Origin of the sequence: Pseudoalteromonas sp. McH1-7, assembly GCF_013366255.1 — a bacterium.
Taxonomy (GTDB): Bacteria; Pseudomonadota; Gammaproteobacteria; order Enterobacterales; family Alteromonadaceae; genus Pseudoalteromonas; species Pseudoalteromonas peptidolytica.
Genome location: NZ_JABWPQ010000005.1, coordinates 1 through 57,671, shown reverse-complemented (window position 1 = coordinate 57,671; position 57,671 = coordinate 1). Strand labels below are relative to the sequence as shown.

At 41.9% G+C, this 57,671-nt stretch carries 52 protein-coding genes and 1 pseudogene (1 of these 53 running past the window's edge); 15 read left to right on the top strand and 38 right to left on the bottom strand.

Annotated elements, in window-relative coordinates:
* The 17 genes from secF to HUZ36_RS04940 form a co-directional block, all read right to left on the bottom strand.
* Positions 1-643 carry the 5' portion of a protein translocase subunit SecF gene (gene secF / locus HUZ36_RS05020; RefSeq protein WP_176032210.1) on the bottom strand. Its footprint begins 269 nt before the window's first position, so only the first 643 of its 912 coding nucleotides appear in the window; the start codon lies at positions 641-643; its stop codon lies beyond the left edge, outside the window.
* A gap of 1 nt (position 644) precedes the next feature.
* Positions 645-2,474 (bottom strand): protein translocase subunit SecD, encoded by a 1,830-nt coding sequence (gene secD, locus HUZ36_RS05015; RefSeq protein ID WP_176032209.1) that lies wholly within the window; start codon positions 2,472-2,474, stop codon positions 645-647.
* A 634-nt stretch (positions 2,475-3,108) separates the two neighbouring features.
* On the bottom strand, positions 3,109-3,576 hold the full coding sequence (locus HUZ36_RS05010; protein WP_176032208.1) for a hypothetical protein: 468 nt from the start codon (positions 3,574-3,576) through the stop codon (positions 3,109-3,111).
* A 117-nt stretch (positions 3,577-3,693) separates the two neighbouring features.
* Positions 3,694-3,969: an HU family DNA-binding protein gene (locus HUZ36_RS05005; RefSeq protein WP_125253138.1), complete on the bottom strand. Its 276-nt coding sequence runs from the start codon at positions 3,967-3,969 to the stop codon at positions 3,694-3,696.
* 153 nt (positions 3,970-4,122) lie between these two features.
* Positions 4,123-4,647, bottom strand: a complete 525-nt coding sequence (locus tag HUZ36_RS05000) for a DUF2878 domain-containing protein (RefSeq protein WP_176032207.1) — start codon at positions 4,645-4,647, stop codon at positions 4,123-4,125.
* Positions 4,619-5,881, bottom strand: a complete 1,263-nt coding sequence (locus HUZ36_RS04995) for an SAM-dependent methyltransferase (protein WP_176032206.1) — start codon at positions 5,879-5,881, stop codon at positions 4,619-4,621. Before HUZ36_RS04995 ends, HUZ36_RS05000 begins: the two co-directional genes overlap by 29 nt.
* 1 nt (position 5,882) lies before the next feature.
* Positions 5,883-6,614: a DUF1365 domain-containing protein gene (locus HUZ36_RS04990; RefSeq protein WP_128732537.1), complete on the bottom strand. Its 732-nt coding sequence runs from the start codon at positions 6,612-6,614 to the stop codon at positions 5,883-5,885.
* Entirely contained in the window at positions 6,611-7,864 is a 1,254-nt protein-coding gene (locus HUZ36_RS04985) for an NAD(P)/FAD-dependent oxidoreductase (protein WP_176032205.1), read from the bottom strand. Before HUZ36_RS04985 ends, HUZ36_RS04990 begins: the two co-directional genes overlap by 4 nt.
* Positions 7,857-8,573, bottom strand: a complete 717-nt coding sequence (locus HUZ36_RS04980; protein ID WP_128732535.1) for an SDR family NAD(P)-dependent oxidoreductase — start codon at positions 8,571-8,573, stop codon at positions 7,857-7,859. Before HUZ36_RS04980 ends, HUZ36_RS04985 begins: the two co-directional genes overlap by 8 nt.
* Positions 8,570-8,995, bottom strand: coding sequence for a nuclear transport factor 2 family protein (locus tag HUZ36_RS04975; RefSeq protein ID WP_176032204.1), 426 nt, complete (start codon positions 8,993-8,995; stop codon positions 8,570-8,572). Before HUZ36_RS04975 ends, HUZ36_RS04980 begins: the two co-directional genes overlap by 4 nt.
* 5 nt (positions 8,996-9,000) lie before the next feature.
* The gene (gene phrB / locus HUZ36_RS04970) at positions 9,001-10,374 is read right to left on the bottom strand and encodes a deoxyribodipyrimidine photo-lyase (protein ID WP_176032203.1); all 1,374 of its coding nucleotides are present in this window, start codon (positions 10,372-10,374) and stop codon (positions 9,001-9,003) included.
* Positions 10,375-10,376: 2 nt separating this feature from the next.
* On the bottom strand, positions 10,377-11,336 hold the full coding sequence (locus tag HUZ36_RS04965) for a YbgA family protein (protein ID WP_128732534.1): 960 nt from the start codon (positions 11,334-11,336) through the stop codon (positions 10,377-10,379).
* Between the two features lie 15 nt (positions 11,337-11,351).
* Positions 11,352-12,002 (bottom strand): ChrR family anti-sigma-E factor, encoded by a 651-nt coding sequence (locus HUZ36_RS04960; protein WP_176032202.1) that lies wholly within the window; start codon positions 12,000-12,002, stop codon positions 11,352-11,354.
* Complete coding sequence (locus HUZ36_RS04955) at positions 11,999-12,619, bottom strand: sigma-70 family RNA polymerase sigma factor (protein WP_128732532.1); 621 nt, start codon at positions 12,617-12,619, stop codon at positions 11,999-12,001. Before HUZ36_RS04955 ends, HUZ36_RS04960 begins: the two co-directional genes overlap by 4 nt.
* Positions 12,620-12,683: 64 nt before the next feature.
* The gene (locus tag HUZ36_RS04950) at positions 12,684-13,256 is read right to left on the bottom strand and encodes an LON peptidase substrate-binding domain-containing protein (RefSeq protein ID WP_176032201.1); all 573 of its coding nucleotides are present in this window, start codon (positions 13,254-13,256) and stop codon (positions 12,684-12,686) included.
* Between the two features lie 87 nt (positions 13,257-13,343).
* Entirely contained in the window at positions 13,344-13,661 is a 318-nt protein-coding gene (locus HUZ36_RS04945) for an MGMT family protein (protein ID WP_176032200.1), read from the bottom strand.
* Complete coding sequence (locus HUZ36_RS04940) at positions 13,639-14,541, bottom strand: LysR family transcriptional regulator (protein WP_128732529.1); 903 nt, start codon at positions 14,539-14,541, stop codon at positions 13,639-13,641. Before HUZ36_RS04940 ends, HUZ36_RS04945 begins: the two co-directional genes overlap by 23 nt.
* 100 nt (positions 14,542-14,641) lie before the next feature.
* Here HUZ36_RS04940 and HUZ36_RS04935 point away from each other — a divergent pair, with 100 nt between their 5' ends.
* The gene (locus HUZ36_RS04935; protein ID WP_176032199.1) at positions 14,642-15,721 is read left to right on the top strand and encodes an efflux RND transporter periplasmic adaptor subunit; all 1,080 of its coding nucleotides are present in this window, start codon (positions 14,642-14,644) and stop codon (positions 15,719-15,721) included.
* A 1-nt stretch (position 15,722) separates the two neighbouring features.
* Positions 15,723-18,791 carry an efflux RND transporter permease subunit gene (locus HUZ36_RS04930; RefSeq protein WP_176032198.1) on the top strand — a complete coding sequence of 1,023 codons (3,069 nt, stop codon included), beginning with the start codon at positions 15,723-15,725 and terminating at the stop codon, positions 18,789-18,791.
* Positions 18,792-18,853: 62 nt separating this feature from the next.
* Here HUZ36_RS04930 and rluF read toward each other — a convergent pair whose 3' ends face one another.
* From rluF to HUZ36_RS04875, 11 genes are all read right to left on the bottom strand, one after another.
* Positions 18,854-19,849, bottom strand: a complete 996-nt coding sequence (gene rluF / locus HUZ36_RS04925) for a 23S rRNA pseudouridine(2604) synthase RluF (protein ID WP_176032197.1) — start codon at positions 19,847-19,849, stop codon at positions 18,854-18,856.
* A gap of 67 nt (positions 19,850-19,916) precedes the next feature.
* Positions 19,917-20,990, bottom strand: a complete 1,074-nt coding sequence (locus tag HUZ36_RS04920) for an ABC transporter substrate-binding protein (protein ID WP_128732525.1) — start codon at positions 20,988-20,990, stop codon at positions 19,917-19,919.
* Positions 20,983-22,080, bottom strand: a complete 1,098-nt coding sequence (locus tag HUZ36_RS04915; RefSeq protein ID WP_252095826.1) for a DUF418 domain-containing protein — start codon at positions 22,078-22,080, stop codon at positions 20,983-20,985. Before HUZ36_RS04915 ends, HUZ36_RS04920 begins: the two co-directional genes overlap by 8 nt.
* Positions 22,080-23,297 carry an EAL and HDOD domain-containing protein gene (locus HUZ36_RS04910; protein WP_176032196.1) on the bottom strand — a complete coding sequence of 406 codons (1,218 nt, stop codon included), beginning with the start codon at positions 23,295-23,297 and terminating at the stop codon, positions 22,080-22,082. Before HUZ36_RS04910 ends, HUZ36_RS04915 begins: the two co-directional genes overlap by 1 nt.
* Positions 23,298-24,060: 763 nt before the next feature.
* Entirely contained in the window at positions 24,061-25,599 is a 1,539-nt protein-coding gene (locus HUZ36_RS04905; RefSeq protein ID WP_176032195.1) for a glycogen synthase, read from the bottom strand.
* 16 nt (positions 25,600-25,615) lie between these two features.
* A complete protein-coding gene (glgC, locus tag HUZ36_RS04900) occupies positions 25,616-26,890 on the bottom strand; it encodes a glucose-1-phosphate adenylyltransferase (RefSeq protein WP_128732475.1) in 1,275 nt (424 codons plus the stop codon).
* Positions 26,891-26,922: 32 nt separating this feature from the next.
* Complete coding sequence (locus HUZ36_RS04895; RefSeq protein WP_176032194.1) at positions 26,923-29,406, bottom strand: glycogen/starch/alpha-glucan phosphorylase; 2,484 nt, start codon at positions 29,404-29,406, stop codon at positions 26,923-26,925.
* Position 29,407: 1 nt separating this feature from the next.
* The gene (gene glgX, locus HUZ36_RS04890; protein WP_176032193.1) at positions 29,408-31,450 is read right to left on the bottom strand and encodes a glycogen debranching protein GlgX; all 2,043 of its coding nucleotides are present in this window, start codon (positions 31,448-31,450) and stop codon (positions 29,408-29,410) included.
* Entirely contained in the window at positions 31,444-33,681 is a 2,238-nt protein-coding gene (gene glgB / locus HUZ36_RS04885) for a 1,4-alpha-glucan branching protein GlgB (RefSeq protein WP_176032192.1), read from the bottom strand. Before glgB ends, glgX begins: the two co-directional genes overlap by 7 nt.
* Entirely contained in the window at positions 33,682-35,661 is a 1,980-nt protein-coding gene (gene malQ / locus HUZ36_RS04880) for a 4-alpha-glucanotransferase (RefSeq protein WP_176032191.1), read from the bottom strand.
* An 8-nt stretch (positions 35,662-35,669) separates the two neighbouring features.
* Entirely contained in the window at positions 35,670-35,969 is a 300-nt protein-coding gene (locus HUZ36_RS04875) for an isoamylase early set domain-containing protein (protein ID WP_125253163.1), read from the bottom strand.
* Between the two features lie 545 nt (positions 35,970-36,514).
* Between HUZ36_RS04875 and HUZ36_RS04870 the strand changes: the two genes are divergently transcribed.
* Positions 36,515-38,416 carry a putative bifunctional diguanylate cyclase/phosphodiesterase gene (locus tag HUZ36_RS04870; protein WP_176032190.1) on the top strand — a complete coding sequence of 634 codons (1,902 nt, stop codon included), beginning with the start codon at positions 36,515-36,517 and terminating at the stop codon, positions 38,414-38,416.
* Between the two features lie 69 nt (positions 38,417-38,485).
* Here the strand turns inward: HUZ36_RS04870 and HUZ36_RS04865 are convergent, their stop codons facing one another.
* Positions 38,486-38,914 (bottom strand): Lrp/AsnC family transcriptional regulator, encoded by a 429-nt coding sequence (locus HUZ36_RS04865; protein ID WP_125253165.1) that lies wholly within the window; start codon positions 38,912-38,914, stop codon positions 38,486-38,488.
* A 184-nt stretch (positions 38,915-39,098) separates the two neighbouring features.
* Between HUZ36_RS04865 and HUZ36_RS04860 the strand changes: the two genes are divergently transcribed.
* From HUZ36_RS04860 to HUZ36_RS04850, 3 genes are all read left to right on the top strand, one after another.
* Positions 39,099-40,304, top strand: a complete 1,206-nt coding sequence (locus HUZ36_RS04860; RefSeq protein ID WP_125253166.1) for an aspartate aminotransferase family protein — start codon at positions 39,099-39,101, stop codon at positions 40,302-40,304.
* Between the two features lie 30 nt (positions 40,305-40,334).
* Entirely contained in the window at positions 40,335-41,360 is a 1,026-nt protein-coding gene (gene astA, locus HUZ36_RS04855) for an arginine N-succinyltransferase (RefSeq protein WP_125253167.1), read from the top strand.
* A gap of 73 nt (positions 41,361-41,433) precedes the next feature.
* On the top strand, positions 41,434-42,237 hold the full coding sequence (locus HUZ36_RS04850; protein WP_125253168.1) for a DUF1338 domain-containing protein: 804 nt from the start codon (positions 41,434-41,436) through the stop codon (positions 42,235-42,237).
* Positions 42,238-42,292: 55 nt separating this feature from the next.
* Here HUZ36_RS04850 and HUZ36_RS04845 read toward each other — a convergent pair whose 3' ends face one another.
* Positions 42,293-43,126: a trypsin-like serine protease gene (locus tag HUZ36_RS04845; protein WP_176032189.1), complete on the bottom strand. Its 834-nt coding sequence runs from the start codon at positions 43,124-43,126 to the stop codon at positions 42,293-42,295.
* 741 nt (positions 43,127-43,867) lie between these two features.
* Here HUZ36_RS04845 and HUZ36_RS04840 point away from each other — a divergent pair.
* Both HUZ36_RS04840 and HUZ36_RS04835 read left to right on the top strand, forming a co-directional pair.
* The gene (locus tag HUZ36_RS04840) at positions 43,868-44,698 is read left to right on the top strand and encodes a polyphosphate kinase 2 family protein (RefSeq protein WP_176032188.1); all 831 of its coding nucleotides are present in this window, start codon (positions 43,868-43,870) and stop codon (positions 44,696-44,698) included.
* A gap of 3 nt (positions 44,699-44,701) precedes the next feature.
* The gene (locus HUZ36_RS04835; RefSeq protein WP_176032187.1) at positions 44,702-46,009 is read left to right on the top strand and encodes a DUF2252 family protein; all 1,308 of its coding nucleotides are present in this window, start codon (positions 44,702-44,704) and stop codon (positions 46,007-46,009) included.
* 8 nt (positions 46,010-46,017) lie between these two features.
* On the opposite strand, the gene HUZ36_RS04830 is transcribed toward HUZ36_RS04835, so the two are convergent.
* Positions 46,018-46,965, bottom strand: coding sequence for a ribonuclease Z (locus tag HUZ36_RS04830; protein ID WP_252096026.1), 948 nt, complete (start codon positions 46,963-46,965; stop codon positions 46,018-46,020).
* 103 nt (positions 46,966-47,068) lie between these two features.
* Between HUZ36_RS04830 and HUZ36_RS04825 the strand changes: the two genes are divergently transcribed.
* The 6 genes from HUZ36_RS04825 to HUZ36_RS04800 all read left to right on the top strand — a co-directional run bounded on the left by HUZ36_RS04825 (position 47,069) and on the right by HUZ36_RS04800 (position 52,243).
* On the top strand, positions 47,069-47,608 hold the full coding sequence (locus HUZ36_RS04825; RefSeq protein WP_254879472.1) for an isochorismatase family protein: 540 nt from the start codon (positions 47,069-47,071) through the stop codon (positions 47,606-47,608).
* 44 nt (positions 47,609-47,652) lie between these two features.
* On the top strand, positions 47,653-47,916 hold the full coding sequence (locus HUZ36_RS04820) for a DUF3081 family protein (protein WP_125253173.1): 264 nt from the start codon (positions 47,653-47,655) through the stop codon (positions 47,914-47,916).
* Positions 47,909-48,238, top strand: coding sequence for a hypothetical protein (locus tag HUZ36_RS04815; protein WP_125253174.1), 330 nt, complete (start codon positions 47,909-47,911; stop codon positions 48,236-48,238). Before HUZ36_RS04820 ends, HUZ36_RS04815 begins: the two co-directional genes overlap by 8 nt.
* Positions 48,231-49,709 carry an FAD-binding domain-containing protein gene (locus HUZ36_RS04810; protein ID WP_176032186.1) on the top strand — a complete coding sequence of 493 codons (1,479 nt, stop codon included), beginning with the start codon at positions 48,231-48,233 and terminating at the stop codon, positions 49,707-49,709. Before HUZ36_RS04815 ends, HUZ36_RS04810 begins: the two co-directional genes overlap by 8 nt.
* A gap of 124 nt (positions 49,710-49,833) precedes the next feature.
* A complete protein-coding gene (locus HUZ36_RS04805; protein ID WP_176032318.1) occupies positions 49,834-51,438 on the top strand; it encodes an AbgT family transporter in 1,605 nt (534 codons plus the stop codon).
* A 187-nt stretch (positions 51,439-51,625) separates the two neighbouring features.
* Positions 51,626-52,243: a glutathione S-transferase family protein gene (locus HUZ36_RS04800; RefSeq protein ID WP_128732464.1), complete on the top strand. Its 618-nt coding sequence runs from the start codon at positions 51,626-51,628 to the stop codon at positions 52,241-52,243.
* 38 nt (positions 52,244-52,281) lie between these two features.
* On the opposite strand, the gene HUZ36_RS04795 is transcribed toward HUZ36_RS04800, so the two are convergent.
* From HUZ36_RS04795 to HUZ36_RS04785, 3 genes are all read right to left on the bottom strand, one after another.
* Complete coding sequence (locus HUZ36_RS04795) at positions 52,282-52,731, bottom strand: DMT family transporter (RefSeq protein WP_147390000.1); 450 nt, start codon at positions 52,729-52,731, stop codon at positions 52,282-52,284.
* The gene (locus HUZ36_RS04790) at positions 52,728-53,369 is read right to left on the bottom strand and encodes a nitroreductase family protein (protein WP_176032185.1); all 642 of its coding nucleotides are present in this window, start codon (positions 53,367-53,369) and stop codon (positions 52,728-52,730) included. Before HUZ36_RS04790 ends, HUZ36_RS04795 begins: the two co-directional genes overlap by 4 nt.
* A gap of 61 nt (positions 53,370-53,430) precedes the next feature.
* Positions 53,431-54,030 (bottom strand): Crp/Fnr family transcriptional regulator, encoded by a 600-nt coding sequence (locus tag HUZ36_RS04785; protein WP_176032184.1) that lies wholly within the window; start codon positions 54,028-54,030, stop codon positions 53,431-53,433.
* Positions 54,031-54,083: 53 nt separating this feature from the next.
* On the opposite strand from HUZ36_RS04785, the gene zapE reads away from it, so the two are divergent.
* A complete protein-coding gene (gene zapE, locus HUZ36_RS04780; protein WP_176032183.1) occupies positions 54,084-55,163 on the top strand; it encodes a cell division protein ZapE in 1,080 nt (359 codons plus the stop codon).
* Positions 55,164-55,319: 156 nt separating this feature from the next.
* On the opposite strand, the gene HUZ36_RS04775 is transcribed toward zapE, so the two are convergent.
* The 4 genes and pseudogenes from HUZ36_RS04775 to HUZ36_RS21615 all read right to left on the bottom strand — a co-directional run.
* Positions 55,320-56,090 carry a class I SAM-dependent methyltransferase gene (locus tag HUZ36_RS04775; protein ID WP_176032182.1) on the bottom strand — a complete coding sequence of 257 codons (771 nt, stop codon included), beginning with the start codon at positions 56,088-56,090 and terminating at the stop codon, positions 55,320-55,322.
* A 51-nt stretch (positions 56,091-56,141) separates the two neighbouring features.
* A complete protein-coding gene (locus HUZ36_RS04770) occupies positions 56,142-56,960 on the bottom strand; it encodes an AraC family transcriptional regulator (RefSeq protein ID WP_176032181.1) in 819 nt (272 codons plus the stop codon).
* Positions 56,961-57,119: 159 nt separating this feature from the next.
* Positions 57,120-57,287, bottom strand: a complete 168-nt coding sequence (locus HUZ36_RS21935) for an AraC family ligand binding domain-containing protein (protein WP_368659788.1) — start codon at positions 57,285-57,287, stop codon at positions 57,120-57,122.
* 198 nt (positions 57,288-57,485) lie between these two features.
* Positions 57,486-57,671 (bottom strand): annotated as a pseudogene (locus HUZ36_RS21615) (transposase); the annotation flags it as partial.

Here is a 57,671-nt window from a genome sequence, read left to right as displayed (position 1 = left end):
CAGGCGCTTGCTTGTAACGTTCCTCAAAAAGCAGCTCCCTCACTCTGTCTCCAACCACGATGGAGTCATTGAGAGAGTACCCGATGATAGCCAGTAACGCAGCTAATACCGTTAGGTCAAATTCAACCTGCGTGGCAGAAAATAACCCTAACGTAATAACGACATCATGAAATAATGCAATACTTGCTGATACCGCTAGACGCCACTCAAAACGACATGCCAAATAGAGCAGCACGCTCAGTAAAGCAAATAATCCTGCCAGTCCGCCTTGCTCAATAAGTTCATCGCCAACCTGAGCGCCAAGATAACTGGCATCTAATACCGTTACATGCCATTGTGAGTTTAGCTCCGAGATCCACTCTTTTACCTTTAAATCATTAGTAGAAGAAGGAATCTGAAATATTCGCCAACTACCATCCATTTGCAGGTCAATTCGAGCACTCTCCACCCCGAGCTGATGTAACTTCAGTTGCATTTCATCAACAGTGACGGACTTTGGTACATCAATTACAGTGACATACCCACCTGTAAAATCTTGCCCAAAAGCGATTCCTTTTTGGGCTATTGTAACCAAGCTCGCGAAAACCAATACCATCCCTAAAATAAGCCCTATCAATCTGATGTGTTGCGTATTACTTTTCATATTACTTTCCTCCTTGGTGCTGCTGAGAATATAAAGACTCCGATAGTAACCCCGATACAATAACCCCAGCAAAAATACTAGTCACAATGCCAAGCGCTAGCGTGATAGCAAACCCTTTCACTGGCCCATATCCAATCCCAAGCAGAATAAGTGCTGTGATCATCGTTGTTAAATTAGCGTCAACAATGCTGGACATTGCTTGTTGGTAACCTTGCTTTAATGCTATCACCATGGTTGCTCCTTTTGACCTCAGCTCTCTTACCCGTTCAAAAATAATCACGTTTGTATCCACTGCCATACCAATTGTCAGCACCAAACCAGCAATGCCTGGAAGCGTCAACACAACTCCTGGCAATAATGACATTAAGCCAATGAGGCATACTAAATTGACGAGTAACGAAATAATTGCGATGACTCCGAGCTTTCGATACCACAGAGCCATAAATAACAAGGTGATGCTGAGTCCAAGCGCAAGAGCTTTAAAGCCGCTTTCAATATTTTTCTCACCCAAAGATGGGCCTATTGTTTGCTCTTTTACTATTGTGATTGGTGCATCCAACGATCCTGCTCTTAATAACAACGCTAACTCTTGCGCTCGTTCCATTGATTGCATATTGGTAATGCTAAAGCGGGTATTTAGTACTTGTTGTATAGTTGCAACCGATATCACCTCTGTATGCTTTTTAGTCTCTCCACTGGTACTGACGTAGTACTGTGCAAACACAGTCGCCATTGGCTTGCCGACATTTTTCCGGGAAAACTGGTTGACCTTTTTGCCACCACTTGATGATAAAAATAGCTCTACCAGCGGTTTGCCGTATTCATCTCTACCGGCCGTGGCCGATTCAATTTCATCACCACCAAAAATTGCGGTAGGGTCAATATTGATGACGTTTCCTAATTTATCTTTTATTCTCTGGCCGCCTGCTGTCTGTAACGCATGGAAAGATAATTTAGCAGTGGCACCTATTATGCGTTTTGCTTGGTCAGGGTCTTGCACACCCGGTAGTTCTATACGGATATAATTATCACCTTGTCGTTGGGTTACCGCTTCAGTGATCCCGAGTTCCTCAATTCGCGAGCGCAATGTTGATAATGCCTGAGTCATTAACTGCTTACGAAGCTCAATTTTTTTTGCCTCGGGAAAAGATAAAGTCAATGTAGTGAGACTACCATGGGCTTTTCTATTGCTGCTAAGGTGCGGATACCGGTCGCGTAAAGTAGTGCTTAATGCTTGTAACTCTGTTTTCCCTTGTACTGTTGCAACTATCTCGACCTCTTGAGCATTGACAACTTGAGGCGAAGATAGATGGCGATAGCGGTTGTTAATTCGAATGCTATTGGCCTCATCTGCAACAGATTGCAGTTGGCTCAGCATTGCCTGCTCAACATCAACTTTGAGAACAAACAATACTCCCCCATCTAGGTCTAAACCAAGCTTGATTGGCTTTAATCCAGTATACTCAAGCCATAAAGGCATTGTGGATGCACTTATTACTTTAACATTTAGTTCACTGTGCAGTGCGGCTATATGCGCCCTAGCCTCTGCGGTAAGTGCTCGATTTTCTAGCTCTACTAAGTATCCACCTTGATGTGATATTACCTTTTTTACCTTAAAGCCCTCATTTTCCAGATTATTTTTTAGCTCAGGTACAGATACAACAAGCACGTTGTTAGCGCTTGCCTGAACCTGTATTAAGTTCTTATTTGGGTATAAGTTTGGTGTAGCACAAATTATCAGTATCACTATGATAATTGCGGTAAAGAATTTCTTGAAGCGCGACGAAGTTGTCATGCCGTGCTTGCTATTCAATTGTTCTATATTCTTCATTTTATTCTCATTGGTCGAGCCAATTTATTTATACCAATTTGCTTAATCCTGATTTCCGATGATAAGTAGTTCATTTTGTGGCAAGAAAATCGTCTCTATAACACCATAGCCCCTGCTCGTGTAAAGGTATCTACATGCTCTGAGCAAGGAAAGTTTCGCTATTTAGTAGCTGTAAACTAGAAACTTTTAACACAGTTAGCATCAGATTTACTGCTCCAAATTGAGCTCATATTAGGACAAATTAGTATTAAAACTGGCGAGCATGGCAATACTATTTCGACTTTTACTAATTTTGTATTTACCAAATCAGTTATGGCAATTATCTTAATTAAGTGATCAACTTGCCTACACGGGCACTGGTATGTTGCCCTCGTTGACCAGCAAAATTACGCAAAGTAAGTAAACCATCGGTCAATACTGGATGCTCAAAATTCAAATTAATACCAAGTATCTTAATTAAGTGATCTATTTTGAGGCGAGAAAATCTTGTCGATAACCAGGCAAAAATTTTGCTATTTAGTTATTCTAAATAAGAAATTTTTAACGCTGTTAGCGTCAGATTTTATCCTTCAAATTGAGCAAGTATTAGGTCTAATTGGTATAAGGTTAACTTTAAATTCGAAATGAACGATGATTATACGTCGTAGCTTAGACGTCCTTTGAAGATGAGGTTGGCTGGTTTGCAGGTATCGATAGAGCCGTTTGCTGGCCGTGTATCAGACATGTACCACGGTAAATCATTGGGTTTTTCCATTTGATAAACCATGGTGGGAACATATTTTGGCTCTGCTAGCGCAAACGCCAGTGCATATTCCGCTTGCTGTTTTGGATGCAAAAAATAACTAGGATGATTGGAGCGCTCTCGCTCTGGTAAAAAGCCAGTATCATGATCGTTGTCATCATGTGAAAGCTTGAACGGCATAACTTGCTTATGCTGATCTGGTTGATTAACTGGTAACTGAATAGCATCATCGGTAATAGACATCGACTTTGTTACCGATATAGGAGAAGCCGTATTGCAATCAAGTTCTGTCGCATACGCAGCACCAACCCATAAAAGTATGAGTAGTGAGAGCATTGCTGACAGACTAAAACGTTTCATTGCAATTATTAGTGTAAGATAATTTAAATCATAAGTTGGGGCGATGTTAGCAGATTCAAGACTGCCGAGATATAAAAAAACCCCCGTTTTCGGAGGTTTTTCTGTCCAGCGTATGGATTACAGGTTTACTTGGTCTTTTAGACCTTTACCCGCTTTGAACGAAGGAATGTTCGCAGCTGGGATCTGGATTTCAGCACCAGTTTGTGGGTTACGGCCAGTGCGAGCAGCACGCTCTTTTACAGTGAAAGTACCGAAACCAACTAAAGCAACTGAACCACCTTCTTTCAAAGTGTCCGTTACTGCGCCAGTGAATGATTCTAGAGCGCGAGTTGCCGCTGCTTTTGAAATTTCTGCGTCTGCCGCCATCTTTTCAACTAGTTGAGCTTTATTCATTATTAGATTCCTATAACTTTATAATTTGCCTAAGCAAAACCTATGTTTATGCATTTTGCCTTTGTGTGCAACCCCAAAATTGATAATTTAGACTAAATATTTATTATTTTGCGCTGTTTTAGCTCAAAGCGCACAGTTTGAGACCAAAAGCTATCAATTTGCGTGTCCACGCGCAAGGTTTGTACCTAACAAAAACCGATTAATACAAATAATAATATAAAAGCCAGCACTCCACATTGCCCCAAATGTAGGCCAAAAAACGTACCAAGGTTGGTGTATTGTCAACACATCAAAGTTCGCAGCGCCTAGATAACTGGGCGGCGCACACACCGCAAAAAGTAAAATTTGCACAGGCATTGGTAAAGTAAGCAATTTAGCGAGTGCTTTATTTAATGTTAACAGCAGCGCTATCCAAAGTACCCACAGCCAAAGAGGGATAATCGCCTCTCCTTGATAGCTCATTAGACTACTTTCAACCGCTATACGCTCAACGAGCACACCTATCACTGAGCCAACAAATGCCAATGTCATGTTCAACCGTCTGTTTGAATGCCCCAACAACATTATCACGCAGCCCGCTGTCATAAACCAAAGTGCCTGAGACTGAAAGAACAAAGCTGAAAACCAAATACTTTGGAATATCAGCGCGTTAGTAATCCAATGCTGCAACACAATCATTTGACTGATATCCGGGTTTTCTAGCAACTAGGTGAACAGCACTGGTCGCTCGACGCTTAAACGCGCCTTCGCAATAGCACAAGTAAAACTCCCACAAACGATAGAAACGTTCATCAAATCGCTTGCTATCCAAAGATGGCCAAGACTTTTCAAAGCGAACTCGCCAATCATACAAAGTTCTTGCGTAGTGAAGCCCTATGTCATGTAGCTCATGTACTACCATGTCTGTTGCGCTTGAGATTTGTTTACTCATCTCGGTGACTGAAGGCAAACATCCGCCCGGGAAAATATATTGTTGGATAAAATCAGATTGCTTTAGATAGTGTTGATAACGTTGACACGCGATGGTGATTGCTTGGATCAACATGGCACCAGACGGCTTTAGGAGTGCATCGCATTTCGCAAAAAAGCCAGAAAGATATTCATGTCCTACGGCTTCAATCATTTCAATTGAAACCAATTTATCGTACTGCCCTTGTAAGTCTCGGTAATCTTTCTTCAATAGAGTAATTTTATCACCAAGTCCTTCCTCTACAATTAACTTCTCCACATAAGCGTGTTGCTCCTCAGAGATTGTTGTGGTCGTTACATGGCACCCGTGGTGTTTAGCGGCATAAATAGCAAAAGCCCCCCACCCAGTGCCTATCTCAACCACTTTGTCAGTGGCTTGTAAGTCTAGTCGCTCACATATTGCAGCGAGTTTATATTGCTGTGCCTGCTCAAGTGTCGCCTCTTTACTGGGGTAAACAGCACTAGAATAAAGCATTTCTTCACTGAGAAACGACTCGTAAAGGTCATTTCCTAGATCGTAATGAGCTTCAATATTACGTTTTGAACCTTGTTTTGAGTTTTTGTTCCTAAAGTGCTTAAACTTGTGTGCGATACTAGATAAAACCGCAAACTTTCTTTCAAAGGCATCCAACTGCGCTTGGTTGAGCACGAATATTTCTATTAATGCTGTTAAATTAGAGCAGCTCCAATGACCCAAAATATACGCTTCTCCAGCGCCTACGCTTCCTCCGAGCGCAAACAATTTATACATTGCGGCGTCGTGCACCACAACTTCAGCAATAAGCTCTGAGTCCGTTGAGCCAAAGAGATGTCGGTTACCGCCTTCGACAAGCACGACCTTGCCAGACTCCAAGGTATTTAAAGCGCCGAAGACGAGCTTCTTGTATAACTTATCTAGCGTGCTGAGTGATATTGATGAGGTGATTGTTGTGGTGTTTTCCATCTTAAACTCTTCCCGGATGCCCAATGAAGGGTACCTTCTTTAAAAATAACTTTAACGCTTGCCAATAGATACCCTTTGCTATACTCCACGTCATCGCAGGAAAGCGACGTAACAAGCGGTTGATGTTCTTGTTAGTCAGTGCCTGCTTTTTCAACGCCAAAGTCGCATCGAATAGCAATTCGTTACCTTTTCTGTTCTCTATATGGATAACTGTGGTTTGTCCTGGCGGCTTTACTTTCCAGTGATAACGCATATCCAAATTCATAAAAGGTGATACGTGAAAAGCTTTTTCAAAGTTCACATCTTCATGTAAATCAACTGAATAAAAATAGCGCTCGTTCCAAGGCGTGTTACTCACCTCTGCAAGCATATGACTGAAGCCTTGTCCGTTTTCATGCTCAAAGAAGTAAAAATTCACTGGACTAAAATAAATACCAAAGCAGCGCATTTGTGCCATCAGATAAACTTTAGTCGAGTCTGTTACAGGTCGGCCTAGTTGTTTAGACTTTAAATAAGCGCGTTGTAGTAAGCTGCCTTCACCATCTTTGATGTAGTCCTGCTGATTAAACTTGAGCAACTTTAAGCCAGAGGAGCCAAACATTGACGAGATCCCGTTCAGGGACTCTGCCTCATGTAAGTCAATCCACATCATATACATCGGGTAAGAAAAAGCATGATGAGCGTGCGCAAAACGCCTATGTCTCACTCTCCCTACCAAGATGGCGCTGTTCAAAATTCAACTCCAAGCTGCCTTGCAACATCTACAGCACTTTTGACACCATCTTCGTGAAAACCGTTAAACCAATAAGCGCCACAAAAATAGCTATGATGTTTGCCATCGATCTCAGGCTTTCTTTTTTGTGCATCAATGCTGGTCGTGTTGAAGACCGGGTGATGATATACAAATCGTTGGATCACTTTGCTTTCATCAATGCCACTATCATGGTTTAGTGTGACACAATATTGATGTTTTGCGTCTAGCCCTTGAAGTATGTTCATTTGGTAGGTCACGACTGCCGCCTTGTCGGTCGCCTCGTTTAGCAAATAGTTCCAACTCGCCCATGCCGCTTTACGTTTAGGCAGCAAGCTTGTGTCGGTGTGAAGCACAACTGAATTTGCCGTATATGGAATAGCGCCAAGAATTTGTGTTTCTTGTTCCGACGGCGAGGCCAACAATTCAAGCGCCTGATCGCTGTGGCACGCAAACACCACCTTATCAAACTGTTCTTGATGACCATCCTCAAATACCAAAGTCACGCCATCATCGTCGCGTTGTACGCTTGTGAGTTTGGCATTCAGAACAATATTCTCACGGAACTGTTCCACTAATGGCGCGATGTATTCTCTGGAGCCACCAGGGATCACATACCACTGTGGGCGGTTAGCAATATCCAAGAGACCATGATTGAAGAAAAAGCGCACAAAGAACTTAGCCTCGAAGTCGAGCATCTCTTTGATACTTGTAGACCAGATTGCCGCCCCCATCGGTAGGATGTAATGCAGTTTAAAAAATTCATTAAAATTATGATGGCTTAAGAGCTTACCTAATGTTTCGACGCCATTATAGTCATCACGCTGGTGTAACTCTTTACATACTGTATTGAACCGAACAATATCTTTTAGTAGCTGCCAAAACTTGGGTCTAAACAAGTTGCGTTTTTGAGCAAATAGGGTCCATAGTGAATGCCCGTTATACTCAAACTCTGTTTGGTTATTGTGAACGCTGAAGCTCATCTCTGTTGGTTTACGCGTAACGCCTATTTCTGCGAGCAGCTTTTCAAACTTTGGGTATGTTCTGTCATTAAATACAATAAAACCGGTATCTATTGCGATTTTTTCGCCATTATTTTCTACATCAATAGTTGCCGTGTGACCACCAATATAATTATTTTTTTCAAACACTTTTATATCGTGTTTACGGTTCAGTAAATACGCAGCAGTCATACCTGAAATGCCACTACCAATGATTGCAATTTTAGCCACGGGCTATCCTTTTCGCGAGAGGCAACCATAAAGAAAATGGTAAAAGCCTAAGAAGTTTCAAAAATATGGTAAATCGTCTGGGAAAGTGTATTTCCCTTTTGCGCTTAGAGATCCCCGCGCTTATGTATCCTACTGCGTCTTCAACGCTGACTATACATGGCATCGGAAAATCATTTTTGTCTGTTAGCGGTGTTTCAACAAAACCTGGATGTACAACTGTGACGTCCACACCTTTTAAAGTAACAGAAAGCGTTCTAGCTAGATAGCTGAGTGCCGACTTTGACGCGCCATATGCTTCAGCACGAGGCAATGGCAAAAAAGAGCTGCTAGAGCTGATGATACATAGCTGACCGCCTCGTTTGATTTTGGGTAGAATAATGTCTAAGCAATGCCCTATTGAAATCACATTAATGGTCATGATCCGTTCAAAAAGGTGGCCGTCAAAGTCATTCGGATTGTCAATATATTCACAACCGCCAGCATTTAGAATAACCAAATCTAGCTCATCAAGGTCGGCAAACTGACGCTCTATTTCTTCACGCTTCGTTAAATCAAACGCTTTCGTTTTTACGCCACTCTCTTGTGCTAGCGAACTAAGAATCTCAGTATTTCGCCCACATGCCGTAACGGTATCGCCCTGGTTAGCATAATATCTGGCCAACCCCTTACCTATGCCTGATGTTGCACCCGTGATCAGTACATGTTTCATCCAGTCACCCTCTTATCAAGCATACGAATTATGTTGCCAAGTACAGGAACCTGACGGTATAACATTTGTGCGCTATCGAAATAATCTCGGTGGTAAGTAACTTTATCACCTTTAAAGCTCAATCTACTGTGCCCATCAACATCAATGGTCTTTCCACCATTAAGCTTTGGATGACGATAAGACATTATCCAGTAAATAAAGCTAACATCATCAGACTGGTAATCGCTTGTCACTGTAAAATTGATGTCAGCAACATTTTCATATAAAGCTTGAAAGTACAGTGTTAGCTGTTCAAGTCCTTGGATGTGATGGAGCGGATCTGTGAAATTAATATCGTCTGTATAAATCTCTGCTAGCTTGTCTAGACAATGCTTGTCGATTTCGTTATACACTGACACAAATCGCTGGGTTTTGTGATCCATACCTTCTATACCTTAAATGCCTCAAGCGCTCTTGCTCTGGCTTCTTTGTGATCCACAATTGGTGCACAATACTGACCGCCAAAAGCCGACAAATAGTCGTGCGGAAAGTGGATGTGCTTAGCTGGAACGTTTTTCAATTCAGGCACATAGGTACGAATGAAAGTACCATCAGGATCAAACTTTTCACTTTGCGTAATAGGATTAAATATTCGAAAATACGGTTGAGCATCGCATCCTGTACTTGCAGCCCATTGCCAACCACCATTATTACTCGCTAAGTCCCCATCAATAAGTTTAGACATAAAGTAGGCTTCACCTTGACGCCAATCGATCAATAGGTGTTTTGTTAAAAAGCTAGCCACTATCATGCGTAACCGATTGTGCATCCATCCAGTTTTGTTTAGTTGACGCATAGCCGCATCTACAATGGGATAACCTGTTTGACCTTCGCACCACAATTGAAACACCTCGGGAACTGACTGCCATGCAACAGCATCGTATTTTTCGTTAAAGTTAGAGCCTTTGCATAACTTAGGAAATGCAACGATTAGGTGTCGATAAAACTCACGCCAAATTATTTCATTTATCCAACAAAACTCCGGTTGGCTAGGCCTCTCTAGTACTTCAGGGTTATCGAGTTGGATCTGGGTTAGTAATTGCTTAGGTGAAATAATGCCAAGTGCAAGATATGGACTTAAACCTGAAGTTCCCTTGATTGCAGGGAAATCTCTATCGCCCTGATAGTCTGTCAACTTATCTTTAATAAAACGATTAACAACTGCCACGATAGATTCATCATCAACCGGCCACTTCTGTGATTCCATGGTCATTGCAAAAAAAGATGGTGTAGTAAATTCACCGGCGCTGCGCTTTTCAAGTGGCCAATGTTGAAAGTTAAAGCGCTGATCTGAAAATAACTTGAGCCACGCTTTCTTGAATGGCGTAAATACTTTGAACATTTCACCAGAGCCCGTCAGCACGGTACCCGGGGGGGCAATTACATCTCCATCAAAACATGTCAGTGAAACCCGCTTAGAGCACTCATTGTCGCGTGCAATTTCATTTACTTCATATTCTTTGTTTGCAAACAGACGACTGATGTTATTTTCTTCACAAAATGCGCTGAGCCGCTCTGGCAGCTCAGTGAACATGCCCGCCTCAATAATATGTAGCTGGACACCAAACTCGCTCAATAACACGCCAAGCTCAACCAGCCTCCGCTCCAATAAGTCTATCTGGATAGACGCGGTATTGTGTTGTTGCCACTGTGGCTTACAATAAAAAAAAAGCGCATCTCGTGCGCCTTCATTTATGGCTTCTATCAAAGCCTCATTGCCGTATACCCTAAGGTCACGGCGAAACCAAAAAGCAGTTTTCATGGTTAAATTCCGAATCTTAAGCGCAACTCGTTGGGGTATGGGTCAAAGTAGACTTGACTCTGCAAGTAGGCTTTAGGATGTACTGTTAAATGATGCTTTAACAATGTAAGGGGAACGTAAAGCGGCACTATACCCTTACGATACTCTTCAATTGCAGTACACATTTCTTGCTTCTCAACGCTCGACAGCTCATTTTTGAAATACCCCTGTAGATGGGTCAACGTGTTAGCTTGATTTTTTCTGTTTGCAGGCTTTTTGAGCGCGGTCATCAAACCGCTTATATATTGCAACTTGAGCGTTTCAATATCTAATTGCTTGCCATCGCCCAACAGCCTTCCCAAATTTTTGTATGCCTGATAATTGTGACTCATCAAAAGGTACTTATGCTTGGCGTGAAACGTAGTGATTTCATGTAAGCCAACGTGTTCCTGACTGACTAATTCTTGCCAGCTTTTATAAACAAACACACGCATAACGAAATTTTCTCTGAGGTACATATCATTGAGACGGCCATTTTCCTCACAAGGTAGTAATGGATTGTGTTTCATAATTTGCTCGGCGAACACACCGATACCCTCAGAGGTATTGCCCGTACCCGCTTCGTTATATACCTTCACACGCTCCATGCCACAGCTTGGGCTTTTGGCGCAAAATACAAACCCCGATAAATTGTGAGCCTGTGACGTGGCGATTTGCTCACCATACGATTTAAGTTTTGGCGCTACATCTTCAATGCCGTCAGGGCGACTTACCTTGATGATGTCACCGACCCTGATTTGTCTAATGGTAGGTCTTGGAATTGGGAGGCCTATAGCAACCTCCGGGCAAAACCTAACATATTCAACGTGTTCTGCAAATTCATCCATACAAAAGTTCGAACGCTTATGACCGGAGTCAAACCTTACTTTATCACCGGCCAAACAAGCGCTAATACCAATTTTTATCGAAGATGAAAACTTCATACTGAGAATTTTTCCTTAATAAATCAGATTACCAATTGGATTCAGCAACTTACTAAGCCCTTTATTGAAGTGTAGCGCACTGCTGACGACAGTAAAGCACAGACAACCTGATTTCGTACGGGGCGAGTGATTATGTTGGCCGTCTTGCCAAATAAAGTCTCCGGGCACGTATTCACCGGACTCATCAGAAAAATCACCGTCCAATAGCAAAGTGATCTCAAAACCGGTGTGAGTATGCTCAGGGATCTCACCTTCCGCTTCTATCTCTAGCAGGCTTGAACGCAACTCGCCATCTTCAAGCAACAAGCGAGAACGCGATACTTTCCCCACGCCAGAGAACTTTGTTCTATCAATATTGGCTATGGCTCGTGGTAGTTGCACATCACGTCCTTGATAGCTGAACCTCGGCTGAATGTAGTCGTGTACTTCGTCAACATCGTCAGTCAACGCAATCGATTCCATCAGCTGTATCATATCAGCGTCCAAAACAAGTGGCGCTACGTCACTGAATTGTTGACTTGCTTTGGCTTCCTCTAATGCTTGGGTTTTCTTTTGACAACAAGGACAAAGCTCTACGTGCGCAGCAATCGCGACGCTAATACTTGCGGGCAGACTGCCCTCAACAAATTGTTCTAGTAATGATTCATTAGGGTGATGCTTAATCATGCCTGATCTCCCAGCTCTGCGCGAAGCTTTTGTAGTGCTAGTCTTAAACGAGATTTCACCGTGCCAACCGGAATATTCAAATGTTCAGCCAGTTGCTCCTGTGACATTTCTTGAAAATAAACCCCTTTGACAATATCACGTTGGGCAGGTGGTAGCTTGTTAATGTATTTTTGTATTTGAGCAGTTTGAAGGTGGTCTTTGAAGCCTTCATCGTCTGTTTGAGAATCTTGTATTATCGGCCAGATGTCTTCGCTTATATGCTCTTCTTTGTTGCTCTTCATCTTGCGTAAAGCATCAAAAGACGCGTTTCTCATCACCGTATAAATCCATGTCGTCGCAGCTCCCTTATCGTGGTGATACAAATGGGCCTTTCGCCATACCGATGTCATGGTGTCTTGCACTAGCTCCATTGCTTGTGCTTCGTTACCAAATTGCTTCACTCCAAATCGTTTAATTTTAGGAGCAAAATATTCGAATAAATAAGCGAAGGCCTTTCGATCCCTGCTTGTCGCGACTTTGACTAGTGCGTCTGACAACGCTTGTGAAGGAGTATCTTGCACTGCTTTGCGAGTTCCTGATTTAACGTTGCAATCAATTGATTGCTGTTGGCCTATCATAGCTCACCTTCCTGATTATACTTACTACCGTGCTTTACGATTTGAAGCTGAGAATCGATCACTTTTATTTTTCATCTAACACAGTATGTAAGAATTCGGCTACCTGTTCAAATGTCTGGGCTTGCTTTATTTTTAATTTTTGTGCCATCGATATAGGCAAAATCTCCAACCACCTGTAAGCAACCCAGAGCGGCTCTGAAAAACGCTTGTCTTTGTATAAATCGTCCAGTACTGGATTGGCGATGAATACATTGCGAAGTTTCTCCTTGAGGGTGCTATCAATTAGTTTGAAAGCCGTGTCATTACACAGCCACGGAGGCCCTTCTATCTCGCTACATTCTCCATACCTAAGACCTTGGTGGTCAACCTCAACGTTACTGATCGAAACTCGTTTGATTGCCTCAACATCTATCAATAGTTGGCCATCTTCACCTTGAGAGAAATCCACTATTTTCACGTGAACCCCTTCATTTTGTATATCTTTAGGCGCCCCCTCCACGTCAGCGCACAACACAAAACCTTGATTGGTTTTGGCCGCTTCTTTCACCATATATAAGTAACGTTGCTCGAAAATCCGCAAGCGGGTAAAGCCACCCGGAAGCAAAAATATCGGCAATGGAAATAAAGCTAGTTTCATAATTCCCGTTCAAATACTCAAAAACTAACGATAATTACGGCTATGTTATTTATCTGGATCAGTTGAATATGAAGGGTTCTAAATTTGTTACTCCCAAAAACATTGCTTTGCAATGAGATTTGTGCCTGAAAAGGTCACACCCTCAGCTTCTAAGCGTTGTTTTTGTTCTTGAAATTTATCGCTATCTGATGCAAATGAAATGCGCCTTTGACTATTCACTACCCGATACCAAGGCAGAGTCGATTCTGGTGGTAAATGTTTAAGTAACTGCCCTACTTTACGGGCATGATTGGGAAAACCGGCTAAACGTGCGACTTGCCCGTAAGAGGCTACTTTTCCTCTTGGAATGGCACCTATCACGGTAAACATTCTTTCTGCTAGTTCATGTTGTTCGATGGTCTTCATATGCTTTATTCAACGCTTTTAGTTGATCCCAAAAATATCTAGCCACTGGCCCATGATGAGAAATATGTAGGCGAAAAGCATGGATCTCTGCTTCAAACTCGTCCTTTCGATCGTTAACACGTACACGCTGTAAAATACCAGAGTCAATTTCCTCACGGCAAAAGTTAAGGCCGATAAGCGCGTATCCCATGCCTTGTAAAAGGTATCTTTTTATCGCCAACGCATCGTCTAGTTTCATCACGTTTTTACTATTGCCATACGCCAGACGTTCGCTGTCAAAATTAAATTTACTCTCTTTCATCGCAAGAGACGGGTAATTAGCAAGCTCAGCAAAGCCCAACGATTGTGGCATGTAGCCATGTAATGAGACTAGACCGAGTTTAATTTTCCCTATCGGCATGGTTTCAAGATCGCCTGTTGAATGAAATAAATCAAACCAAGGGCCTATACCCAGATTTGCGGCTCCTTGAGTAACCTGCTCTAGCGCAAAAAAGCGCTTACCACTTGAAATGTTCATTTCAGTCGAGGGAAACTTCATAAATGCACGTCCTAGTACTTCATCAATTTGGTGTTGATAGACAATTGGCTCGTAGCAGATATTAAAGCTTGGCTCATTACCAGCCGCAAATTCATTCGCGAGTAATGAAAGATCTCTATGATGATTTAATAATTTTTCAGCCTCGAAGTAAAATCGGCGGCCTTGTTCTGTCAATATATTACGGTATTTCTCACGCTCAAACAGCGCAAATCCCATAGATTGTTCTAATCTTTTTATTGATTGCGAGACCGCTGGCTGCGTTTTATGAAGCTTATTTGCAGCTTCGGTAAGACTAGGTGCTTCAACAACAGTACAAAATACTGCTAAGTCTGAAATCTTCATAAATAAATCTTATGCAGTAGAGAATGTTTTATAATTTTTATTTTATAAGTAATTCTATTATTCTGCACGCATTATAATTAACGTTGTCATGGAGAACAAAATGTTAAGAGTGTTTTCTGGGCTTGTATTGGCTACTTTATTACTGGGCTGCCAAGAACAAGTTGAACAAACTCAAGTAGAAGCCCCAACAAGACCTGTAAAAATCCACACGGTCTCAGATCCAAATAGTAGTACACTACGCAGCTTTCCTGCCGAAGTGGTTGCAAACCAAGGCTCCTACCTCGCTTTTCGTGTCAATGGTGAACTCATTGAGTTTCCTGTTCTTGCCGGCCAAGACGTGCAAAAAGGCCAACTGTTGGCAAAGTTAGATCCTGAAGATTTCAATCTCCAATACGAGCAGCGCAAAGCCCAATTTGAACTAGCGAAAGCGCAACTCTCAAGAATAGAGCCACTCTACGAAAAAGGCATTGCGACTAAAGCTGAATTTGATAAAGCTCTAGCGGATAAACAAGTAGCAGAATCGGCATTTAAAATCGCTAAAACGAATTTGGAATACAGTGAACTACGAGCACCTTTTAGCGGTACAGTTGCAAAAGTATTTGTAAAAAATTACGAGAATGTCGTTGCAAAACAAAATATTCTTCGTTTAGAAACTCGCGATATGATGGACGTTGTTATTCAAGTGCCAGAGCGTATTGTTGCGCGCGTAGACAAAGATTCAGACTACAAGCCAACGGTTGTTTTTGATGGTTATACGAGTAAATCATACCCATTGACAATTAAGGAGTGGGATACACAAGCAGATCCTGCAACGCTTACTTATAAAGTTGTTTTTAGTTTGCCTATTCCAGAAGATTTTAACCTTTTTGCTGGCATGACAGGTCATGTTTATGTCGACCCAAGCAAGATAACAAACAAAGACAATACGGCAATCATTATCCCTAACCAAGCTGTTTTTTCCGATAAAGAGCAAAACCCGGATGAAAACAGTTATGTCTGGATTTACCACAACGACCGACAAACGGTAAGCAAACGCAAAGTTACTGTAGGTCAGCTCAATCACACTGGGATAGAGGTAACTTCTGGTCTTGAACCTGGTGAAAAGATCGTCGCAGCTGGCGTACATTATCTACAAGAAGGTGCGAAAGTGAGACCTTGGACGAAAGAAAGAGGCCTGTAATATGAGTTTAGCCAAATGGTCAATTGAAAATAAAGTTATCAGTTGGATGTTTGCCTTGCTCTTACTGATAGCAGGTGCAGTATCTTATCTCGGCTTGGGTCAACTTGAAGATCCTGAGTTTACGTTGAAAAAAGCCATGGTTGTGACGATGTACCCTGGTGCTTCACCTCAGCAAGTCGAAGAAGAAGTTACATTTCCAATTGAAAATGCAATCCAATCTTTGCCCTACGTCGACTATGTGACTTCCATCTCATCACCGGGTAAGTCCCAGATCACGGTTGAGATGAAGAGTAAATATCGAAAAAAAGATCTACAACAAATTTGGGATGAGCTAAGACGTAAAGTAAATGATCTAGCGCCCAAACTCCCTCCGGGAGTCATGACACCCAGCGTTATTGATGATTTCGCCGATGTATACGGAGAGCTATATGCCGTGACAGGCGAAGGTTACTCATACGACGAGCTAAAAGATTATGTGGACTTTTTGAAACGAGAGTTAGTTTTAGTCGATGGCGTAAGTAAAGTGACCGTGGCTGGTGAGCAGCAAGCCCAAGTCATTGTTGAAATATCAACGCAGAAACTATCCCAGCTTGGTATCCCAACAAGCCACATATTTTCTTTACTTCAAGCGCAAAATACCGTTTCAAACGCGGGTAAAATCAGAGTTGGAGATGAATCAATCCGACTCCACCCAACAGGAGAGTTTACAGATGTCTCTGAGCTTGAGGGATTACTCATTTCAAAGCCTGGTGCTAAAGAATTAATATATCTTGGGGATGTAGCAACCGTTACTCGTGAATATGCAGAAGTCCCCAACCACATCACTCGTTTTGCACAGCAGCGCGCTTTATTAGTGGGTGTTTCTTTCACGTCTGGCGTTAATGTGGTTGAAGTGGGTAAAGAGATCGGCCGACATTTAACCCAGCTTGAATATCAACGACCTTATGGTATTACCATCAATACGGTATACAACCAACCTACCGAAGTGGAGACCTCAGTTGATGGCTTTATCATCAGTCTGGTTGAAGCGGTTGCTATCGTTATTATTGTGCTACTTATTTTTATGGGCGTGAAAAGTGGCATATTGATAGGTGGTATCCTACTCATAACCGTGCTCGGTACATTTATTTTTATGAAGATGTTCGCCATTGACTTACAACGGATCTCGCTTGGTGCATTAATCATAGCGCTGGGAATGTTGGTAGATAACGCCATCGTTGTAACCGAAGGGATCTTGATAAATATAAAACGTGGACAATCAAAGCTCCAAGCTGCGGTTAATATTGTAGAGCAAACTAAGTGGCCGCTTCTTGGCGCAACTGTGATTGGCATTACCGCCTTTGCACCAATAGGATTGAGCTCAGATGCAAGTGGCGAATTTGCCGGTTCTTTATTCTGGGTGCTTTTAATATCACTATTACTAAGTTGGGTTACCGCTATCACGCTTACCCCATTTTTTGCTAATGCCATGTTTAAAGGGCCAAAAGCAAAAGAAAACAATGATGACACTGAAGATGATGACCCTTATAAAGGCGTAATCTTTACTGTATACAAGTCAATGCTGACGTTTTGCCTCAAGCACAGAGCGGTAACTATTATCTCAATGGTGTTATTACTTGTTGGTGCGGTCGTCGGTTTCAAATCAGTAAAACAATCATTCTTTCCCGCATCGAATACACCTATGTTTTACGTAGATTATTGGCACTATCAAGGTGCTGATATCCGTAGCACAGCGAAAAATGTCGAGAAAATAGAATCATTCTTACTTGCCGATCCACTTGTAAATGAGGTCACCACAACGATTGGCCAAGGTGCACCTAGATTTATGTTAACCTACTCACCAGAAAAGCAGTATGACGCTTACGGCCAGCTTATTGTCAGAGTAAAAGACAGAGATGCTGTTGTCAGTATGATTGCGAAGTTGCGTGAGTATGAAAATCAACACGAACTAGACGGTCAACTAAAAATTAAACGAATGGAAATAGGCCCATCTACTGATGCTAAAATTGAAGCTCGTTTTTCTGGCCCAGACCCTGTTGTCTTAAGGCAATTGGCGGAAGAAGCTAAAAATATAATTCGACGAGATGAGAAAGCATTTAACATTCGAGATAACTGGCGTCAGAGAACTAAGCTCATCCGCCCACAGTTTAACGAGCTTAAAGCAAGACGCTTGGGGATCAGCAAATCCGATTTAGATCAGTTATTACTTTCTTCAGTATCAGGTAGTAAAGTTGGTTTATATCGAGATGGCACTCAATTACTACCAATCATCGCTCGTTCGCCGGAAGAAGAGCGGCTAAATGTTGAAAACTTGGGCGACCTACAAATATTTAGCCCAGTTTTAAGTGTTTACGTTCCGGTTTCCCAGATCGTAGACGATTTCAGTGTTACATGGGAAGATAGCCTTATCATGCGCAGGGACAGAAAACGCACAATTACTGTTATGGCGGATCATGACGTTATTGGTGATGAAACTCCTGCAAAACTGTTTGCACGAGTCAAAAGCGATATTGAAGCTATCGAGCTTCCTCAAGGCTATGAGATGCAATGGGGTGGTGAATATGAGTCATCTAGTAAAGCGAAAACTGCAATTTTTGGCTCGCTACCAATTGGCTATCTTGCTATGTTCATGATCACTGTATTGCTATTTAATTCAGTGAAGAAACCTTTAGTGATATGGTCAACCGTGCCACTTGCCATTATAGGCGTAACTGCCGGACTTGTTTTATTGCAAGCCCCTTTTAGTTTCATGGCATTACTCGGGTTGTTGAGTTTATCAGGAATGCTCATCAAAAATGGGATTGTACTGATGGATCAAATTAATATTGAAATTGAATCTGGTAAGTCTCCATATCAAGCTGTTTTTGATTCTGGTGTGAGTCGTGTAAGACCGGTTTCAATGGCTGCTATTACGACCATCCTAGGCATGATCCCACTGCTATTTGATGTGTTCTTCCAATCGATGGCTGTTACCATAATGTTTGGTCTTGGATTTGCTACTATATTAACCTTGATTGTACTTCCTGTACTTCACTGTGTGTATTTTGGTATTAAGCAACCAGACGCTTAAAATAAAAAGCCCCTTGATAAACTGTCAAGGGGCTTTACGTTCAAATTGATTTCTTTGACACACTACTTTTTAGTTTTATTTAAAGACAGTGTACCCTTCACTCTGTTAGCGGGTTTACCACTGTTTTTCTGACCGGGTTTGCGTGTTTTACTACTTCTGCCTTTATCAAAAGGGTATTGTTTTCCCCGTGTTTTACTCTCTCTTTCTTTATTTTGGCCCGATTCACTCGTTTTGGTATTCCGGTTTTGAGGGCGCTTCTGCAACTTTACTTCGTTCGACTCATCATCGTTTCGTTTGAACTTATCGCTAACTTTTCCTGCACCCGCCCCCGCTGAGGCTTCTTGTGTTTTAACCGAAGATTCCGTAGCTCGATTAATTTCGCGCATTTCTTGCTCGCTGAGGTGACGCCATTGGCCGCTGGCAAGTCCGGTAAGGTCGATATTCATAATTCGAATACGTTTTAAACTCGTTACTTCAAAACCGAGGTATTCGCACATTCTTCTTATCTGACGATTTAGACCTTGAGTAAGTATGATAGTAAATGACTTTATGCCAGTTTTACGTACCTTACAGCGTTTAGTTACCGTGCCAAGGATCGGAATGCCCGATGACATACGCTTTACAAAACGCTCATCAATTGGTTTATCAACAACCACCTCATATTCTTTTTCATGGTTATTTCCAGCTCGGAGAATTTTGTTTACCATATCCCCTTGATTAGTAAGAAATATTAGCCCTTCTGACGGTCTATCTAAACGCCCAATAGGAAAGATCCTTTCTGGATAATTGATAGCGCTCACAATATTGCTTTTAATTTTTCGCTCAGTGGTACAGGTTACACCAACCGGTTTATTGTAAGCGATAAAGACCGATTTTGGCTTTGCTTTGAGTGGTTTATTATCAATAATAATGGTGTCAGCGTCTGACACTTTAGTGCCCATTTCTGGTAGCGTGCCATTTACTTTAACTCGGCCAGAAGCAATTAAGTCATCAGCTTCTCGACGGCTGCAAAATCCTGTTTCACTGATGTATTTATTGAGGCGCTTTTGTTCTGTCACAATAGGGAACCACATAGAGTAAAAACGATTATTGTAATCGCTTAATGGCCTTTACACTACCGGATTTCTAGTTTTGTCGGGTTTTTCTCAATAACTTTGGTGAAAATTGATACCGCGCGTCTGGTTTATCAATTAAGCTCATGGCTTTGTAGTCTATAGAATGCCAATTCTTTGCAGATTTAATCCAATGATAACTATCGAGATTTTCTTTTGTCAGCACCATCAGATCAAACGCTAACTCTGAATTATTTTGCCAGTAGGAATGGCCATTATGATGATCGTAAATCGAAACGAGTGCCCATGCCCCCATCATGAAATGTCCACCTACAGAAGCATGCAGATCATCATCTCTAATTAGTTCAAATGTATCATTTAACCAGTCAAACCCACCAAAAACTGCACGATTATTATTCTCTCCAGCAGCAGTAAGTGCGCCCATTGCCATTAAATCAGACGCGCACCAAATAAGGTTTGTTTTAGGATAACGAGATAACAACTTTTTTGTCTTTTCGAACGCTTGCTCTTTTGACCATCCAGCATATACCGTTTGCTGTAGCGCCACCCCAACCTCTGCAAAAAAACGACTTGCACCACCACTTCTAATGTCTGACTCCGTACCATAATGCCCATTGATTGCTACTGGATATATTTCTTTATGACCCTTTGATTTTGCTTGAAGATAAAGTTGTTTTGCTAGATCGTAGCCCGCCTTATCGTTGTCGTGATGCAGCTCACCTAACCAATATTTGTATATTTCTTTTGGGTTTCCAATCGCAAGCTTCTCTGGTCCCGATATTGTCTGTTCTAACGTAATATGGTTGATTTCATACTTTTCTAAAAGTCTAAGACTCTCCTCTGCACCACCGGGATAATTAATTAAAATAACATAGTCAGGTGTGGCACGATAATTCAAATATTTTGTCAATTCTGACAATTGGATTATTCTGTTTCCTTCGCCATAAATCACATTAAGGCGTATACCCAGTTGCTCGGCGGCAGCTTCTGTAGCGCCTTGTACACGATGCCAAAAAGGCTCACCGGGTAAAGAAGGATTAACAAACAGTACGTTAATAGAGTCAGCCGCACTTACCTTTACACTGCAAACCGAGAATGCCATAGCAACAAACAGTTTTTTAATCATGACCCCCCCTTCGTAGCGTTAACCACTTAAGTAGCTTTTCGAGCGGGCCTTGTTTGAAGACCTTAAAGTACAGATTCGCAATAACTAGCTGAAGTATAGTCGCAACCACAAAAGCAGCGAAGTAGTCCACTCGATCCCACTTACTAATCGCTTCAGGTTGAATGAAATGAAAATAGCTAACAAAGATAATTGATTGTGAGATATAAAGGGTGAGTGCCAATCGCCCCACAACTTGCATCGTATATAATTTATACCTACTTGCTCGCATTACTGATTTAATCACCACAATATAAAATAGAGCCACTGGTATAGCTAGTAACCAGTCAATCCCTTCAAAAAAAGCAATACCAACCTTTCGTTCAACGACAAATCCAACAAATGAAAGTACAATAGCTAGAACTGCATATAAATTAATTTTCTCTGTCGGTTCACGCGTATTTAACTCAAATAAGCCGTCTTTAAAAAGTAGCATACCGAGCAGCATTAAACCTGCGGTGTACCATAAAGTAATAACTGGAATAAGCAGACTAACAATAATGAAATAAAGACCATTGTTTACAACAAGCTGCCAATAAGTATTCGGCACTCGTTGTACAAGCTCGAGGTATTCTGGACTGCTACGGTTTATGCTCGCTTCAGGGTCAACAAGCAATAGTAAACTCAATAACAGTGCCGGCAATACGATAAACCCTGCCGTATAACGTATTAATTTTGCACGCTGAGCGTCTATAAATTTCAAAGCGACAAAACCACTTAGGGCATAATTAAAAAGAATATCGCCGGGCCATATCAACACACCATGCACCATGCCAAAAAGTAGCAGCCATTTGAGTCTTATTTTTGCTTGTTCTGATGAACTGGCATTAGCCACTTGGACGCACAGAGCTGCGCCGAACAACATTGCAAAAAGAGAGCGAAATCGACCGTCAAAAAAAATGCTATTCACCATAGCAAAAAAGGGGTCTAAATGATGAGCAGGACTTGCAGCTACATAACCCAGTTCAAAGTTGGCCATGTGCACTAGATTCATGGAAAGCAACCCGAGTAGCGCAAAGCCTCGAATTGCATCCATTACGATAATTCTTTTCATTAATACACGCGATTTTTATACATATCAGCCCAGTTTATCGCAGCAGCATGAAAATCAGGAAGGTTTTCATCTTTATAATTCAAATAACTACAAGCGTCCTGTAATGTCCACCAGCTGCCCGATTCATAGGCTTTCACAATATTTAAAATATAATAAAGCGTATTGGGCTTGCCAATCAGCGCATCATGAAGTTGCTCAGGAAAGGGCAATTTATTTACTACCTGCTCCATAGGTTTATCAAGTATTGCATCCAGTAACGAGAATAGACCGGTCATAAAACTCATATTTGCCAAGCCAGGAGAGATCTGTTGAGCAATAAGCTCGCAAAAACGCGAACGAACTATCGACAACCGAGTTAACTCCGTTGGCTTCCCCTCTGCCACATGGGCAGTCATGATTAAATTAACAAACTTTTTGACTCGTTCGTTACCCAAATAAACGAGCGCTTGCTTCAACGATTCAATCCGGCTCTTAATTGGAAATACTCCTGAGTTAATTAATCTCAGCAGTTTGTAGGCTAGTGCAGTATCTTGAGCAAATAACTCAGCCAACCTCGTTATACTCATATTTGACTTTAACGCTTCTTCGTAGATAAGCATCACAATGACATAATTAATTGAGATATCTTTATGCTCTATCATTTTAGGTTTAGCAAAAAAGTAACCTTGGAAGAACTGGAAGCCCATTTTTTTAGCTTGTTCAAACTCTTCTTCAGTTTCTACCTTTTCCGCCAGTAGCTTAATGTTTTTTCGAGCTTTGATCATATTAACAACCGGCTCGATAGAGTCGAGTGAGTTTTCCATGACATCAAATTTGATCAATCTAACCAGCTTCAGAAAAGGATCCCAATCTTTTGAATACTGAAAATCGTCCAACGCTAACCTAAAATTACTATGAAACAGCCCCCTAATACGTTCATAGTTCTGTTTTGTTGGAGGAATAGTCTCGAGCAACTCTAAAATGACATCATTGGCAGGCAGAAATTCACAAAGATCTTGGCGCAGCGAATCTGGACCAATATTAATTAGCGCTTTCTTCCCTGAAGTGAGATTTCGCATACCGAGGTTAAGTTGATTATTCATTATCAGCTTGGCTGTCGCTGCATCATCTGCAATATTGGGAAAGCTATTTTTTACACCATCGCGAAACAACAACTCGTATGCAACAACTTGTTTTTTACGATTAAATATGGCTTGGCGAGCCACAAAAACCTTCAAACAAAAACTCCTTTGTAGCCAAAGTGACCATTCGCACTTTTGGTTTACTATTTTTTAGATTTTAACCCTTTATGATGATAAAGAAAATCAAACTAAGCTATTAAGAATCAAAATAATAGCTTAAAAGATAATGCAATTTGGAAAAAAAGAAAGGCTGAAGCCAGCTTTTGCTGCCTTTTGCCTAGAAGGTTGATTAAGATTCGTGCTAATTTGCGATGAGTGAATCCAACTTTAAACAATAGAGTCCTTACTCGCAGCCAGCCTCGTCGCTAGCCAGGTTATATTTTTGGTAAACGTTCACTTATCTTCGAGTGTGCTCGCCAGTCTGCAAATGCGCAACGTAATTAATAGAATTGAGGGAAGGATTAGTTATACCAATTTGACTTAATACTTGCTCAATTTGAAGGAGTAAATCTGACGCTAACAGCTTTAAAAATTTCTCATTTAGAACAACTAAATAGCAAAATTTTTGCCTTGCCTATATGGATGTAGGTACCTTAGCGATAGCAGGACGCGTTAGCGGAGTTATCGACAAGATTTTCTCGCCTCAAAATAGACCACTTAATTAAGCAAATTGGTATTAATCACTTAAAATACCTAAGCTAAAAAAGTGTAACATCTGGCTAGCCTCTTGATACAAGGCGAATTTGTGTGTCAAAAGCGAGTCTGTTGCATACAAATTTAACACAGTAGTAAGGGATAACCGCTGCTAGAGAACCAGTTATTATCCCGAGTTTAGGTTAATTAATGCAGCTAGCGTCGTTTATCGATAAAGTTGCTCTGTGTATTTTTGGGCGACACTATACCAGTCAAACCGCTGTAGTTTAGCCTGCTGGCAAAGCGCTTGGTATTTGATTTGATTGTTACACAGATCGGCTAATGCAAGTTCAAAAATCGCGATAAGCTGTCGACCTTGCTCTGCAAGTGTATCACCTTCAAAGCAATATCCTGTTTCGTTATGCTTTACCGTATCAGCAAGCCCACCTACCTTGTGAACGATACAAGGCTGCCCAGCTCGCATCGCAAGCATTTGACTTATTCCACATGGTTCAAATGAGCTAGGCATTAAAAAGAGGTCGCCAAGTAAATAAAGTAACTCCCCCAACTCTTTGCCGTAACCATTTAAAAATAGTACGTTACCGTGCCTTGCCATTATTTCAGTGAACAATTGTTCTAAGGCAGGATCCCCAGAACCCACGATAATAATTCTAGCACCGCTTCGACCAGCCAACTCAGCAATATTATCCAAAACAATCCCAGCGTGAGTCGGCTGCCTTAAAATAAGCGCTTTTTGATCTGTGAGTCTACCGACACTTGTGATCACTTTTCCTTCAAATGGCTCGCCAAGCCAAGCTTGTATCCGCTGGTGAGCAATGTAAAACCGAGACAGTACCTGATTAGACTTTGCCATCCATTGAAATACGTGTGATTCAGCAAGTTTCAAGTAATCTATAAGATTGGTTTGGCAGTGTGTCTCTGCGTCTTCAGCATACACACACCCGTTCAAGATACCTGCCAACCGCCCTTCGTGACAAGCATGCTGCATATCTCCCTCCAAGCCCTCACCACCAAAAAAGCCTAGTTCACGGTGGCTTGGAAGCATCACTTCTTTTGCATAATTGGGAGAGACGACGTGGACTCTATCAGTGAGATTAATGGCCGCTCGCATCGGATTAAAGCAATGAGGATATTTTGGGTCGCAAATACTAAGGCCATCATAAGTCAGTGTTGGAAACCAAGACTCTAAGCTTGAAAAGTCATGATTGAAAGGTCGTATACCTTGAAGCGCGAGGTTGTGTACTGTGTATACCGTTTTTAGCTGCTTTAGGCGTTTAAATCTCGGACTAAATCGACGCAACACCGCAACCACAGCGGCATGCCAGTCATGTAGGTGCACAACATCTATGTCTGCAATTAATTCATGCTCTATAAGCTCAGCCACCGCCGCACTAAAAAATGCGAAACGGTTTGCATCAGTCGCAAATGGTTGATGAGTATCATTACAATAAATTGCTCCATGGTGCTCACTAAATAAAGAATGTGAGACCACATATTGAGTAACGCCGTCAGATTTTTCCACAGACCAAAGTGTTGCTGTCTCTAAATGTTGACGGAATGGCACTGCAATATCTGCTACAAAGTGTCGATTTAACGCAATTTGTCCGTAATCAGGCGTTACAACTGATACTTTAATACCAAGCTCCGCAAGTGCATAAGGAATATCACGGATAACATCAGCTACCCCGCCTACTTTACAATTTGGCAACCGATCATTCTCGGCTGCCACAAGAATTACATGCATAATACCTCTACATGGACTATTGATTATGTTTTTTTGGTAGCTCAGCCAACATGTCTCGGGTAACTAGCACTATCCCTTTATTCGACACTCTGAAGCCATTCGCTTTATCTTGCTCGTTATCATGACCTATAGTCATACCCTCTGGTATCTGGCAACTCCTATCTATAATGGCATTTTTAATACGACAATTCCGCCCTATTTTTACACCAGGCAACACAACTGCGCCTTCAATTTCGCAATAGGAATGTACATGCACATTTGAGAACAGTAGGGATTTTTTTACTTTAGAACCTGAAATGATACAACCACCAGAGACCGTTGAATCAACTGCCATACCACGTCTATCATCATCATCAAAAATGAATTTAGCTGGCGGTAGCTGTTCTTGATATGTCCAAATAGGCCATTGCGGATCGTACAAATCGAGCTGTGGCTCTGGTGAAACTAATTCCATATTCGCTTCCCAAAACGAATCTAGCGTACCTACATCGCGCCAATAAGGTTGGCCGCCGTATGACGGATCGCTAAAGGGATAAGCAAACACATTGTGCTCTTCTATAATAGCCGGAATAATATCATGGCCAAAGTCACGGCCTGATCCCTCACGTTCTGCATCTTTTTTTAATTGCTCAAATAAGAACTCAGTATTGAAAACATAATTTCCCATCGAGGCTAGACACACACCAGGCTTGCCCGGAATAGAGGTTGGGTCAACTGGTTTTTCATCGAAACGACGTACCCGATTACTCTCATCGACCGTCATTACACCAAACGTTTTTGCCGCTTCTTCACAAGGCACTTCAATACAACATACGGTCATATCAGCCCCTGTTTCTACGTGTTTTGCAAGCAGTCCACCGTAATCCATTCTATAGACATGATCACCGGATAAGATCATCACGTATTTGGGGAGCTCGTGACGAATAATATCCATATTTTGAAATACTGCGTCTGCGGTGCCGCAGTACCACTCATCACCATATCGTTGTGATGCCGGTAATATCTCTACAGATTCTCCCAGCTCTTTTTTAAAGTGACCCCATGCGCGATTAACATGACGGATAAGCGAGTGTGATTTATATTGCGTGGCAATCCCCACTCGTCTGATCCCTGAGTTAATACAGTTAGACAGTGGAAAATCAATAATTCGATGCTTACCGCCAAAGTATACTGCGGGTTTTGCTCTCCAAGTGGTGAGCTCATGAAGGCGCGAACCTCGTCCACCCGCAAGTATTAAAGCATATGTTTCTCGAGTGAGGGTACTAATATAACGATTCGCATAATTAGGCATTATTTGTTCTCTCCATAACTTTGTTGCGGTGACTACTGCATCGGACTCAATCGCCAAATATCATCGCTGTATTCTTGAATTGTTCTATCACTGGAAAATTTTCCACTCGCTGCTGTATTGAGAATACTCATACGCAGCCAATGTTCCTTGTCTTTATATGCTTGAGCCGCATGTTCTTGACTTTCAACATAAGAAGGAAAGTCTTGAGCGACTAACCATGGGTCGCAGCTACTTTTTATTGAGTTGATAATGTCATCGAAAATATTAGGCTCAAAAAGATTGAAATGGCCGCTTTCCAATAGTGTCATCACGCGGTTTAAATCTTGATTACTTTCTATGATTTTTAACGGTTGGTAATGTAGTCTGGCCTGCTGAGCTTCTTCTGCTGTCAAGCCAAATAAGTAAAAATTATCGGCACCGACACAGTCTCTAATTTCTATATTAGCGCCATCAAGAGTGCCAATTGTCACAGCACCATTCATCATAAATTTCATGTTTCCGGTGCCTGAAGCTTCCTTGCCTGCGGTTGATATCTGCTCCGATAAATCAGTTCCAGGACATATTACTTCCATCTTTGAAACGTTGTAATTTGGTAAAAATGCAACGCGAAGATAAGGCTTAGCTGCGGGATCATTATTAATAACGCTTGCAACATTATTGATGAGTTTAATGATCTTTTTAGCCATGTAATAACCTGGCGCTGCTTTACCGCCAAATAAAACACAACGGGGAACCAACCCAGAAACTTCCCCTCTGCAAACTCGATCGTATAGGTGGATCACATGAAGGATATTTAATAACTGACGTTTGTATTCGTGTATCCTTTTTACTTGGACATCAAACATCATGTCAGGATCAAACTCTACGCTACACTCTTGTTTTACCAGCTCAGTTAAGCGGCGCTTATTTTGCTGCTTCACCGCCAACCATTGTTGTTGGAAAGCGTGATTATCATAAAATCGACGCAGCTCGCTGATTTTTGAAAAGTCTGCTTGCCAGCCATCTCCGATTTTCTCTGAAATAAGCGCTGCAAGTTGTGGATTACAATGTGACAACCAACGTCTTGGTGTTACCCCATTCGTTTTGTTGTTGAACTTTTCTGGGCATAGTTGATAAAAGTCATTGAATAAGCCAGCTTTTAATAACTCGGTATGTAAAGCTGCAACTCCGTTTACCGAATAACTACCAACAATTGCAAGGTATGCCATACGAATTTGAGGGTGTTCTGACTCTTCGATGAGCGACAACGCGCGCTGCTTCTCTATATCTCCTGGCCACTTTAATGCGACTTCGGAGAGGAAACGAGCGTTTATCTCATAAATAATTTCTAATAGCCTAGGTAGTAAACGTTGAAAAAGACTGACCGACCAACGCTCCAAAGCCTCTGGCAGTAGAGTATGGTTGGTGTAGGCCATCGTTGAGGTCGTTATTTTCCATGCTTCATCCCACTCCAGCTCATAGTCATCCAGCAAAATACGCATCAGTTCAGCAACGGCGACGCTAGGATGTGTGTCATTAAGTTGGAACACATGAAAGTCAGCAAAGTCCTTAAAATCATCTCCATATTGTTCAACCCATGTAGCAATAACATCTTGTAAACTTGCGCTGGATAAAAAGTATTGCTGCCTTAGTCTAAGCTCTTTACCGTTTTCACTGGCGTCATTAGGGTAAAGCACCATAGTGATCTGTTCAGCTTGGTTTTTTTTAGCAACCGCTTCTGAATAACTCCCGGCATTAAACTCGGTTAAATCAAACTCATCCGTCGCTTCAGACTTCCAAAGCCGTAAGGTATTTACAACACCATTTCGATACCCAGGCACAGGTACGTCGTACGGAACGGCCAAGACATCTTGCGTATCAAGCCATTCGTGGTGTTGCCTACCCTGCTTATCAGTATGTACCTCAACATGTCCAAAAAACTTCACTCGCCTTGCTTGCTCAGGCGCTGCCAGCTCCCATGGATGACCTTCTCGGAGCCAGTTATCAGGCTGTTCAACCTGATGACCTTGCTCACAGGTTTGATTAAACATACCAAACTCATAGCGTAAACCGTAACCAATAACAGGAAGCGCAAGTGAGGCACAACTATCTAAAAAACACGCTGCTAAACGTCCTAAGCCACCATTACCTAAGCCTGCATCATGCTCTGCCTCTGCTACTTCTTCAAGTTCAGTGCAGTACTCTTGTAGCGCCGACTGCACTTGTTCATGAAGGTCAAGATTAATCACTGCATTTGACAACGCTCGGCCCATCAAAAACTCTAAAGAGAGATAGGCAGCTTTTCGAGTTTTCTGACTTTTAATGTGTTCTTTGGTCGCTCGGCAACGAGCAACTAATCGGTCGCGGATCGTCAGTGCCAAAGCGTGATACAGGTACAAACGGGATTCCCCGACTTTGTCACGCCCCAAGGTATAATAAAAATGACGCGTTAAATCGTCGGTTAAGGTGTCTTCATCTATCTTTGGTGCATCTTGCCAATGTTTCACAACGCAAACTGGTGCACTTTTATTAGCCATGCTATTCATCCCCTTTGATTGATGTAAATATCCATGCTGACTTAGCCGGAACCTGTAAATATGAGTCAATATCTGTTTTGTGTACCTCGACAGCCGTTGTGATCGCTAGTTTCCAATTAGAGGAAAAAGCACTTTGTGGCAATTTGATATTTATTGTGTTGTCACTTGCGTTCAAAATAATCAGTAAACTTTGGCCTAATTGCTGATCTGTAATGGTGTAACTTAGCCATTTTCGACTCGGCTCACGCCACTGCTCTGGGGAAAGCGGTTTGGCTTCTTCATTAAACCAATTAACCGCAAACCGGCTGTCGCTGTTATGCACATAAAACAAGTAAGAAAAGGCCGCAAACTGTTTGCGTATTGCCAATAAATCTTGAATGAAGAAAGTAAGCGGATGATGCTGTTGATGATTTTTCCATGCTAACCAACTCGTACAATTGTCTTGGCAATAAGCATTATTATTACCATTTTGCGAGTGTGCCATTTCGGTGCCAGCACAAATCATCGGAACGCCTTTAGATAAAAACAATGTTAGAAGCGCATTTTTTTGCATACAAAGTCTAAGTTCATTAACTTTAGGATCTGCACTGAACCCCTCAACACCACAGTTAAATGAATAGTTTTCACTATGGCCATCTAGATTAGCTTCACCATTGGCTTCGTTATGTTTTTGTTCGTAGGCCGTCCAGTCAAACAGTGAAAAGCCGTCATGACTGGTAATAAAATTAATAGAGTTCAACGGTCCCCGTAGATTATGTTCAAATACATCACTTGAACCGTGGATCCGCATTGCCAGCTCAGGAAGCACTCCCTCATCCCCACGCCAGAAGCGCCTGACAGTATCTCTAAATTTATCATTCCACTCTCGCCAAGGTGCTGGAAATTGCCCTAGTTGGTAACCCCCAGGTCCAATATCCCATGGCTCTGCAATTAATTTCACCTTACTCAGAATAGGATCTTGATTAAGCGCTTGCAAAAAAGCATGCTGATTAGAAAAGCCAGAGGTTTGACGCGCTAGGATCGTCGCCAAATCAAATCTAAAACCATCTACTCCCATATATTCAACCCAATATCGCAAGCTGTCTAATACCAGTTTCAATACGACGGGGTTTGAAATATTAAGGGTATTTCCACATCCAGTGTCATTTATATAAACATTTGGTTTATTTGGTAAGGTGCTGTAATAGGTGAGATTATCAAACCCTTTAAAGCTAATCGTAGGTCCATCTATGCCGCCTTCGGCTGTGTGATTAAAGACCACATCTAAAATCACCTCTATTCCAGCCTGATGCAGTCGCTCGACCATTAACTTAAATTCATTAATATCATCACTGACGAGGTAACTTTTGTGTGGAGTAAAAAAGCTAAGCGTATTGTAACCCCAGTAATTTTTTAATCCCTTAGTAGTCAAAAACTGTTCGTTAATAAAGGCATGCACTGGCAAGAGCTGCACAGCTGTCACACCAATATGCTTCAGATGATCAATAAATACAGGTTCGGCAAGGCCCAGATATTTACCTTGCAGCTTAGCAGGTACCTCAGGATGGCGTACCGTGGCTCCTTTTACATGACACTCATATATTACGGTTTTACTCCAAGGTGTGTTTGGGCGCACCCCTACATACTTTTCGGTCGCTACGACTTTGCTTTTTGGCATGTCACATCCGTTGTCTGATGGATTCAAATGCCCCACAGGCAGGTGGCAAAAATGTCGCTCACTCCATGTAAACTCACCAAAAAAATCTTTGCAATATGGGTCTAGTAAAAGTTTATTGACGTTGAATAATAAACCTTTCTCTGCACGATAATCGCCATCAACCCGGTATCCATATAAATCACCTGCTTTTGCCCCTTCGATAAATAGCGACCAATTTCCCCCTTCGTGGCGAAACATGGGCAAACGATTGACTTCACTATGCCCGCTTTTATCAAACAAACACAATGTCACTTTTGCCGCTTTTGGCGCATAAACACAAAAGTTAACGCCTTTGCCCGTAACAGTTGCGCCAAGCGTATAAGGGTGGCCACGATAGCTTATTAGCATGTGCCACCAGAGATCAGCTGTAAATAAATAGTCGCCAGCGGCGGGATGGTTATATCAATACTTTGACTAAGTCCGTGGCTTTCAATCTCTTTCGACTCTATCAATTGTTGCTTATGTGCAACAATACCAACGCCACTGCCCCAAAATTCCGTGTCATCAGTGTTTAAAATCACTTGATAAACGCCAGAAGCCGGCACGCCTAAACGGAAATGGAAATGTGTCTGGGGGGTGAAATTTGCCACTACGACAAGTGGGGTCAAGCCATCGTTTCCATAACGGATAAAACTAAAGATACTTTGTTCAGCATTTCCACCATCTATCCAATTGAATCCAGTGGACTTAGTATCACACTCGAACAATTGAGGCGTTGCCTTGTAGGTTTCATTTAGGGATTTGATACATTTATAGACACCACGATGCGCTTCACTCTCTAACAAATGCCAATCTAATTGCTGGTTGTGGTTCCACTCCTCGCGCGGTGCCAACTCAGACCCCATAAATAGCAGCTTTTTGCCAGGGTGTGCGAACATAAACCCATAATAAGCCCTTAAGTTAGCAAATTGCTGCCAATCATCCCCTGGCATTTTGCTCAATAACGCACCTTTCCCGTGAACGACTTCGTCGTGGCTTAATGGTAAAATATAATTTTCAGAGTAAGCATAGACCATGGAAAAGGTCATTTCATGATGGTGGTATTTGCGGTGAATAGGGTCTTTTGACATATAATTCAGGGTGTCGTTCATCCACCCCATATTCCATTTATAGCCAAAACCCAATCCATCATGTTCGACACTACGCGTTACCCCAGGCCAAGCTGTAGATTCCTCAGCTACCATCATGATCCCATCATTTTCACCGTAACATTGAGTGTTTACTGACTTTAAACATTCAATCGCACCCAAGTTTTCACGTCCACCATATTGGTTAGGGATCCACTCGCCTTGCTTTCTGCTGTAATCCAAGTACAACATCGATGCCACGGCATCGACACGCAAACCATCAATGCCGTATTCCTTGATCCAGTACATCGCGTTAGATAATAAGAAGCTTTTTACTTCTGCGCGGTCATAATTAAAAATGTATGTGTTCCAATCAGGGTGGAATCCCTGTCTTTTGTCAGCATGTTCATACAAGTGCGTGCCATCAAATTTATGCAAGCCGTGAGGGTCGGAAGGAAAATGTCCAGGAACCCAATCTATTAACAACCCCAACTTAGCTTGATGACAACATTCAACAAAGTATGCAAAATCTTCTACTCCTCCAAACCGACTGGTGGGTGAGAACAAGCCAACAGGTTGATAACCCCAAGAGCCATCAAAAGGATATTCGCTGATTGGCATCAATTGCAGATGTGTGAATCCCAAAGACTTCACATAAGGGATTAAGTCATCTCCAAGTTCACGGTACGTTAAATAGCGATTACCTTCTTGTTCTCGGCGCTTCCAAGACCCAAGATGTACCTCGTATATACTAATTGGTGCATCAATCCTATTGCGAGATGCTTTTTCTATTTGCTCAGGTTGAGTCACCACTGCTGTTGGCTTTGATTGCGTAATACTTGCAGTCCCTGGCGCTTGCTCCATTTTGAATGCAAATGGATCTGCCTTTTCAATTCGCTCTCCATCAAATGTTGTAATAGCAAACTTATAGCAACGGTCGACATTCAGCTCAGGTATAAAAAGTTCCCATACGCCACTGGCAGGGTGCAATCTCATTGGATGTTGAGTGTTGTTCCAATGGTTAAAGTCACCGATCACCGAAACAGATAATGCGTTTGGTGCCCAAACGCTAAAGCGAAACCCTTCAACACCATCCACTGTAAGTTGATGTGCGCCGAGGTGCAGATAGGCTTGCGCCTGTGTACCTTCATTAAATAAATACAAAGCTTCATCTGATAAGGTGCTCGCAAACGAATATACATCTCTACCGGTTACTGTCTGATTTGGATAAACAACTTCTAACTGATATTCTTGATTGGCAAAATTTTTGTCTAAAACCGATGAAAATAGAGCGCTTTGACGAAATTGCGTTAGCGGATACCTACTATGTTTTGTAAGTACAAATACCTCTTGCGCCCCTGGAATGTAGCATCGTACCACCGACTGATTATCATTAAATTGATGTAGCCCTAAAAAAGCAAACGGATCACGACACTTACCTGCCGCCAGCGCGGTAACTTGGCAATCATAATGAGGCATTTGAGCGTCTTCTAAATTTGGTCTTGTATTCATCTATAAATTCCTGCTTGTGACAGCGTCGCGGATCAGCATTTGGGATTTTGCGATAATCTCTGTTGATGTTTGCGTTAACTGCCGCCTCCAGTTTGGATATTCCTTATCGGTACCGGGGATATTTACTGGTAGCCGCTGACAGTCGAGATCATCCAATTGTAGCGTCAGCATTTTTGCCGGTGACTGAGCTAGCACCTTTATTAACGCCGGATAAACTAAAGCAGCCTCGCTTTTTAGGTCTATACCTCGCACACCATGAAGACTCAACCAACGACAAAGCTTGTCTCGCTCCGTCTCCCTTTGTGCATTTGCAACTGAGGTTTGCCGCTCATCGAGTAGCTGATATTGCTTTTTGAGCCGCAAATCATCGTGCTCCCACCAGCCAAAAAAAGGTGGTACGTCATGATTAGCAACCATTAACAAAGCATTTTTTTTATAATGTTCAACGGCAAGAAACTGATCATCATGATCTTTTTCAAAATAAAATAGAATATTGCTGTATATGTGGGACTCTGCCATTGCTAACTTAATTTCCGTTGGCACCACTCCCAAATCTTCTCCGATCACCATGACTTTGTGTAGCGCCGACTCTATCTTCAATATTGCGAGTAAGTATTCAAAAGGATAATAAACGTAACAGCCACTCTGAGACTCCCCACTTACAAAGCACCACCATAAGCGTCTTAACCCCATCACATGATCAATCCGTAGCCCCCCGACTCCGCTGATATTTGCTCTAATCAGCTGTTTAAAAAACTCGAACCGTTCAGCTTTTAACTTGACAGGGTTAAGCGCTGGCAGTCCCCAATTTTGTCCCTGCTCAGCCCATGGATCTGGCGGCGCTCCAACTCTCGCATGTTCGGCATAGAGTGACCGATTACTCTCATATTCACTCGAGCCGTCAGCACAACCAACGGCTAAATCATTAATAAGCCCTATTGCCATACCGTGTTCTAGTGCCACTAGCTGACAATGTGCCAACTGCTCAAACGCTACCCACTGTAAAAACCTGGCGAACTCATCGTCAGTAAACCCACTCAACTCTTCTTTTTTGCGCTGACAAAACTGTTTAAAATCAGCATCCCAGTCATTGCGTTGATTTTGTAAGTACTGCCATAAGCTATGCAGCTTAGCTAATTTGTCGTTCATACAACGAGACATATCAAGGTAACTGTGATTACGGTCACTTTTATCGATATTACTTTGCTTAAAAAACACGTTTTTATCTACATTGAATCGCTCACATAACAGCTCAATAGATATATAAAAAGGGTGAAGTAAGCGCCTATCATTTGGGCTATATGGGCTTGCCTTTTCTGGTTGTTCAACAAACAGTAGGTGGAGTGGGTTCAATAAAATGTAATCAACTCCCTCGCCAGCTGCCAAAACAATCAGCTCTTTCAACTCAAAAAAATCAGCGCTTAGTTTTGAGTTTTCAGGTTTAAGCGAATAAAGTTGTACAGAGATCCCAAGTAACTTTTTATTATCCGAGATGGGATCGTAGCAATGCTCGGGAGTAACCCAAAGCTCAGTTTCGTAGCATTGTCCATTTATAGTTACTTTGGCTTGATGATAACCAACAACAACTGGAGCAATGGCGACTGACAATGCTACATAACGCGTTCCTTGATAAACGTAGTCACCCACTTCTGACAGGTTGTTGCATTCACAAACAAAATGATAATTTAATGCAGGAATAGAGATAGTAAGCTCAGATAAGCTACTACACGCTTCAAGTCTCAACGTTAACTTAGGCTGGGCTTCTTTTGTTAACGTAATAGCTTCGATAGGTGTTAGCCATTTTGCAATATCCAAAGTAAAATTAAGTGCATTTACTTCATCAATATCATCTGTATTTACACCACATTCTTTGAGGGCTGACAAGCGAGTCTGGTGATCAAAGATAACATGATCACCTGTATATTTATGATATTCATAACCAATACCATATAAATATAAAAGCTGAGCAATATGGTCCATTTATTGTCTTAAGCCCTGCAAGTGGATACAACGCTGTTGTCTTCCCCAAATCCATTTGGCACGTAATCATCCGCTTGATGATCGTTATCCCAGACCTCGCCATCAATCAAATATCTAAAATGGTAATCTTTGTCGGTTGGTAAACGGTGTTTAAGTTTAAAAGCACACTCTTTTTTAACAAACTTCATTGGCTCAGGTTGCCAGCCATTAAAATCCCCGACCAGCGCTACCGTTTTAGCTTGTGGGTGTGAAAATGAAAATGTAACTTCTGCTTCGTCTTTTGTTTTAAAAAACCGTTTGGTGAGCATATAACCCCCATTTACCTTGTGTGAGTCCATATTTCACAGTGACGTACGCTAATACTGCAAACGACTGGTAACTGTGTACGATTTATTTTGGGTATTTTTTAAGAACCCAGCTATTTGACACTGTACTAACACAGCACCATCAAGCCTGCTCTATCAATCACGAACCTCAAGTACAGCAAACAAATATTGAGTTTGTATGACAGTACTAATTTGGTGCGCTTTTGCACCACTTTGTCGCAACCTAAATCTGACAAGTCGTAATTTCAGGTTGCTATGAGATCCTTGCAATCGCTGAGCCAATTACGTTAAAAGTTAAGATGAAAGCTAGTTAAGAACCGTTCTCATGTAAAGTGAATTTAACTAATAATTGATCAAGCGCATATAAAGTCACGACCAATATGAAATTTTTGGTACTTTTGCACGATGAAGTTTGCAACTGAATGCTAAAATGTGTAAAAAACTATCTTACAGACCAAATCATTATCGCCTACCATGTCATCTTAGCTTGATAACGTGAGTAGCGAATTTTTAAGGAAAGCCTATTCATGACACGTGCTATAAGACTAACAAGTACCCTAGTTTTAGGCGCGTTATTTGTTGTCATATTGCTTCATCTATCGTTTAAAGCGCACGTTTTTGAATTACTATCTACTGGTTTTGCGGTTAGTTCATTAGAAAACTCAGTGGCATCACCTTGGTATGCCTTTTTATTACATGGAATACATTTTAGTAGCAGCGAAAGTGACCTATTTGTGGTGATTGACCTTGCAGCTGATACACGCAAATTTATTGACGTCAACTTAGTATGGTATGACGTATTTACTTCCCCCATCACACTGACGGCTTTAGCGACCTTACTCACGATTATTTTTTATTTACTGAAGGCAGAATGTCGATACCGTAATCAAGATAGAGACGTGGACAAGATAAACAATGATGTACACAATATCCTGACTCGCCTTGAAGTTGACAGTGCACCGCTTCATCACAAGTCACCTCTTGCTGGGTTAAGTCACTCTATTCATGATTTATCTAGTCACCTGGCGAGGGTTAAACGTCATTCCGAGTCGCAAACTTTTCAAGATAAGCTCACCAAGTTAATTGACCGCCATGCCTACATTGACCATATCGAGGTAAAATTAAAACAAGCAGAACTCAATCAAGCAAAATGCGGCCTGCTATTTATTGACTTAGATGGCTTTAAACAAGTGAATGACTCTTTCGGTCACAGTTTTGGAGATGAAATTCTTATTCAAGTTGCACTACGACTATCAAAAGTAGTTCGTCAGTTTGGACTTGAAGACACCCACCCAATCTATGGACTTGAACAAAACTTATCACGCCTAGGGGGCGATGAGTTTTCGATTTTTATTCCCACACTTCCTAACCCTAATTTATGTACTGAAATTGCACAGTCTATCTTGTGCGATATAGAGCGTGACTTTTTACTTGGCAATAAATTGGTAAAAATTGGCGCAAGTATTGGTATCGCGGTTTATCCCGACAGTGCAGCAACGCCAAACTCGCTGTTGCAAATGGCCGATGTAGCTATGTACCGTGCAAAATCAGACGGTCGCGGCATATTTAAAGTCTATTCACCTGAAATGGGCTCTAAAATGCGGCGCTATCATTACCTGCTTGAAGAACTGAGACTAGCCATTGCAGCACAAAGCTTTTATCTCTCATTCCAGCCTATCGTACATGTTGAAGATTGCGCGATTGATTATTTTGAAGCGCTGATCCGCTGGAACCATCCAATAGAGGGGCTTATCCCCCCAGCTGAATTTATTCCTATTGCTGAAGAGTCTAATTTAATCCTAGAGCTTGGCGACTGGATCTTGCTTGAGTCATGCAGGCAAATGTCTGCTTGGCATAATGCAGGTATGAAGAAGGTAAAAATTTCGGTCAATGTCTCGGGTATTCAGCTTAAACATCGGAAAATTTTTGAATGGGTCAATACGGCACTGGAAAAAACTGGGCTACCTGCAAGTGCATTGATGCTAGAAATTACCGAATCAACGCTGATCAAAGCCAGCAATGAAACAATTTCTCAGCTACAGCAATGCAGAGATGCAGGAATAAGCGTTGCTATTGACGATTTTGGTACTGGTTTTAGCTCTTTGAGCACACTCGCTGACCTTCCTATCGATGTAATCAAAATCGACAAGCTATTTATCACTCAAGCAAATAGCAATCCGAAATATCGTAAAATATTAAATTCGATCAGTGAACTTGGACAGCAATTAGAGCTGAAAGTTGTCGCCGAGGGAGTTGAGCAAATTGAGCAATTTGAGTTAGTTAAAAACCTTGGGATCAGTTGTGTACAAGGCTACTTAGTCAGCAGACCAGAAAGCTCCAACAACGTTGGTAGCAAAGTGCTCAATGGCAATGTAAATCACATCGCAGCTACGGGCACGAGTATTTGGTTGCCAGAACACGTAGGGTGATCCCCTCACCTTACGTTGAAAAATAGATACAGTCTTATAAAACTCACTTCACGTTATCCATGAATTGTTCTAACGCTTAAATTTTGTTTCTAAGATAACTGACGAATTAGTACGCTCTATTCCTTCCAAATTACCGATTTCGTCAAGTAGATGACTCAGCTGCTCCAGACTCTGCGCTTCAACAATAGCAATCAAGTCATATTCTCCACTTATAGCATAAAGTGCTGAAACATTCGGTAACTGTTGTAATGCCAAGTTTGCTTTTGCGGTGAGCTTTTGCTTTACCTTTATTGCAACATGGGCAGACACAAGGTCATCGATATATTGTTCAGCAAATTCGACCCGGTAGCCCTTGATCACTCCATTTTGTTCTAATTTCGCAATACGGTTTTGTACTGTCGTTCTAGAAATATCGAGTTTTCGTGCTAACTCTGAGATGCTCTCCCGTGCATTATTTCGCAACAGTGCAATGAGCTTTTCGTCTTGTAAACTTATCATTTTGCAATTTAACCATGTCAATTTGATATAAATAATAGCAAATATGTGAATTATTGCACTGCAAATTATTATAAAAGCGCGTAATAATGAGGAAATAGCAAGTTGGCTGTGAGCAGAACATCAAATAAACAATTTTTGCTCAACAGAAATAACGCACAATGATAAAAATTTAGGAGAAAGCGTCATGCAAGCAAACCGCGAATTATTCGATGAAGTCATGGTTCCAAATTACAACCCATCTGCTGTGATCCCTGTCAAAGGTGAAGGCTCTCGTGTATGGGATCAAACAGGCAAAGAGTTCATCGATTTTGCTGGTGGTATCGCGGTAAATTGTCTCGGTCACTGCCACCCTGCGCTTGTCTCTGCACTAAAAGAGCAAGGCGAAAAAATTTGGCACCTATCGAACGTAATGACGAATGAGCCAGCATTACGCCTTGCCAAAAAATTAACCGATGCGACATTTGCAGAGAAAGTATACTTCGCAAACTCAGGTGCTGAAGCAAATGAGGCTGCGCTTAAGCTTGCTCGGCGCTGGGCTTTAGATAAATTTGGTGCAGAGAAGTCGCAAATCATTGCATTTAACAAAGGCTTCCATGGACGTACTTTTTTCACCGTAACTGTGGGTGGTCAAGCAGCCTATTCTGACGGCTTTGGTCCAAAGCCTGCTGATGTTACTCATGTTGATTACAACGACCTATCTGCGTTTGAGAAAACAATCTCAGATAATACCTGTGCTGTAATGATGGAACCGCTTCAAGGCGAAGGTGGAATAATTTCTCCAAACCCTGAATTTGTACAGGCTGTACGTGAGCTTTGCGACAAGCATAATGCTTTACTTATTTTCGATGAAGTTCAGACTGGTGTTGGTCGTACGGGTGACCTATATGCTTATCAAGGCCTAGGTGTAACACCTGATATTTTAACCACTGCAAAGGCACTTGGTGGCGGCTTTCCTATTGGTGCGATGTTAACAACAACTGACATTGCGTCACACTTAAAAGTAGGTACACATGGTTCAACATACGGTGGTAACCCGTTAGCCTGTGCCGTTGCAGAAGCCGCGTTTGATACAGTAAATACCGAAGCGGTGCTATCAGGTGTAAAAGCCAAAGAGCAACTATTCAGAGATGGTCTAAACGCTATTAACGACAAATACAATGTATTTTCTGAGGTGCGCGGTAAAGGTCTTCTTCTTGGTGCCGTGCTCAATGACAAATTTGAAGGCCGTGCACGTGATTTCCTTGTAGCAAGTGCAGAGCACGGTTTAATGTCATTAGTGGCAGGCACTAATGTCGTTCGTTTCACACCTTCTCTTGTGATCACAAATGAAGAGATCGCAGAAGGTTTAGCACGCTTTGAACAAGCGGTTGCTGCAGTAGTTAACGGCTAAGGAGCTGGGGATCTTGATCCCCTCTTTCTCATGTTAGTATTAAGACCAATACAAAAAACTGACTTTGATGCGCTAAAAACGATTGCGATTGAATCTGGTCACGGGTTTACCTCATTACCTGTCGACGATGAATTGCTATCGAATAAAATTGATCGCTCAGTTAAAAGCTTCACAAAGTCAGTTACAAAACCGTATGACGAAGGCTATTTATTCGTTCTTGAAGACACCCAAACGGGAGAAATTATCGGCACCACGGCAATCGAGGCCGCTGTTGGTATGTCTGTACCTCTGTATCACTACCACTTGGGTAAAACTGTACATCATTCAAGTACGCTTGGGGTTTATAACACCGTAGATATTTTGTCCATGTGTAACGATTACACTGGCAGTTCAGAGATTTGCACGCTGTTTTTACGAGAAGGTCATCGCCAAGGGTTAGCGGGGCGTTTTTTATCACGCAGCCGTTTTTTATTTATGGCCGAGCATGCAGAGCGTTTTAGCGATACTGTTATTGCAGAAATGCGAGGCGTTAGCGATGAGCATGGTCATTCACCATTTTGGCAGTGGTTACAAGAACACTTTTTTAGTATCGAATTTCCACAAGCTGATCACTTAGTCGGACTGGGAGACAAGGTTTTTATTTGTGAGCTGATGCCGAAGTACCCTATTTACGCAAACTTACTAAGCCCAGAAGCACAAGCCGTTATCGGTCATGTACACGAAAAGACCAAACCTGCATTAAGATTATTACAAAAAGAAGGATTTGAGCACCGTGGTTACGTTGATTTATTTGATGCGGGACCCACTGTTGAGGCTAAACTCGAAAATATCAGCACAGTAAGAGAATCTTTTAAGGGCGAGGTTGAAATTGTAACCTCAGTACCAAATAACCTCCCCAGCCTCGCAATTTCCAATGGTCGACTAGACGTGTTTAAAGCCACTTTTACCGATCAAGCATATTTGTGCGAAGCTGAGGAAAAAATTCAACTCACCACCGAAGTTGCAAATGCACTTGAAGTCACTCAAGGCGAGTTAATAAGCGCATTTAAATTATAAATTTCATGTCGTGCTAATACCAAAAGGTATAACGTTAACAACTGTCACCGAGACAAAAAATTAGGAAACCATTATGCACAACAACGTAGATACATTATTTGAACAGCTGTGGGATAATTACCTAGCAGTAACGCCCTCTGCGGTAAAGGTCCACGAACTGCTGGGCTCGACACAAAAAGATGACGTGATCAATGACCATATCGCGCTTCGCACCTTCAATATCGAAAAAGTTGGGCTAGAAAAACTCGCAGCACACTTCAAAGCTGTCGGTTATAAAGAGTGTGGTGAATATCACTTCGAAGCAAAAAAACTATATGCAAAGCACTATGAGCACCAAGATCCTACTAAACCAAAAGTGTTCATCTCTGAGCTGCTAGTTGAGAAATGCTCTGAAGAGCTACAAGCAATAGTTAAAGACATGGTTGAGCAAATTGACGAGTCAGCGGTTAGTGCTGAAAACTTTTTGTACTCAGGGACGCATTGGAGTGTATCTCACGACACATATAAAAAACTATTAGCAGAAAGTGAATACGCAGCATGGATGTCGGCCTGGGGTTACCGTGCTAACCACTTCACGGTCAGTATCAACTATCTGAAAAACTTCACCACAATTGAAGCAGTCAACCAAGCACTAAAAGACAATGGCTTTGAGCTAAACACCTCAGGTGGCGAGATCAAAGGCTCACCAGAAGTGCTACTTGAGCAATCTTCTACACTTGCTGATCACCAATCAGTGAAGTTCAGCGACGGTGAATTTAGTATCCCTAGTTGTTTTTATGAGTTTGCACTGCGCTATAAAAAACCAGATGGAGAGATCTACACCGGTTTTGTTGCAGCCTCTGCTGACAAGATTTTTGAAAGTACCAACGCAAGATAGTCACTGAAATGACAGTGCTTGTACTCAAGCACTCTGCCCAAATTGCGAAGCAGCCTTAAAGGCTGCTTTTTATATTAATTTCTTCACAAACTTGCGGCAATATCGCTTCAGTAATGTCTGCTGGCAGCTGGGTTAACTTAGGCGTAGCCAACTTGGTTACATTGTTACCAGCAATAATATTATCAATCCAATCAGCGAAATAAGAAACGCGACTATAGACTTCTGTCACACCGTAACGGCCAATTTTTCCGCCCTCTACTCTTGAGCTTACCCCAAACACAATACCTTGCCCATTCTCATATTGATAGGCTGGACCGCCGCTATCTCCCCCACCCGACACACCTTCCAAAGGGAGCCCATTTTCACCACGGTCGAAGCTAAATTTAATAACCGGACCTTGGGCTACTTTTACGGTATTTTGTGCCCGTCGCATTTGACCTTGGTTAGCTAAATTGTCAATCGTTTGCCCAGTTATACCATTACCAGTTCCTCCTATGCCGATAAACCATAAAACTTCATCAAGCTCTTCTTTTTCACGGTTAATCATCAGTGGCTTAACATCACTTAGCGCTTGCTGGATCTTGATAAGTGCAATATCGTGACTTTTCCCTGGCATATAGTCTGAGTGAACAAATACTTGGTCAATCACAGTAGGGACATTATTTATGAGTATTGTCGAATTCGGCCGCAGGCAAAATGTTGCATGAGCGGCGGTTAATACCCACTTTGATCCTATCAGTGTGCCATGCCCACCATCGATGTAAAAAGTTGCTAATTGCGGCAATACATCGCTCGATACTCTATAGTCTGCGTCATCTACGTCATGTCGGATCACTATACTATGTGAATTAAAAGAAATACCTAATATTATCAAAAGCCAAAACCGCATTTTATACTTCCTTTATCAAAACAGAGTGAGCCATCAAGGTGGTGTCCTATAATGGGTAAAAAACCACCATAAAACATAATAATACGATGCTCAACCCCTGCGTACTTTTTCGTTCAATGACTAGGGCTTTTTGTATCTTACCGCTATTGAATACAAAGAAATGGTCTTACGGAAAATTCGGCTTTATACCACTTATTTTGCTAACGTAAAGGTGTCTACATCAAAGCAGACAAGGTGAGAATTTTTTATTTGGTTGTTCTAAATAAAAATTTTGAACATAGCGAGTGTCAGATTGACTTCCTTACATCGAGTAAGTAGTAAGACCAATTGGTATTATTGACGATGTTTGACATATTTTTGTCAAATAATACTTGTAGAGTTCATACTGGGCGACTCTACGGCGTCCAATAGTGTATGGTTCAATATCATTTGTTTAATCTGAGGTTTGGATAAGGAGTGCTTGAATTCATTGTTGCTTAAGCACAACTTAGTGTTCTCCTTGTCTAGCCAGAGAGTTTTAGGGAGAACACCGCTTCCGCGTCCTGCTCTCGCTAAGGTATCTACATCCTGTAGGCAAGGCGAATTTACGCATCAATAGCTGGCTATTGGAAGTAAATTCAACGCAGTTAGCGCTAAAACTGGCTGCTAGAAAGGTATTAATTATCCAAAGCTCAGGTTATTTAATTCAGAATTGACTGATATTTAGAGCTATTTAGCTAAGGAAGTTTTGAGGGAGTGATCATGACCAGCTACGTTTCTATATTTAACACGCTAAACCGAGGACTAAGTGTAAAACCTCCGGTTACGTATCCTGCTATGGATTCAAAGAAGCACTATAAGCATGAATTAAAATACTGGCAAACTCAGCTATTACACGTACAGCAGGCCTATTTTCACCAAAAGAAGCGCGCTATTTTAGTATTTGAAGGATGGGATGCGGCTGGCAAAGGTGGTGCCATTCGCCGCATGACCGAAAAGCTCGACCCTAGAGGCTTTAAAGTGTTCCCTATCGCAAAACCCGACCCAGAAGAGCAAGGTCGACACTATCTGTACCGCTTTCAAACTAAGCTTCCCCCGCTTGGCGCTATGACTATTTTTGACCGCTCTTATTACGGACGAGTGTTAGTCGAACGCGTTGAAGGGTTTGCCAGCGAAAATGAATGGCGTCGCGCCTATCAAGAAATCAACGAATTTGAACGACTACTAGTCGATGATAACGTTCGCATTGTGAAAGTCTTTTTGCATATTAGCGAGAAAGAGCAGCTAAAACGATTTACAGAACGGTTAAATAACCCCTATAAACGTTGGAAGCTAACAGAAGAAGATATTCGTAACCGTAAAAAGCGTGAAGAGTACGAGCAAGTCATTGATGATATGTTTGGAAAAACCGATACAAACCTAGCGCCTTGGCATGTCATCCTTGCTGAACATAAATGGTATGCGCGAGTACAAGTATTAAAGACCGTAGTCAATGCGCTCAGTGAGGGGGTCTATATTAGCCCGCCACCTATCGATAAAGCGGTTGTTAAGCTGGCTAAATCTCAATTGGGTATTATTCAAAAGGAGGACTAATCCATGAATCGTCATGACTATCTAGCATCTTATTTTGAGGAACGTGAAGGCGTGAGCGTTAGCCGTGAGTGCAGTAAATTCAGCAAAATGAGACTAAGTCCACTTCGGTTTTTTCGGGGTAGTGCTGCACTGATGTACAAAGACCTACTAGAGCAACAAATTACCTTACCAGACACTGCCACTACACTTCCCCTGACTTACATTATGGGCGACTGTCATACAGGAAACTTCGGCTTTCATAGTGAAGAAGGCAGCCATGGTGATACCTTAATTTTTGAACCTAATGATTTCGACGATGCGTGTGTTGGACATGCAGTATGGGATCTGTTCCGCTTTTTGGTCAGTTTGCCTCTTACTCAACTGGAGGGAGGTCGCATTCAAGAGCAAGCTAAAGATATAAAAGATCGCAGCAAGCCTGTTGTGAATAAAGAACAGATACTCCAAGCACAACAGGTGTTTTTACAAAGCTACATAAAAACTTGTCAATTGTCGCTGGAACATAAAGTCGATAGTAATACCGGCCTAATCGCATTTAATAATAACCACATATTGTACAAACGGTGGCAAAAAGGCTTGCAAAGAATGGCGGGAGGTGCCGCATTTACGATTAAAAGTACGCTTGCTAAAGAGATTGACCTCAGTATTAAACCCCTTAGCTTTCGAGACGACAAACTCAGATTTAAGCAAATTGATCCAGATTTGAAAGAGAACCTTATTGACCACTTCGCGGCATACGTTGATGACGAAATTTTGGACTGTGTTGAGCGAATTGACCAAGGCACAGGTTCGTTGCACCTGAGCCGCTATTATTTATTGGTTGGGCCAAGTGTGCAAAAGCCTACCAAAGACATTCTGCCCCTGTGTCACATTGTTGAGATTAAGCAGCAGCAGGTTGCATCTCCGCTAGCTTATTTTTCCAGCCTAAGCCCCATTAACCGCCTCGACCCTGCGCATTTAACGGTTAATAGTCAAAGAAAAATGCAGCGCCGTACCGATCTTATTTTGGATAATGCACTGTGGCAAGGCAGCCATTGGTTGGTGCGCTCACGTCACCATGCTCGTGTTGGTATCGACCCAGAAGACATCACTATTGGTAAACGCGCTGCAACTAAATCCGGTTTTAGTCAATACGCGGAAACCTGCGGTGAGGCACTTGCCCTCTCCCACATGCGCTCAGATCGACGCTCGCTACATTTTCAAGAACAAGTTGTCGCTGTCCTACCTGATTTAATCGATGAATTGATAAAAACCGCCTGTCACTACAGTGAACAGGTTATCGCTGATTGGCGCTGGTTTTGCGAGCGAGGGTAGCATTAACTTCAGTCGCCATCAAACTGCTTTTGATTTGGAATATCAATAACTAAACCATCATGGGCAATAACAAGCTCGCCGCCGAAGTACTTAGCGGCTTCATCAATAAGAGGTTGTAGCATACCTTCGCCGTGGTAACGTACGCTAAAATGGGTAAGCGCGAGGGTCGGCACTAGATGAGTTTGTGCGAACTGAGCAATGCGTTTGGCATCACTGTGCCCGGTGTGAAATCCGACTTTATGTAGATCAGGCGCGGTAAAAGTGGCTTCGTGAACAAGCAGATCTGCGCCCTGAATAGCCTGTGAAAGTAAAGCTGGCTTTTCATTGTCGCCACAAATTATTGCCACTCTAGGCCGCCAGCTATAAAAACTGTAGTCCGCTGAGCGTAAAAGTTGGCTTTGGTATTCAACATCTTGGCCTTTTTGAAGCAAGTTATAATGACCGCCAGAACCAATGCCATCTTGCTGCAGTTTACTTATCTTTAACTTACGTGGAATACACTTTTCGGTAAGTTTATAGCCAACACTAGGAACTCGATGCTGAAGCGCTATGGTTTCAATGTCGCAACAGTTAAGGCTTAATTTATCGGTTAACTCTTCCAGAGCAATGGTTATTAGATCAAAGCCCAACTTAACTTCTGTCAGAGCAAAACAACTATGCACAAATTGCACAACCGCGCGCGGGGCAATTAATTTAAGTGGAGCTTGCCTCGCGTTGAGCGCCATTGACGAAATGAGTCCGGGTAACCCATAACAATGATCCCCATGCAGGTGAGTGATACAAATGGCTTCTAAGTGATATAGCGTTAACTCGCTATGCAATAGTGCATGTTGCGTCGCTTCGGCGCAATCAATCAACACCCAAGCCTTTGTATTATCGAAGCTTACAGCGGTAGCGGACATATTGCGCTGTTTGGAAGGACAACCAGAGGAGGTGCCCAAAAAATGTACTTTCACGCTAAAACCATTTACTTTTTTGCTCGGTCTGTCATTGTAACTAACAAATAAAGTATATGTGAAGCGCACATATTAACGATGCGAGATTATCTCTAAGGAGAAGATGATGAATTTAATAGCGTCAGATTGCATGATCCTAGTGATTGATATTCAAGAAAAGTTTCGTCCACATATCGCTGAATTTGATGCCGTAGAAAATCAAGTAACAACGCTACTAAACGCTGCTCAATATTTGTCTATACCAGCCCTTATTTTTGAACAATACCCCAAAGGGTTAGGTCGCAGTGCACCTAATTTACTTAAATTTGACTTACCTATTATTGAAAAAACAGCTTTCAGTGCCTATTACACAGAGGACTGTAAGCAAACTATTCAATCGTTTCAACGAGATACTGTGATTGTTGTAGGGTTAGAGAGTCATATTTGTGTACAGCAAACTGTGAACGATCTATTGGCTGATAACTTTAATGTGGTTATTGCAGCAGATGCTATATGTTCGCGTAACCCGAAGCACACGCAGTGGGCTTTGGCGCAAATGCAAGCCGACGGAGCACGTTTTTTAGCCATAGAATCTATTCTCTTTCAATGGCTTAAAACAGCAAAAAATGAGCAATTTAAAGCAATTTCAGCGCTAGTTAAGTGATCACGAACCACTTTACTAACGTATTTAAGGACAGAGGTTAAGAAATGAAAAATGAATTAGACAGCAGATTTTTGTTAACCGTTTTTGAGCATATTCAAAAAAACGGTGAGGTGACAAGTGATGGTAAACGCTACCAAGGCGTAACAGCTTTTGCCGATCCAGACGGATACACGATTTATCTTCAAGGCAGTGGCGTACTGCTGCGCTCTGGTTTTCATAATACTTATCACCTCGACTATGAGCATGATAAACACAAAGACGATTTAATAAAAAAGCTTGAGTATATATACAAAGAGGCGAATGCGTAGTTTATATCCAAATAGCAACCGAGGACGCCGTGTCCGGCGACCTCGCCCAGAACGCAACCAAACCCGCGTTTACATAGAGCAGGTAGTGGCTGCACTAAAAGCCAACCCAGATAAAATAAATATCATCAAGCGCAACTGTAGCGAATACCGTCAACAAAGCTTTCTCAAACGTGGGTTTTTGCTCGCTATCGAACGGTTCGACTGGGTATTTGCCATTGACGATGACGTACACAGGATCTGCGAACAAATTCTAGCTGACGATTACATTGGCAAAAGACTACGACGTTATCCTTTACTTTTTAAAGGCGTGTTAAATGATTAATCTCGTTTGGCTAAAGCGAGATCTCAGAGTATCTGATCACCGACCGCTGTATGAAGCAGCAAATAACGGCAAGCCTACTTTAATTCTGTACGTGATAGAGCCTGACTATTGGCAGCTCGAAGATACCAGCAAAAGGCAATTCCAATTCATTAAAGAGTCGTTATTAAGTCTGTCAAAACAACTACAATGTATTGGCGCTTCTTTGACCGTACGTAAAGGTGATTTGGTTGAAATTTTGGAGAAAGTTCATCTACATGTTGCTATTTCAAATCTATATTGTCACCAAGAGACTGGCAACCCCTGGACGTACGAGCGAGACAAACGCGTTATTGCATGGTGTAAATCCAAGCAAGTTAACTATCAAGAATATCAACAACAAGCTGTATTCAGAGGCCATGTCAATCGTGATAAATGGCATCATGTCGCTGAGAAGTGGCTTCAGGCAGCCGCTTTTCCCGCACCAACACATATCCACGCTTTACTTCAACACCATAACGGCCTTGAGTTACTTGATGTTTACCCGGCGGATGACAACAACGAAGCTAGAACACCACAACAAGGCGGGCTAGAGGCCGCTAACAAAACTCGAGACAGCTTTTTTCACCACAGAATCAACGAATATCTATACGGAATATCGAGCCCGGTAAAATCTACCACAAGTAGCTCAAGGCTTAGCCCCTATTTGGCTTATGGTGTGCTCAGCTTGAGGCAAGTATTGCAACAAGCTCAAGCTTTACCGGTCACCTCAAAGCGCAATAAAAGCGGCTTTTTATCTCGGCTCTATTGGCACAGTCATTTTGTGCAAAAACTTGAGTCGGAGCCTCGATACGCTGAGCAAGCGGTACATAATTCCTTAATTGATATGAGAGCAAATGAATTTAATGAATCATGCTATTTACGATGGTCATCAGGCGATACCGGGGTACCGTTTATAGATGCCTGTATGAGAATGCTTATTCAAACTGGCTGGATAAACTTTCGAATGCGAGCCATGTTGATGGCATATTCTAGTTATCATCTGTGGCTTGATTGGCAAAAGCCAGCAGCAAGGCTCGCCACGCTGTTCGTTGACTATGAACCTGGGATCCATTACCCCCAGGTACAAATGCAATCGGGTACAACAGGAATAAATCCATTTCGCATATACAATCCTGTAACTCAAGGGCTTAAATACGATCCTGACGGACATTTTATTCGTCGTTATATTCCCGAGCTTGACCATGTTCCAGACAACTATCTTCATACTCCTTGGCTTTATGCAGGCCTCAAAGACGACTTGTATGCTCCCCCTGAAAAGCATCCTGACGATGCTGCGAAAATAGCAAGAGAGAAGATCTCTAGTTTCTATAAACAACACCTAGATAAGGGAGAGACTGGACGCGTGATCAGCACGCACGCTTCTAGAAAACGCGCGACGAGAAGAAGAAACAAAAGCAATACAATGAGTAAAAATCAACTAAAGCTATTCTGATTGCTTTGTTTTTGCACAATCTATCTAATTTCACCCTGAAAACAGGACAAATAACCGCTTTCACATGATTTCAGTCCAAAGAGATGCTAAAGTTGCGGCATTTTTTGGAACTGAGAATTTAGCTATGTCAAAAGCTGTAGAGACGCAGGCTGATAGTCAGGCTCAAGCAGAGCACAAAGGTGGGTTATTTAACCGCTTCTTAGCAACTGTTGAGTTTCTGGGTAACATGCTTCCTCACCCTATTACATTGTTTGCCATGTTTTGTATCGCCATTGTGGTATTCAGTGGTATCGCTGATTGGATGGGCTTGTCGGCTATCGACCCCCGCCCTGAAGGCTCAGCAGGCAGAGACCCTGACGGCGTTATTGAAGTCGTAAGCCTAATGAGCGCAGAAGGTCTACAACGCATAGTGACAGGCCTTGTAACTAACTTTACGGGCTTTGCTCCTTTGGGTACTGTATTGGTTGCATTACTAGGTGTGAGTGTTGCTGAACATTCTGGCATGCTATCAGCAGCTATGCGTGGCATGGTGATGGGCGCTTCAAAGCGCTTAGTTACTTTTATGGTAGTGTTTGCTGCAATCTTGTCTAATACCGCCTCAGAACTTGGATACGTTGTGCTGATCCCACTTGCAGCGATGATTTTCCATAGTTTAGGTCGCCATCCACTGGCTGGTTTGGCAGCCGCTTTTGCAGGTGTGTCTGGTGGTTACAGTGCAAACCTACTGTTAGGTACAATCGATCCGCTGCTTGCAGGTATTACCACACCAGCTGCGCAGATGATTGACCCGACCTACCAAGTTGGCCCTGAAGCAAACTGGTACTTTATGATGATTTCTGTATTCCTTATTGCCATTGTTGGTACTTTGGTAACAGAAAAAATTGTTGAACCACGCTTAGGAAAATATGATGCGAGTGAAGCTAGCGTTGACTTAAGCGAAAACAACATTGAAAAGCTTACAGCAAAAGAAAAATCAGGACTAAAATGGGCTGGAGTTTCTCTTTTGGTGGTCAGCCTTTTACTCGCGATGACCATCGTGCCTGAAGACGGTATTCTGCGTCACCCAACCACAGGTGAAGTAGCAGGTTCGCCATTTTTAAAAGGTATAGTCGTCTTTATTTTCGTGACTTTCGCCATTCCGGGCTTTGTATACGGCCGGGTCGTAGGTACCATGAAAAATGACCGTGATATTATCGATGCCATGAGCAAAAGTATGAGCTCAATGGGGATGTATATTGTACTGGTATTCTTCGCTGCGCAGTTTGTCGCGTTTTTCAAATGGACGAACTTAGGCACTATTTTAGCGATTAACGGTGCAGCATTACTACAGGCACTTAACTTAACAGGCCCTGAGGTATTCGTACTGTTTATCTTAATGTGTGCCCTTGTTAACCTCAGTTTAGGCTCATCTTCTGCGCAGTGGGCAGTAACAGCCCCTATTTTTGTGCCTATGTTGATGCTAATTGGATACGCACCAGAAACTATCCAAGCTGCATATCGAATTGGTGACTCTGTCACAAACCTGATTACACCCATGATGAGTTACTTTGGGTTGATATTGGCAGTGGCCACCAAATACAAGAAAGATATGGGGATCGGTACGTTGGTAGCGACTATGTTGCCTTACAGCATGTTCTTCTTTATCGGTTGGGTCGCACTATTTTATATCTGGGTATTTGGCTTTGGTCTACCTGTCGGGCCAAACTCACCGATTTACTATACTCCGTAGCAATAACACTAAAAACTTTAAATGCCAGCAATATTTGCTGGCATTTTTATTTGAGAAAACTGCATCCGTCACCTAAGGTTGAATAGGAGAAAGCACAGAAGGAGCCGCTTAATATTTTAACTTCGCAACATCGAAAGCCTTATTGTCCAACCTAATATCGATGTTTGTGACTTACATTAGGTGAATTATGTATACACTCTTTTACTATCCACAGAGCGCAAGCCTTGCACCACATATTTTATTGGAATTGATAGGCGAACCTTATCAGTTAGAATTAGTTGATGTGAAAAAAAACGCTAATCACAGCTCACATTACCTAAAGCTCAGCCCCGCAGGTCACATACCAGCGCTTGTCGATGATGATTTCACACTGTTTGAAAGTGCCGCTATTTCTCAATACCTTGCTCATAAACACAGCGACAAGCAGTTATTTCCAGCAGATCCAAAGCTTAAGTTTCAATCTATACAATGGCTCCATTTTATGAGCGCTTCGCTGCACAGCGATTTATTAATGTACACCTATCCCGAACGGCACACCCAAAGTGCCCTGATGTATGACGATCTGATCCGTACACAGCAAGCTCGGCTGGAAGCAGGATTTGCTGTGATAGATAATTTGCTAGCTGACAATCACTACGTAATAGCCAATCAATTTACTTTGTGTGATAGCTACTTATTTATGCTTTGTGAGCGAGCAAAAACACTGTTAGAAAAGACGCCTTCACTCAAGCAGCTACGACGTTATTATCGGCAAATTGCAGCCACTCCCGCAGTCAGCAAAGCGCTGGAAATAGCCGAGTACTAAGCTTACGTCCGCTTGAGATAACATCACTTCAACGTAAATTAGTTTTGCTGATTTACGTTAAGAAGCACGATACCGGTCAGCACGGCAACCAATCCTAGCAACTTTTGCAAGGTAACGGGAGTATGCGGTACGGCAAATAAACCCAACTGACCGATTATCATCGCGACTACCATTTGGCCGCATAAATAATATGCCATTAAATTACCAATACCCATTTTGGGGATCAAAAAATAGCTCAGCCCTACTCCGGTGGCACTTAATATTCCGCCAATACACCAAAGGTACCAAGGCACGGCTTTTATTTGTGTGATTGTCGGAAAAACGCTATCAGATAATCGAAAAGCCACGACCGTATAAAGGGCACTAGCAGTAAATGCAACCCCAGCAGCTAGTATCGGACTTTTTAGCAACGCGCCTAGTTGAGCGTTCATACTTGCCTGAACCGCAATGGCGCCACCGGCAAAAATAGCAAGTAAACCGAAAATCATAGTGTCATCTCTATACTTAACTTCGCTTGTGTTTTTCTTACTTTAGGTGCAGTAGCATTTTTATCGGAACTACAGCGGATACCAAGTGGTACAACCAAGACCGTACGGAGATGCATCGCTTCAAGACCAAGTATTTTATCTATCTCGCCTTTTTCAATACCTGTTATAGGACAAGCATCTATTTCGAGGCTCGCAGCGGCAACCAATAACGTTCCAACCGCCAGATGAATTTGTTCTGAACACCAGATGTACTGGGCATCTTTATTCATACCACTTAATGCCGACTTAATCCCAGTTTCCATTGTTAAATAGGTGTCCTCTGTTAAGTCGCGCTGACGCCTAAAATTATCCATATAGTGTTCAACTTGTGAGTTTAATGGCGACATATCAGCTGCAAATAAAAGTAAATGGCTATTATCTACTACTTTTTGTTGTCCATACGAGTAAGGAAACATAGCTTGTTTGGTACGATGACAGGTTATCTGTAAAATCTTATATGACTGCAGGCCATATGAAGAAGCGCTAAGTCCAGTGAGCTCAATTAGTTTATCAACTTTTGCTTGTTCAACTGGTTGATCTGAGAATTTGCGAACGGCATAACGCCAATTTAGTAATGGCTCTAATTGTGTAATATTCATAAGTTGCTCTCCATATTCTGTTGAGGCAACTTTAACAAGGTAACGAACGTGGCTCATTTACCTATGTAAACGAACCCGAATTTTTTAAAGATTTTCTAATACGACTTAACTGCGTTGGCGTGATCCCAAGGTGCGAAGCCAAATGATACTGCGCAACTCGTTCAGCAAGCTCAGGCTGCTCCTTTAAAAAAGCAAGATAACGTTCAGTTGCATCCAACTGCACCATATAAAGCTCCCGCTTGTCTTTTTCTAGCAACCAATTCTTTTCAAGATAATGGATCTGGAATCGCATTAACTCAGGGTTGTCCATTAGCAATGCTCTAAATTGTTTAAAGTTTATTAGTACCACCTCTGTGGGTTCCAACGCTTGGATCCCCTGATTAGCTGGCTCAGCACGGTGTAGAGCATGCATTACGCCAGGAAACTCCCCCGCGACAAAGAAACGCTTGTTGTACTCTTGCCCTGCCGTATTGGTGTTTACTAACCGCACTAAGCCTTGATATAAAAATGCGAATGTTGTCGGATATTCACCCTCTTGGTATAACCAGTCGTCTTTAGCAAATGATTTTATTGTAGTGATCGCTTCAATAGCGGACCAAGTTTCTTGTGACAGAGCATAGTAGCTCGCTATTGCTTGCTTTAGCTTTAATAGTGCGTCCATGAATTCTAGCTTTATGATATTATTAGGATTAACTATTCCTATTTGCAGCGACTATGTCAATCTCTAGCCATTACGAAACACAAGTTGAACTTGGAAATCTTGCGCCTGACGCAGCGCAGCAAGTCGCAATTGACGCCTTAGATAAACTTTCTCGTTCAGTTGTAGAAGGTAGTGCAGCCAAAGGTATCTATTTTTATGGGCCTGTTGGTCGCGGCAAGACTATGCTAATGGATTGGTTTTATCAGTTTACCCAAATCGATAACAAAACTCGTCTGCATTTTCATCATTTTATGCAAAGAATCCACAGAGAGCTAAATCAAATCCAAGGGATTAAAGATCCACTACAACATATTGCGAAAAACTGGGCTAAGCAAACATCGTTATTGTGTTTTGATGAATTTTTTGTCACTGATATCGGCGATGCCATCATTATGGCAAGACTGTTTGAAGCACTATTTGAAGCTGGCGTAACTTTAGTTGCCACCTCAAACTGTCACCCAACGCAGTTATACAAAGACGGGTTACATAGAGACCGTTTTGAGCCAACCATCGACCTGCTTATGCGCAATTGCGAAATCATACCTATCTGTGGTGAGACGGATCATCGCTTTGCTAAAGGTACGCAAGCACATCACTACTTTGTCAAAGACAAGCACGCGTTTTGGCGGGCGTTTGCCAAAGCTGGGGGAGTATCAAAACCTGAAGTATTAACGCTTAATCATCGCTCAGTGAATATACTTGGAGCGACTAAAAATCTAGTCTGTTTTGATTTTATGTCGTTATGTTCAACTCCTCGTGCTATCGATGACTATATTAAACTTACACAGCAATATAAGTGTATTTTTATCTCTGACTTACCTTTACTTGGTGTTATGCCCGAGCAGAACCCAATAGCGCAAGGGACAGAGGAAGGCTACATCCGCCCACATGAGGCAGCACAAGTTCGAATAGGTGATGATGAGACAAGACGACTTATTGCGCTTATCGATGAATGTTACGAGGCCAAAGTACTAGTTGTATTTTTGGCCGCCGCGCCCATTGAGAAAATCTACCGAGGCGAGCAGCTTGCGTTTGCTTTCGCTCGCTGCATTAGTCGGATCACTGAGATGCAAAGTTGGCCACTTGAAATCTGATAACCTTACACAATACTTGTTCCTGTAAGTTAAATAAGGCATTGTAATAAGAGATCCTCAATATATGTTTGCCGTAAACGATTTTTTCGGCCAACCAAACTAGCGAAATTAAATAGACCTAAGAATTGCCAATACCGATTAGACAAATTCGGCTAGCTATTTTTCGCCGACATAAACTGATATTGGATAAGAAAAATGAACTTCATCTCCACATTTATGAGATTCAACACCCAAACAATTAGCATCTACATCCTGTAGAAAGATCTCTCGTATCTTTTTATCGTCCCCTGGATTAGGAAAAGATGCGTTAAGTTGCGTTTCAAGTTCCATAGGAACTTTGTAACTACCTCGTCGGATTTTCTTCAACCCAGAGTTAAAGAGCAATTGCTTCCACTTATCATAGGATAATGCTTCTGTATGTGATGGGTCTCGGAGTCTTTCCATGCGATTGAATGCCTCAGATTTATCTGCGGGTAATGCGACATCTGCAATGACAATAACACCACCTGGCATGCACACCCTGAGCATTTCAGCTAGTGCCATATCGGGGTTTAGCAAATGATGAAAACTATACCTGCTCACTACAACGGAAAAGGTATCTGAATCATACGGCAATTGGTATACGGTACCGATATCCCAAGAAAGATTATTCAACCCCTTTTCTTTTTGATGGCAAAGCGCTTGCTCAATCATCTTCTCTGTTAAATCGATCCCAGTTACATGTCGTGCAACTTTTGCGAATTCACAAGCTACTAGACCAGGGCCACAAGCTATGTCCAATATATTATCGTCTGCTGTGGCTCCACTCATTTCAATAAGCAGTTCTATTGAATCCAAGTGTCCAGTTACTTTTGTAAAAGGAATAGCCTGCTTAGTAAATTGTTTGATAACTTCTTCGTCATGTTCATTATTTCGTACATACTTCATGTGTTGCTCCCAAGGTTAGTGATAATTAAGGAAGCAAGATATAAATATATATTAACGTCGTCTTGTACAAGATTGATGTGATTCTTTGATCCGCATTCGATATTCAGCCGGGCTAATTTGGAATATAGCTTTAAAAATACGGGAAAAGTGACTTTGATCGTAAAACCCGCTTAGAACCGCTATCTCTGAAATGGGGAGATCACCTACTAATAAGCTCCTAGATAGATGAGCCTTTTTGTTAAGAAAATATCCTTGTATCGAAAGATTATAAGTGCGACGAAATATCCGGTTGCAGTGTTCTTTACTTAAATTTAAGGTCAATGATATCTCGTCAAACAGAGAAGTTTCTTGGTGGTGGCAATCTATCATCGCCTTAATTTTTTTTGCTAATTCATGACCAGTCGGGCAACTTTCAGCGTGTGGTATCTTTTGATGATCCAAAAAATTATTAATCCAATTTAAAATTAAGTTTTCTTTTTCTGAACTCTTAACTTCCGAAAGGAGCACTGTACATAAAGTGGTAAATCTGTCGTATAAATCCGGCGACTCTAACACCTGACTTTTAAAAGATTGACAATTTCTTGAGTTAATGTCACCCAATATACGTGAAGAGTCGAATACCTCCAAGGTAAAGACACCTTTGAAATCCGGAGAATAGCTTCTAACGCAATGTAACGTGTTTGGACTAACAGCGACTATGGATGGTGGTTGAAGAGTAAATTCGTTTTCATTCATTTGAAACAACATCTCCCCCCTCGAAATAGCAGAAAAAATAAGGGAAGAGTGAGTATGCGCTCTTTCGCACCCAGCAGCCCTGTCAATATACCTAACTTCAAACACAGAAGGTAATTTAAATATGGTTTCGGTCATAAAATAGCCACCAGCCCAAGCAGGGGCAACGTTAAAACTGGTTAAAATTAGGCATAATGTATCACTGACACCCACTATTAACTATGTGCCATAATGTATCACTGATGAATGTATCACTGACACCCACGGCATAACGTAACGTATCGCTAACATCCACTATTATTTATTATGTAACGTGTTTGTACTAACAACTACTATGGATGGTGGTCGAAGAGTAAATTCGTTTTCATTAATTTGAAACAACATCTCTCCCCTCGATATAGCAGAAAAAATAAAGGAAGAGTGAGTATGCGCTCTTTCGCACCCAGCAGCCTGACGGTGTATCACTGACACCTACTATTATTTACTCACCATGACTGTGACAATTTCAACATGGAAATGTTCATTATTCTTATTAAAAGTGCTCATAAAATCAGGTAACTAGTGACATTTATGTGTTTCTCTACATTAACCCCAGTGTCATACGCATGACAAAAGCGCCGTAATTTACATAGCTTGAGGGTTATCGCTAAAAAATTTATTTGGTTAAGCCAGAAAATGTTCACAATTTGCTAGATTTGTGCGCCGTCGCTTTTTGAGTGTTTCACAGTAAGCGGTGAGTACTCGCTCTCGACCAACAGCACCATGGAAAATCCGAGAAAATTGGGTTGTGAGTTTCATCCAATTATCAGGTTCAATGTTTAGTCGAGACAAAATTGGTTGAGCCTCAAA

Bases quoted from the DNA above. Each gene is read 5' to 3' on its own strand.
- secD (WP_176032209.1), bottom strand. From the start codon at position 2,474: ATGAAGAATATAGAACAATTGAATAGCAAGCACGGCATGACAACTTCG.
- HUZ36_RS05010 (WP_176032208.1), bottom strand. From the start codon at position 3,576: ATGAAACGTTTTAGTCTGTCAGCAATGCTCTCACTACTCATACTTTTA.
- HUZ36_RS05005 (WP_125253138.1), bottom strand. From the start codon at position 3,969: ATGAATAAAGCTCAACTAGTTGAAAAGATGGCGGCAGACGCAGAAATT.
- HUZ36_RS05000 (WP_176032207.1), bottom strand. From the start codon at position 4,647: ATGATTGTGTTGCAGCATTGGATTACTAACGCGCTGATATTCCAAAGT.
- HUZ36_RS04995 (WP_176032206.1), bottom strand. From the start codon at position 5,881: ATGGAAAACACCACAACAATCACCTCATCAATATCACTCAGCACGCTA.
- HUZ36_RS04980 (WP_128732535.1), bottom strand. From the start codon at position 8,573: ATGAAACATGTACTGATCACGGGTGCAACATCAGGCATAGGTAAGGGG.
- HUZ36_RS04975 (WP_176032204.1), bottom strand. From the start codon at position 8,995: ATGGATCACAAAACCCAGCGATTTGTGTCAGTGTATAACGAAATCGAC.
- phrB (WP_176032203.1), bottom strand. From the start codon at position 10,374: ATGAAAACTGCTTTTTGGTTTCGCCGTGACCTTAGGGTATACGGCAAT.
- HUZ36_RS04965 (WP_128732534.1), bottom strand. From the start codon at position 11,336: ATGAAGTTTTCATCTTCGATAAAAATTGGTATTAGCGCTTGTTTGGCC.
- HUZ36_RS04960 (WP_176032202.1), bottom strand. From the start codon at position 12,002: ATGATTAAGCATCACCCTAATGAATCATTACTAGAACAATTTGTTGAG.
- HUZ36_RS04955 (WP_128732532.1), bottom strand. From the start codon at position 12,619: ATGATAGGCCAACAGCAATCAATTGATTGCAACGTTAAATCAGGAACT.
- HUZ36_RS04950 (WP_176032201.1), bottom strand. From the start codon at position 13,256: ATGAAACTAGCTTTATTTCCATTGCCGATATTTTTGCTTCCGGGTGGC.
- HUZ36_RS04945 (WP_176032200.1), bottom strand. From the start codon at position 13,661: ATGAAGACCATCGAACAACATGAACTAGCAGAAAGAATGTTTACCGTG.
- HUZ36_RS04940 (WP_128732529.1), bottom strand. From the start codon at position 14,541: ATGAAGATTTCAGACTTAGCAGTATTTTGTACTGTTGTTGAAGCACCT.
- HUZ36_RS04935 (WP_176032199.1), top strand. From the start codon at position 14,642: ATGTTAAGAGTGTTTTCTGGGCTTGTATTGGCTACTTTATTACTGGGC.
- HUZ36_RS04930 (WP_176032198.1), top strand. From the start codon at position 15,723: ATGAGTTTAGCCAAATGGTCAATTGAAAATAAAGTTATCAGTTGGATG.
- HUZ36_RS04920 (WP_128732525.1), bottom strand. From the start codon at position 20,990: ATGATTAAAAAACTGTTTGTTGCTATGGCATTCTCGGTTTGCAGTGTA.
- HUZ36_RS04915 (WP_252095826.1), bottom strand. From the start codon at position 22,080: ATGAAAAGAATTATCGTAATGGATGCAATTCGAGGCTTTGCGCTACTC.
- HUZ36_RS04905 (WP_176032195.1), bottom strand. From the start codon at position 25,599: ATGCATGTAATTCTTGTGGCAGCCGAGAATGATCGGTTGCCAAATTGT.
- glgC (WP_128732475.1), bottom strand. From the start codon at position 26,890: ATGCCTAATTATGCGAATCGTTATATTAGTACCCTCACTCGAGAAACA.
- HUZ36_RS04895 (WP_176032194.1), bottom strand. From the start codon at position 29,406: ATGGCTAATAAAAGTGCACCAGTTTGCGTTGTGAAACATTGGCAAGAT.
- glgX (WP_176032193.1), bottom strand. From the start codon at position 31,450: ATGCTAATAAGCTATCGTGGCCACCCTTATACGCTTGGCGCAACTGTT.
- glgB (WP_176032192.1), bottom strand. From the start codon at position 33,681: ATGAATACAAGACCAAATTTAGAAGACGCTCAAATGCCTCATTATGAT.
- malQ (WP_176032191.1), bottom strand. From the start codon at position 35,661: ATGGACCATATTGCTCAGCTTTTATATTTATATGGTATTGGTTATGAA.
- HUZ36_RS04875 (WP_125253163.1), bottom strand. From the start codon at position 35,969: ATGCTCACCAAACGGTTTTTTAAAACAAAAGACGAAGCAGAAGTTACA.
- HUZ36_RS04870 (WP_176032190.1), top strand. From the start codon at position 36,515: ATGACACGTGCTATAAGACTAACAAGTACCCTAGTTTTAGGCGCGTTA.
- HUZ36_RS04865 (WP_125253165.1), bottom strand. From the start codon at position 38,914: ATGATAAGTTTACAAGACGAAAAGCTCATTGCACTGTTGCGAAATAAT.
- HUZ36_RS04860 (WP_125253166.1), top strand. From the start codon at position 39,099: ATGCAAGCAAACCGCGAATTATTCGATGAAGTCATGGTTCCAAATTAC.
- astA (WP_125253167.1), top strand. From the start codon at position 40,335: ATGTTAGTATTAAGACCAATACAAAAAACTGACTTTGATGCGCTAAAA.
- HUZ36_RS04850 (WP_125253168.1), top strand. From the start codon at position 41,434: ATGCACAACAACGTAGATACATTATTTGAACAGCTGTGGGATAATTAC.
- HUZ36_RS04845 (WP_176032189.1), bottom strand. From the start codon at position 43,126: ATGCGGTTTTGGCTTTTGATAATATTAGGTATTTCTTTTAATTCACAT.
- HUZ36_RS04840 (WP_176032188.1), top strand. From the start codon at position 43,868: ATGACCAGCTACGTTTCTATATTTAACACGCTAAACCGAGGACTAAGT.
- HUZ36_RS04835 (WP_176032187.1), top strand. From the start codon at position 44,702: ATGAATCGTCATGACTATCTAGCATCTTATTTTGAGGAACGTGAAGGC.
- HUZ36_RS04825 (WP_254879472.1), top strand. From the start codon at position 47,069: ATGATGAATTTAATAGCGTCAGATTGCATGATCCTAGTGATTGATATT.
- HUZ36_RS04820 (WP_125253173.1), top strand. From the start codon at position 47,653: ATGAAAAATGAATTAGACAGCAGATTTTTGTTAACCGTTTTTGAGCAT.
- HUZ36_RS04815 (WP_125253174.1), top strand. From the start codon at position 47,909: ATGCGTAGTTTATATCCAAATAGCAACCGAGGACGCCGTGTCCGGCGA.
- HUZ36_RS04810 (WP_176032186.1), top strand. From the start codon at position 48,231: ATGATTAATCTCGTTTGGCTAAAGCGAGATCTCAGAGTATCTGATCAC.
- HUZ36_RS04805 (WP_176032318.1), top strand. From the start codon at position 49,834: ATGTCAAAAGCTGTAGAGACGCAGGCTGATAGTCAGGCTCAAGCAGAG.
- HUZ36_RS04800 (WP_128732464.1), top strand. From the start codon at position 51,626: ATGTATACACTCTTTTACTATCCACAGAGCGCAAGCCTTGCACCACAT.
- HUZ36_RS04795 (WP_147390000.1), bottom strand. From the start codon at position 52,731: ATGATTTTCGGTTTACTTGCTATTTTTGCCGGTGGCGCCATTGCGGTT.
- HUZ36_RS04790 (WP_176032185.1), bottom strand. From the start codon at position 53,369: ATGAATATTACACAATTAGAGCCATTACTAAATTGGCGTTATGCCGTT.
- HUZ36_RS04785 (WP_176032184.1), bottom strand. From the start codon at position 54,030: ATGGACGCACTATTAAAGCTAAAGCAAGCAATAGCGAGCTACTATGCT.
- zapE (WP_176032183.1), top strand. From the start codon at position 54,084: ATGTCAATCTCTAGCCATTACGAAACACAAGTTGAACTTGGAAATCTT.
- HUZ36_RS04775 (WP_176032182.1), bottom strand. From the start codon at position 56,090: ATGAAGTATGTACGAAATAATGAACATGACGAAGAAGTTATCAAACAA.
- HUZ36_RS04770 (WP_176032181.1), bottom strand. From the start codon at position 56,960: ATGACCGAAACCATATTTAAATTACCTTCTGTGTTTGAAGTTAGGTAT.